The organism is Amycolatopsis sp. NPDC041971, assembly GCF_055588925.1.
The window spans coordinates 411,022-466,434 of record NZ_JBVJCE010000002.1 but is presented as its reverse complement, the minus strand read 5'-3'; the positions used below and the strand labels follow the sequence as shown (position 1 = coordinate 466,434).

Sequence of the window (55,413 nt, the reverse complement as noted above, 5' to 3'; positions counted from 1 at the left end):
GCTCTCCCGCCTGGACACGCCATCTGCGGACCCTCGCCGCCGCGCTGCGGGAACGCCGCGACGTCACCGTCTCGGCACTGCGGGAGTTCCTGCCGTCCTGGACCGCCGTCCCGGTCCCGACCGGGGGTTATCACCTGTGGCAGCCGCTCCCCGCTTTCGCCGACGAAGTGGCGCTGACCAGCGCCGCTTTCCGTGCCGGAGTAGCGGTCACCCCCGGGAGGATGTACTTCGCGGCCGAGGCGCCGGGGCCCTATCTGCGCCTGAGCTACGTCAGCACCGCGACAGGCGCGCAGCTGCGGGACGGCATCCAGCGCCTTTCCCAGGCGTACCAAGAGATCCCCGGTTAACCCCCGGCGGGGTCTGCTCGTACGATCGCGCACGGAGGCGACGAGAAGGCATGACACAGCCGGCGGCGGAGCCGCACGAACCACCCGGCAGGCTCTGGGAACTGCTCGACGACGGCCAGCGCAAGGCGCTGCGTGCCGAGGCCGAACTGCGCCGGTATCCGGCGGGAACGGTGATCATCCGGGAAGGTGACCGGTCGGATTGGGTGCTGATCCTGATGACCGGGCGGGTCAAGATCACGTCGGTGTCCACCGGTGGCTACGACGCCGTGCTGGCCGTCCGCGATCCGGGCGACATCATCGGTGAGATGGCGTCGATGGACGGCAGCCTGCGCTCGGCCACGGCGATCGCCGTCGAGCCGGTCACCGGGCTGTGGCTGTCCTCGCGGGCGTTCAACTCCGTGCTCCGCGAAAACCCCGGTATCTCGGTCGTGCTGCTACGGATCATCACCTCCCGTCTGCGCTACGCCAACTCGCGCCGCACCGAATTCGGGGACAGCACCGCCGCCGAACGCATCGCCGCGATCCTCGTCGACCTCGCCGAGCGGTACGGCGTGCCCGTCGCCGAAGGCACCCTGATCGCCCTGCGGATCAGCCAGCGCGATCTGGCGGGACTCGCGTCCGCGTCACGGGAAGCCGTCGCGCGGACCCTGCGGACCCTGCGCGCCGATGGGCTGCTCAGCACCGGCCGACAGCGGCTGGTCGTCCGGAGCCTGAACGACCTCAGGCAGCTGGCACCCGACGACCACTGAGCCGCCACGGCAGGCCGAAGTTGCCGTTCCACGCACTCCCAGTTTCCGTGAGCCGATGATGCCGGTAACCGCCGGTGAGTCCCGCGAACGGCGGGACCCACCGGCGCCACGGCGCGAACCGGCGATCGACCGCCCCACTCGCGCCCCTCGTGATCGATCACCTTCATCGGCCTCCCTCCCGATCTCGCGCCGTGTCCGACGGGATCGAGCTTGGCAGGGAAACCACCGTGGTTCTGCGTCACCTGACACAGAAGGCGAAACCGGGTTGTACGCGTCTTGTACGACGGCTGTACGAGCCGGAAGGACTCTGATGTTTCGTCACCCGGAATCGAATCCAGGACGGAGCACTCCCGTGAAGATCTCCCGCGTCGCACAGGGCCTGTTCGCTGCCCTCGTCGCCACCGCGGCGGTCGGCGCATCCCCGGCCACCTCTCTAGCCACCCCCGGCACCGGCGACCGGATCTCGGCCGCCGCCGTCGGAAACACGTTGGTGTACAAAGAGAAAACAGAAGGTTACGATTGCTTCAGAATCCCCGCCATCGTCAAGGCGAACAACGGCGAACTGCTCGCGTTCGCCGAAGGCCGCAACGGCGGCGCCAGCTTCTGCAACGACAGCGGCGACACCGATCTCGTCGTGAAACGCTCGGCGGACAACGGCAGGACCTGGAGCGCCCCGAAGATCGTCATCGAAGGTTTCGGTGACACCAAAGGAAACCCGACGGCGATCGTGGTCCCCTCCACCGGGCGGATCGTGCTGCTCTCGGTGATGGAATGCGTCAAGAACCCCGACTGCAACCGGATTCCACGCGTCTCGATCAGTGACGACCACGGCAAGACCTGGACCGCGCCCAAGGTGCTCACCACACAGCTCGGGTTCAGCACCGCGCCGGACTGGCTCGCGACCGGCCCGTCGCACGGCATCGTGCTGACGCGCGGCGCGCACGCCGGCCGGATCGTCGCCGGGATGAACTACAGCAACGGCGGCACGCACAGCGGCGCGCTCATCTACAGCGACGACCAGGGCGTCACCTGGAAGCGCGGCGCCACCGACACCCCGGCGACGTCGGCCGCCCTGATCCCGCAAGAGATCAGCGTCACCGAATTGCTCGACGGCCGGATCTACGCCGCGGCACGCAACCAGGCCAACAACAACAACAAATGCCTCAGCGGTGGCGCGAAGAACCGCGCCTACGCCATCAGCTCCGACGGCGGGACCGGCTTCTCCACCAAGTTCACCTTCGAGGAAGATCTGATCACCCCGGTGGTGCAGGCTTCGACCGTGCGGATGACCGCGACCGACAAGGCGGGCAAGTACAACCGGATCCTGTTCGCCGCGCCGTCGGTCTGCGACCGCCGCAAGGAACTCATCGTGCGGTCTTCGTTCGACGAGGGCGCGAACTGGCAGGGCAATTCCGCCGGAACGCTGGTGTGGAGCGGCGACGCCGCGTACTCCGACATGGTCCAGCTGTCCTCGGGTTCGGTCGGCGTGCTGTACGAAGCGGGCCCGGCGGGGAACGCCAACCAGACCATCCGCTTCTCGACGGTCACCGAGACCATGCTCGGAGCCCCGGCCTGCGGCGGCGGATACGGCGTGATCGACTCGGCCCCGCTCGGAACGGCGGGCACGGTTTACCTGTCCTACAACGCTTCCAACGGACAGAACTGCGTCAGCACGATGAAGAGCGCGTCCGCCGGAACCGCGACCGCCACGTCGGCCTACCTCGAGGTGGCGGGGTCCTCCCGGATCACCGACTCCGGGTCGTTCTCGTGGTTCGCCGGACCGGTGCGGGCGGCCGCCGCGGACAAATGCGTGAAGTGGGGCGGTTCCGCGGGCGGGACGACGTACAACAGCCCGTCGGAACACTGCGGCTGAGTCCTATGCGGTGCCGGCGCTGTTCTGCCTGCCGGAAGTATGTGAAGGCCTCCTCGCCTACCCTGAGGGTAGGGCCCCGGCAAGTCGCATAACCGCTGTTCAAGTGAGTGTTGGGATGACGGAGGCGGGCTCGTCTCAGTGGCCTGGCACCTTCTCGACTGTCCACAGGGGACGCATCCGGGGCGACAGTGCCCGATTCGGGCGTTTCACGACGCCAGTCGAGAAATGTACATAAACGCATAAAATGGACATCCAGCGGTCGGATAATGTCCTTTGTGGACACTTGACGCTCAAGACGCCCCTTCGGAAGTCCAGTTCGAAGCACCAAGCGCCACCGACCAGCGGCTACGCGACTTTGCCGGAATCCTGCCCCTGAGGATAGCGAAGAAGGCCTTCTACCCGCCGATACGCCACCGTGACGCCCCACGTCCGGCGCAGTGGTCCGTGAAGGCCTCCTTGAGGGACTCTGGGTCCCCCAAGGAGGCCTTCACGGACCTACTACCGGCAAGATCCTCGAAACGCACGAAATCATTTCGGCGGGCGCAGCCGCGGGGAAAGCTTGGTGAGCGCCAACTCTTGCAATCGATTCGAAATCTCCGCGAGCCCCGCGTCGAAGTGGTCCAGATCGACGCCCTTGTCGGCCAGGTCGTCGCGGACGTGCTTCTCTACCTTCGCCCAGTCGTTGCGGTACCGGGTGGCGAGTTCCTTCCACGGCACGCCTGCCAGCCCCGCCGTGAGGCCGCTGTCATAGGCGAGCACGCCGCGTTCCATCAAGTACGCGATGCCCGGGTAGCCGAGGTAGCCCTGCCAGTAGGACCCGTTGTCGTTGGCCGTGATCGACCCCGCGGCCGGATCATGGCGGACGTCGTATGTCTTGGCCTTGTCCGACGACGCGACGCGCGCCGTGTCACCGTCGAGCTCGACCCGGCCGTCGGCCACCGCGCCGAGCGCCTCGTAGATCTTGATGACCGGGGACGGCTTCCACTCCGCGGCCACTCAGCCCTCGAGCCGCTCGAGCAGGACGACGTCCACCGTGTCACCTTCCTCCTTGCCGATCGCTTTGCGCACATCGGCCTTCACCGGGAGCTTGTGGGTGCCGTCGCCCAGCGCCATGAACGAACTCCGGAACGGATGTCCGTCGATGGTCCCGCGGACCTTCACCAGCCCCTTGGTGCCGAAGTACTCGGCGGAGCCGGGCATGACGACATACGTCCAGCCGCCCTTCTCCGGGCTTTTGAGCAGCTTCGCAGTGAACCGTTTGTCCATGAAGGCATCGTACGGCAGGCCACCGACGAAACCGGTACTTCAAAGGGTGACGCGGATGCGCACGCGGCGGCCGACGTCGCGGGCCCAGGCCCGGATCGACGGCCAGTCGCGGAAGTCACCCGCCCAGGGGCCCGCGGCCATGATCTTCCAGAACAGGCCGCTCGCGGTGGCCGGGGTGAGCCTGCCGCCGAAGGTGGCGGTGCGTTCGGCGTCGATCCTCGCGGCCAGCAGGGCGACCCCCGCGGGCAGGCTGACCCGTTTGCCCGCGGCGAGCGGCCCGCAAGGCCCGCTGTGGAACAGCCACACCGGACGGCTCCGGAGCGCCTCTTCGTGTTCGGTGAGCAGCCGCACCGCCTCCGGGCGCCAGCGCCGGTGGTGCAGCGCGCTCCCGACGATCACCGCGCCGTACGGTTCGACGTCTTCGACCTCGGCCGCGTCCAGCAGATCGGCCGTCAGCCCGGCTTCCCGCAATTCGGCGGCGATCACCTCGGCGATCTCTCTCGTCCCACCGGATCTGCCGGCGTGGGCCACGAGCACTGCGGTCATGCCGCCATTCTCCGCGCGACCGCAACCCGTGCCGGCGTTCAGCCCATCGACACGCCGCATTCGGCTCACCTCTTCACCCGTCGGAGCGCTACCCGGGAGGCAGGAAGGCCGGTCTCACGGCCGGATCGGGTTCGTCGTAGTAGCGGTGGAACACGGCGGTCTGGCCGCCGGACAGCGGCGGGACGATCCAGCTCCAGTCCGCCCGGCACCGGCGGCCCGCACGCTCCTCCTTGGCGATATGCGCGAGGTACCAGCCGTTGAACGGTGCCGCGGGGTAGGTGATCCCGCCGATCACCAGCCGCATGTCGCTGATCGCCGGCACCGCGTGCCGGCGCAGTCCGAGCCCGGCGAACCAGCGGTGGTCGGGGTGCGACAACGGGACTTCCAGCACGGCGTCCGACGGCAGCCGGAACAGGCACCGTTCCCCCGGTTCGGACTCGATGAGCAACGGGAGCACATCGAAGGAGCCCTTCCGCTCGGGCGGACCCCAGCCGTGTTCCCGGACGGTTTCGGTGAAGTCGGCGTGGCGCGGATCGCCCAGCACCGTCCCGTCGCCGAGCCGATGTCCCGCGTACCGGATCAGCTGTTCGTTGTGGATCTTCGGACCGGGTCCCGCCGGTCCGTCCGGCGCGAACACCGTGATGGTCGAGCGGATCCGGCCGCCCCGGTTCGCCTCTCGCAAATGGGTGACGCACTCCTCGGCGATGGCGGCGGCTCCGACGACGTCGCGGCGGTCCCGCACCTTCAGTCCTTGCCAGTACAGCCTGCCGATGCACCGCGCCGAGTTTCGCCAGGTCACCCGGGCGCCGACCTCGGCCGTGGTGTGCCGGTACGTCCCTGTCGCGTCGATCTCGGCGCGGACCCGGTCGAGCCGCTCGCGCGGTTCCGCCGTCCCGCCCGCCGTTTCGGCGTGGAAGAGCCGGAGGAAGTCCTCCGCCTCGGCCGGGTCCACGCTCCGTTCCCCCGGACTCACCTCGGGAGGCAAGCGGGGGATATCCGTCACCCGCACGGAGGCCGTCGCCACCTCGGCCTCCCACTCTCCGAATTCGACGCCGGCATCGGGGGCGGGAACGATCACCATTCTTCCCGCACTCAACGGCGAGCCGGCCGGGTCCGGACCAGACGGAGGACGATACCCCACCGAAATAAGGCCACGATCCACCAAATGGCAGAAGCTTCGCCCACGCTGACATTTCAACAGGTTGGCAAGCTTGACGACGACAATATTTGGAATTGAGTGCGACTTCGCGGAAGATGCACAGAATTGCGCCGGATGAAATGATCACGCTCGATCAAGATCGCTTCATGATCGTCGTTGACCACTCTTTCGAGCGTATTCATCCGCCGGCTCTTCTGCTCTTTCCCTGTACCGGTGCATTGCTCCGCGTCCGCCGTCGCTAGAGTGCGGGAAGCTCCGACGGAAAGGAAACTCGTGGTCGACAGGCGGATTCCGGTCATCCTGGTCGCGGGCTTCCTCGGCTCCGGCAAGACCACCCTGCTCAACCACCTGCTGGCCAACCGGCAGGGCGCGCGGATCGGTGTCGTGGTCAACGACTTCGGCAGCATCGCGGTCGACGCGATGGCCGTCTCGGGCCAGGTCGACACCATGATGTCGTTCGGCAACGGCTGCCTGTGCTGCGCCGTCGACGCGAGCGGCCTCGACGCCATTCTCGCCAAGCTTTCCGAGGCCGAGGCGGGCATCGACGTCATCGTGATCGAAGCCAGCGGACTCGCCGAACCGCGTGACCTCATCCGCCTGATGATCGCCAGCGAGAACCCCGCCATCGCCTACGGCGGGCTGGTCGAACTCGTCGACGCGGCCGAGTTCGAGACGACCAGGAAGCGGCATCCGGAACTGGACGAGCACCTCGGGTTCGCCGACCTGGTCGTGCTGAACAAGACCGACCGGGCCGACGAGGACACCTTGGCCGAACTGCGCGGCACGATCGACGAGATCGCACCCGGCACGCCGGTGATCGCGACCTCCCACGGCCGGATCGACCCCACCCTGTTCTTCGACGCCCGGCCGCGCGAACGGGCCGGGCAGCTGTCGTTCGACGACCTCCGCGAGGAAGAGCACGACCACGAGCACCACTTCCACACCGCGTACGACAGCGTCGCCTTCACCACCGAACGGCCGCTGGACCCACGACGGCTGATGGACTTCCTCGAACAGCGTCCCGGCGGGCTCTACCGGATCAAGGGTTTCCTCGACTTCGGCCCGAACGGCAGGCTGTCCCGGTTCGGCCTGCACACGGTGGGTTCGTTCATTCAGCTGGAACGGTCGGCGTGGCCGTCCGGCCTGCCGCGCCGGAGCGAATTGGTGCTGATCGGCTCGGGGATCGACACCGAGGCCGTCACCGCGCGTCTCGAGGAATGCGTCGCGGACGATCCCGAGCTCGTCGATGACCGGGGCATGCTGCGCGTCCTGCGGTTCATTCGGGACTGACACGCCGAAAGGCCGAAATACCGGGAATCACGGCGAGTCTCGTTGACACTGGCCTGCGGAAGGAATCTCGAGCTGGACCACCTGTATCGGGAGGACAGTTCCATGACGCACACCGTCGGACGCTGGTACCTGGTCGGCGCGCTGCCGGAGGACTCCCCCGCCGCGCACCTGATGACCCGCTCCGAAGACCTCCGCTACCGGCGTTCCGCCTGCGGGGACAAGGAATCCCGCCGGTGGACGCCGGTGGATCTCACCGGCACCGACGTCGCCCCGTGCCCGCGCTGCGCCGCGACCCTGCCGAGCCACCGGCCCACCCGCAAGGCCGAACCAGCCGTGCACACCCAGCTCGCCTTCGACCTGCCACTCTGATTCCCGCGTTTCGTCCTCTGAATGCGGTAGTTCACGTTGCCAACTACCGCATTCAGAGGACGAAACGCGTTACTTCTTCGCCCGGCTCGGGGCGACCCGGGGCGGCTCGTTCGGCATCTTCGGGTAGACGGGCGGCCAGGGCGCGTCCATGAGGCCGCTCGCCATGTCCTTTCGCGACATTTCCAGCAGCGGCTCGATCGATTGCGGTTTCGTTCCGGCCCAAGGGTCTCCCCGTTCGACGAGCCGAGTGGGCACGGTGGACAGAGTGAGCTCGTCCGGCTCGACGGTGTCCAGTTCGTCCCAGCCGATCGGTGTCGACACCTGTCCGCCGACCCGCGGCCGCACGCACCACGCGCCGAACACCGTCTTGTGCGGCGCGTTCTGGTTGAAGTCGACGAAGACCCGGGAACCGCGTTCTTCCTTCCACCACTGCGCCGTCATCTCCTCCGGGTGGCGGCGCTCGAGTTCGCGAGCGAGCGCGACGGCGGCCGCGCGGACCTCGTAGCCGTCCCACTCCGGTTCCAGCGGCACGTAGAGGTGCAGTCCGCGCGAGCCCGAGGTCTTCAGCTGCGCGGTGATGCCCAGCTCGTCGAGCAGCGCTTTCGTCAGGACGGCGCCGTGCCGCAATTCGGGGAAACCGATCCCCGGTGACGGGTCGAGGTCGACACGCAGCTGATCGCTGATGTCCGGCGCGTCGGCGCGGTTCGGCCAGACGTGGAACCCGAGGCAGCCCTGGTTCACCGCCCAGATGACGTGTGCCAGGTCCTTCGCCACGAGCGCGTCCGAGGTGGTCCCGTTCGGAGTGGACACCACCGTCGTGGTCAGCCAGTCGGGAGCGTTCTTCGGGACCCGCTTCTGGAACCACGACTTCCCGCCCGCGCCGTCCGGATAGCGTTCCAGCAGCAGGGGTCTGCCGCCGAGCTGCGCCAGCAGCGGCCCCGAAACCGCGCGGTAGTACTCGACGAGGTCCAATTTGGTCTCGCCGTGCTCCGGGAAGTAGACCTTGCCCGGATTGGACACCGTGAACTCGACGCCGTCGAGATCCAGCGTGATCGGCTCCGCTTTCATGTTTCCCCCAGCTCGGTGAACAAGGTGGCCAGCTCGGCGGGCGGAACCTCTTCGAGCTGCGCGTACGTGCACGATGCCGGTTCACGGTCCGGACGGAAGCGCACGAGCCGCCCGCCGTGGCGGAACCGCGTGCCCTCGACGTGCTCGTAACGGACCTCCGCGACCCATTCGATGCGGAGCGGCTCCCAGCTCAAGTCCTTCTTGGGTGCCCATCGGCTGCCCGCGCCGGGCATTCGGCCGCCCGCCTCCTCGTGGGCCTCGGCCCACTCGCGCCAGGGATGGTTCTCCAGCGCGTTCTCGCGCAGCGGCGCGAGTTCGTCCACCAGCTCACGACGCCTCGCGGCGGTGAAACTGCTGGCCACGCCCACGTGGTGCAGGACGCCTTCGTCGTTGTAGAGCCCGAGCAGCAGCGACCCGACCCCGACACCGTCCTTGTGCCACCGGAATCCGACGACGACGCAGTCCGCGGTCCGCTGGTGCTTGACCTTCCACATCACCCGCTTGTCCTGTTCGTACGGTGCGTCGGCGGGTTTGGCCATCACACCGTCGAACCCCGCGCCCTCGAAGCGGGTGAACCAGTCCTGGGCGACGTCGGGATCTTCGGACAGCGGAGTGAGATGCACCCGCGCGAACTTCGTGTCGACGACGCTTTCGAGCAACTTCCGCCGCTCCTCGAACGGCTCCGGCGTCAGATCCCGGTCGCCGAGGGCGAGCAGGTCGAACACCACGAAACTGGCCGGCGTCTCCGCCGCCAGTTTGGTCACCCGGGACGCGGCCGGATGCAGGCGCAACTGGAGCGCCTCGAAGTCGAGCCCGCCTTCGGTGACCAGCACGATCTCGCCGTCGACGACGCAGCGCTCGGGCAGCGCGTCCTTGAGCAGGTCCACCAGCTCGGGGAAGTACCTCGTCAGTGGTCTGTCGTTGCGCGAGCCCAGCACGACCTCGTCACCGTCGCGGAAGACCACGCAGCGGAAGCCGTCCCACTTCGGCTCGTACAGCAGCCCCGGCGTGCGCGGCAGTTCGTGCACGGCCTTGGCCAGCATCGGCTTCACGGGCGGCATCACGGGCAGTTCCACGAGGTGATCCTAGGCCGGGCCACCGACAAAAGCGCGGCGTCAGAGCTCGGCCAGCAGGAGCCCGCTGCGCGGTTTCGGCGTGAAATAGGTGGCCTTCCTCGGCATCCGCGACCCGGCCGCGTGCACGGCGAGCACCTGCGCGTACGGGACCGGGGCCAGCAGCAAGACCGCGTCCGCGTCTTCGGGCACCGGCACGCCCGGCAGCAACGGCCGCACGTTCGGCCCCTCCGGATCGACGCCGAGCGCGCCGCGGAGCAGCTTCTGTTCGACCACGGCGTGGTCGCCGCCCGCCTTGCCGAGCACCACTCGGAAGGCTGATCCGCCCGCCAGCACGGTCACCTCGCCCTCCTCGATGGGCGGGTCCGACGGTCCGGAATGGACGTCGAACCCCGCTTCCTTCCATCGGCGGGTCAGTGTGTCCGCGTCGAGTCCGGTGCCGGTGAGCACCCGGTGAATGGGGCCGATCCGCAGCGCCGGTCCGCCGGTGACGAGCGCCAGCAACGCGCCGCGCCCCGATTCCGCGGCCGCCGCGACGCGGTGATTTCCGTCCGCGACCAGGAGATCCATCTCGTCCAGGGCCGCCAGCAGTTCGTGCTGACCCTCCCCGGGACCGGCCAGCCACAGTTCGTGCTCGCGGTCGGCGCCGTCCACTGTGGACAGGCTGGGCGCCTGCCCTCGGCAGAGCCGTTCGATCAGCGCGGTCAGCTCACGACCGCCGGTCGAGGGGACCAGCATGGCGGCACTCGTGGCGACGCCGAGACCGGCGAGCATCGCGGCCCGTTCCTCGACGACGTCCGGGTAGACGTCCTCGGTGTGCCGGACCCGCGTCACCCCGTCGTCCCGGACCGCTGCCGGGTCGACCAGGCAGAGCACGCCCAGCGCGACCCCGTCCGGCCCGTCGATGCGATACGGCGCCACGACGTCGGCGACAGGCCGGTAGTGCCGCTTCCGGATGCGTTCGAAGGTGGCCCTGGCCCGCGGCATCGCCGCCTCGATCGAGAGGCCGCCCGCCAGCGCGGCCGGAGTCCTGGCCGGATGCTGGACCGCCAGGAGGCTGTCGCCAGGTGTTTCGGCGAGCGCGGCGGCCACCCGCTCCGGGTCGGCGAACTCGTCGACGTCGGGTCCCGGGACGATGTCGCGGACAACCCAGCCACGGTCGATCGGGCGGATCCAGGTGCTCATCCGATCCATTTTGCGGGATGGCTCACGGAAAAAGCGGTCCCATGACCGGGTGTCTCCATGGAATGCTTACCCATGCGAAGCAGTTGACCTTCTTCATGAGCCCGAGGAGACCGCCACAGATGACGACCCCGGCCCCGGTCACCGCGAAGGAAGGGGTCGGTTTCCGCTCCGAACGCGGCCCCGTCCTGATCGCCGTGATGCTGTGTTCCGGCCTGATCGCGCTGGACTCGACCATCATCGCGACGGCGGTGCCGTCGGTGGTCGCCGATCTCGGCGGGTTCTCACAGTTCCCGTGGCTGTTCTCGATCTATCTGCTGACCCAGGCGGTCACCGTTCCGCTGTACGGCAAGTTCGCCGACGTGCTCGGCAGGCGGCCGGTGATGTTCTTCGGGATCGCGGCGTTTCTGCTGGGTTCGGTGCTGTGCGGCGCGGCCTGGAGCATGCCGGTGCTGATCGCCGCCCGCGCGGTGCAGGGCATCGGCGCGGGTGCGATCCAGCCGATCGCGCTGACCATGGTCGGCGACATGTACACCGTCGAGGAACGCGCCAGGGTTCAGGGCTATCTCGCGAGTGTCTGGGCGATTTCGTCGGTGGTCGGGCCGACGCTGGGCGGCGTGTTCGCGGAGTACCTCGACTGGCGCTGGATCTTCTTCATCAACCTGCCGCTCGGCGCGCTGGCGGCGTGGATGCTGTACCGGAACTTCCGCGAACGCGTCGAACGCCGCCCGCACCGCATCGACTACACCGGCGCCACACTGCTCACCCTCGGCTGTTCGCTGCTGATCCTCGGCCTGCTGGAAGGCGGGGTGGCCTGGGGCTGGGCGTCCGCGCCGAGCCTGGCGATCTTCGCCGCCGCCGCGGTGCTGCTGGTGGTTTTCGTGTTCGTGGAACGCAAGGCCGAGGAACCGGTACTGCCGCTGTGGATCTTCACCAAACGGACGTTGATCGGCGGGAACCTGGTCGCCGTCGTGGTCGGCATGCTGCTGATGGGCCTCACCTCTTATCTGCCGACCTTCTCGCAGGGCGTGCTCGGCACCGGCGCGCTCGTCGCCGGATTCGCGCTGGCGGCGCTGACCGTCGGCTGGCCGATCTCGGCGTCGCTGGCGGGCCGGGTCTACATGCGGATCGGGTTCCGGGACACCGCGCTGATCGGCAGCGGGATCGTCATCGCGGGCGCGGCGCTCACCGTGTTCCTGGCGTCGGGGTCGTCGATCTGGCTGGCGGCCGCGGCGGCGTTCGTCCTCGGGATCGGGTTGGGCCTGGCGTCGAGCCCGACGCTGATCGCCGTGCAATCCACCATCGGCTGGGAACGCCGCGGTGTCGTCACCGCGACCAACATGTTCAGCCGTTCGCTGGGGAGCGCGGTCGGCGTGGCGATGTTCGGCGCGATCGCCAACGCCACCCTGGCGAACCGCTTCGCCAACCCGCCCGCCGGAGTCACCGGCCTGCCGTCCGGCGTCGACGCGACCAGTGTCGTCCTGGAGGGCCACGGCCCGGACACGCCGACGACGACGTTCGTGCGCGGCGCCCTCGCGGACGCCACGCACCACGTCTTCCTGGCCATGCTGGTGGTCGCCGTGCTCAGCGTCGGCGCGTTGTTGCTGATGCCGCGGCGGACCGAAGAGCTGAAGTTCGACTAGGGCGTGAGGGTGGTGCGCCGGTCCAGGTGGTCGTGAGTGGCGATTCGTGTTCTAACCCGAATCGTCACTCACGACCACGGTGACCGACCACGCTTCCGCACCGACCCTGATCTTCAAGTCCTCCGCCACACTCGCTCCTCTCCGCCCGGCCCGGAATATGGGCAGGTGTCCAGTGTTCCCACCCCGCGCGAGCGTGAACAACCCCGCACAAGCATGGACTCGCCCCGCGAAACCCCCGTACATTCCAGTGTTGCGCGGGCCGTCCGCGCGCGGATTGGGGGATTTTCGATGGCAGGGCAGGATCTTCGTCGCTGGACGCGATGCTTTCATCCGGCGCCTTCGGCCGGGATGAGACTGATCGCCTTCCCGCACGCGGGCGGATCGGCGAGCGCGTTCCGCCCGCTTTCGGCGGCCCTCTCACCCACCGTCGAAGTGCACACCGCTCAGTACCCGGGACGGCAGGACCGCATGGGCGAGCCGGTCATCGACGATCTGCACGTTCTCTCCGAGCAGCTGGTGGACGTCGTCGCCGCGCTCCCGCGACCCTTCGCCCTCTTCGGCCACAGCATGGGCGCCATCGTCGCGTTCGAGGTCGCCCGTCTGCTCGAAACGCGTGGCCTCGTCCCCGCGGCACTGTTCGTCTCGGCCCGCCGCGGTCCGGACGTGCGGAAGGAGAAGTCCCACCACCTCGCCGACGACGACACGTTCCTCAAGGAGGTCAGCAGGCTCGGCGGCACGGACGCGTCGATCTTCGACGATCCGGACATCCGCGCGCTCGCGTTGCCCGCGCTGCGCGGGGACTACAAGGCCGTCGAGACCTACCGTTACCGGTCCGGCTCCGACGTGAGCTGCCCGGTCGTGGCGTTCGCCGGGGACGCGGACCCGGTGCTGGACTTGCCGGACGTCGAAAACTGGCGCGAGCACACCACCGGCTCGTTCGAGATGGAGGTGTTCGAGGGCGGCCACTTCTTCCTCGACGCCAATCTGGACGCCGTCGTCGCGCGCATCCTCGGCAAGCTGACCGTCAGTCCCTGACACCTTCCCTGCTCACCTGACCGCTCAAGCCCAGGCGGCGAGTTCCTTGGCCAGCGCGGACGGTCCGCCGGCGGTGCGCAGCGTCGGCGGACCGGGCCAGCAGTCCCGGTGTTCGCCGGTGCGCAGGGTTTCGGCGAACCGGGCGACCAGCCGCGGCTGAGACGCGACCGTGCGGCCCCCGAGGTAGGCGACGACGACGTGGTGGTCGTCGCCCGAATGCGTCGCCACGGCGGCCGACCAACCGTGCTCCTCGTGCCACAACAGGTCGACGTCACGTTCGGGAAAACCGGGAAGACGCCAATTCAGCCTCAGGCGGGCGGCGACCGGGCCGGTGAGGTCGACCGTGCGCGAATCCGGCCGTATCCCCAACGCCGCGGCCACGTCCTCCAGGTAGGCGTTCAGCCTGGTCATGAGCTCCAGACCTGCTTCCGTGGGCGCGGGGGTCGAGGTGGTCACGGTCCCTCATCTTCCTGTCACTTCGAGTTGGCGTGACGGAAATTACCCACCCCGGCGCGGCTTCACACCCGTATTTCGTCACACCCCGGTTTCGGTTCGCTCAAGCCGTGGCTTCGATGACGCGAGTGAGGGCTTTGTGCAGCGCCTCCAGCTCGGAGACCTCCATGCCGAGCTTCTCGACGACGCGGTACGGGATCTTTTCCGCCTCCGCGCGCAACGCGCGACCGGATTCCGTCAGCTCGACCGTCAGCAGCCGCTCGTCCTCGGCGCTGCGCCTGCGCGTGACGTAACCGATCGTCTCCAGCCGCTTGAGCAGCGGCGACAGCGTCGCGGGCTCGGCGCGCAGAGCGGTGCTCAGCTCCTTGACCGCCTGCGGGCCCCGCTCCCACAGCGCCAGCATGACGAGATACTGCGGATGGGTGAGCCCGTGGGGCTCCAGCAGCGGCCGGTAGATGGCGATGACGCTGCGCGAGGCGACCGACAGCGCGAAACACACCTGGCGCTCCAGCGCGAGCGGATCCTCACCCAGATCGATCGACTTCATCTCCGGCCCCTCCGAGTTCATGCCGCCGATTCTAGCCGTGGTGCACGTGACACTAAAGGTTAGTGTACTAATCATTAGTGTACTATGTCGAACATCGACGGAAGGAGTCGCCCGATGCCCCGCAAGCGCCCGGACGTGTTCCGCTGGCTGTGGTACTCACTCGGCGGCAGGCTGCCCGAGCGTTACCACGACTGGATCCTCCACGACGCGACCACCGGAAGCTGGCGCTGGCGGCACGTCGCCCGCAGTACGGTGATGATCGCGCCGCTCTGCGCGGTGTGGCTCCTTCTGCCCGGCCCGCTCCCCTTGCGGCTGGCGATCGTGCTGATGGCCGCGCTCGTGGCGTACTTCTATTCGATGGCGTACATGGAGGAGAGCATCGAGCACCGGCTCGCCAAGAACGGCTTCCCGCCGGGCAGCGGCCGCCGGACCCGCGCCGAGGCCACCGCGGTCGCGGACGCGGAGGTGACCGAGCGGTACCTCGCGCGGTACCGAGACCAGGCCGGATGAGACTTCGCGGCTAGAGTGCGCGGTGATGAGACGCAAGCTCCGCCCGCCGCTCCCACCCCGTCACGGGCTCGACCCCGCGAGGCTCAAGATGCCCGCCGAGGGACCGTGGACGACGCTGCGGGAGCACCTCGTCGAACGGCTTCCCCGGGTCGCGCCCGAACGGATCGTGGAGATGCTCCGCGAGGAGCGCATCGTCGGGCTGGACGGGCCGCTCGGCGTCGATTCGCCGTTCGTGCCGGACTCGTTCATCTGGTTCCACCGGGACCTGCCCGACGAGGTCGAGGTTCCGTTCGAGGTCTCCGTCGTGCACCGCGACGAACATTTCCTGATCGCCGACAAACCGCATTTCCTCGCGACGATCCCGCGCGGGCGGCACATCCTGCAGACCGCGTTGGTCCGCCTCCGCCGCGAACTCGACCTCCCGACACTCAGCCCCGCGCACCGGCTCGACCGGGTCACCGCCGGACTCATCCTGTTCGTGAGCACCCCCGAACTTCGCGGCAAATACCAGACGATGTTCCGGGATCGTTTGGTACACAAGGAATACGAGGCGATCGCGCGGTACGATCCAGCCGTTGTGATGCCACGCGAGATCAGCAGCCGCATCGTCAAGGAACGCGGGGTCATCGCCGCGCAGGAGGTCGACGGGCCGCCCAACGCCGAAACCCGCGTCGAGCTCATCGAGCACCGCGACGGCCTCGGCCGTTATCGCCTGCTTCCCGCGACCGGCCGCACGCATCAACTCAGGCTGCACATGAGCGGCCTCGGGTTGCCGATCCTCGGCGACGACTTCTACCCGGAGCTGACCGAAACCCCGCTCGACGACTTCACCGAACCGTTGCAGCTACTGGCGAAGGTCCTCGAGTTCACCGACCCGGTCACGGGGGAACGCCGCCGGTTCGAAAGCAAGCGGACGCTCGAAGCGTGGACAGACCTCGACACGTGGCGCGGAGGTCCGGACCGAGTCGTGGGGGGGGGGGGGGGTTCGCCCCCCCCCCCCCCCCCCCCCCCCCCCCCCCCCCTTCCCCCCCCTTCCCCCCCCCCCCCCCCCCCCCCCCCCCCCCCCCCCACCCCCCCCCCCCCCCCCCCCCTCCCCCCCCCCCCCCCCCCCCCCCCCCCCCCCCCCCCACGCCACGAGAAAGAAGGAGGGCGGGGGGGGGGGGGGGGGGGGGGGGGGTGGGGGGGGGGAACAACAAACCCCCCCCCCCCCCACGACCCACGGCACCGGCGCCTCACTTACGCCAGAACTTGATCCCGCTCCAGGTCACCTTGACCGGTCCGGCGCCGCTGGCCGTCCGGTAGGCACCGAACTTGTCGTAGTAGCTACCGCCGCTGCTGCTCACGGTCTGCTTCAGCGAACCATTGAGGTACACCTTGTGCGTGCTCCCGACCTGGTGCACGGTGTTGACCCGCACGGACGTCCCGACGGTCGCACCGCTGCCCAGGGTGTCCCCGCCGTGGACGGCGTAGAGCCGCCCGCCGCGTTCGACCGCGAGCATGAAGTACGGCCCGGCGGTCGGTGCGTCGCGGAAGGTCTGTTTCAGACTGATCCGGCTGCCCGCCATGCTGGTGATCCGGAACGATCCCTCGAACTGCCGGGTCCCGCCGGTGTAGGTCACGTAGCGTCGTTCCGCCCGCTGGTCCCCGCTTCCGGTGTAGCAGGTCAGTTCGAAATTCAGCCCGTCGACGTTGCCGCACCCGCGTTCCTGGACGTTGAACGAGGGGTTCTCCGCCGTCCACGGTCCCGTTCCGACCTGGGCGTTCGCCGGCACCGCCGACGCCATCAGGCCGAGGACGGCCGCCGTGACCACCCCGGCGGTCCGAAGTCGTCTCCGCATCCTGCCTCCTGCGTACTCAGGGCGGCGGTGGTCCAGACCAGGACCAGGCTGCGACTGTACGAGCACGAACCGTCATCGGACAAGACGTTGACGCTCCGGCGTCCCGCTGATTGGGTAACGACGGTGATCCTTTCCATGATGGTCCTCGAAGGATTGGCGGCCGGGACGATCGACCTGGCCTTCCGGCGCTGGTCGAAGCCGAACGTCCACCAGGGCGACGTCCTGCGCCTGGAGGCAGGGGTGATCGAGGTCGGCTCCGTCGAGATCGTCGATCCGGCGACGATCACCGATGCCGACGCCCGCCGCTCCGGAGCCGAGTCGGCGAACGCGGTCCGCGGCACCCTGCGCGGCCCCGCGGACGCTCCGGTGTACCGCATCCGCCTGCGCTACCTCGGGCCCGATCCCCGCCGCGCGCTCAGCGCCGAGACGGAAGTGTCCGAAAAGGACTTCCAAGCCATCCGCAAGCGCTTGTCCAAGATGGACAGACGCCGCCCGTGGACCCAGGAGACCTTGCGGAGCATCGCCCGGAACCCCGGCCGCCGGGCACAGGAACTCGCCGACCTCCTCGGCCGCGAAAAAGAGGCACTCAAAATCGACATCCGCAAGCTCAAGGACCTCGGCCTGACGCTCAGCCTCGAGGTCGGCTACCGGATCTCCCCGCGCGGCGCGGCCTACCTGCGCCTTATCGAGGATCCCGGTAGAATGCGCTGAGTTCCGGCGCGAGCCGCTCCGGCGCGACACTGTGGAACTCGCCGTCCAGCTCGACTTGCCTCGCCCCGGGGATCACCTTCGCGGCGACGAGTGCGGCGGACTTCAGCCAGTCCGTGCTGCCGTTGCTGTTCACCACGAGAACGGGCGTAACGATCGACGCCAGTTCGCCCGGCACCTTCGAGTCTCCCATCACGAAGGCGTCGTAAACGAGCGTAGGCGCGAACGACCGCAATTCGGCCCACATCGGCGTCGCCTTAACCTCGGCGACAGCCCCCGCCGGGGAGCCGACCGCGGCCATCATGAACAGCGCGACGGCGTCGTCCCACCGGCCCGCCGCGACCAGGCGGCGCATCTCGTCGGCGTACCTCTCAGGGACTTCTTCCGTTTCGCCGCGATAAGGCGGTTCGAAAACCGACAGGCGCGCCATCGGCACGCCGGCCGCGGCGGCGAGGAGGGCCAGCGCACTGCCGGAGGAGATGCCATGCACGATCACCGGCTCACCGAGTGCAACGACGACGGCGGTCAGGTCTTCGATTTCGCGTTCGACCGCGTACGGCGCGGTGTCGCCGCTTTCGCCCCGGCCCCGTCGGTCGTAGGTCACCACGGAGAACTCGGCCGCCAGCTCCGCGACCAGCGGTTCGTCACCGTGCCGGTCGTTGCCGGCTCCAGCGACGACCACCACCACCGGCCCGACGCCCCGTCGCTCGAACACGATCGGCGTTCCGTCCGCGGACTTCGCTGTGTCGATCATGGGCCCATCGTGCCCGGCCTCGCCCGCGGACGCAGGTCATTTACTTCACTCGAACATGCGTTCGACAAATCGGTGGAACCGGGGTACCTTCGGTTGCCATGACCCCCGCCCTTCAAGCCTCGCTGTTCGACGAGTGCGCCGCGCTCGGGCTCGGCTCGCTCGACGGAATCCGGCGCACCGAGCTGGCCAGGGGTGCCTGGATCGACGTGCTGCCGGGCTGGCTCACCGGCGCGGACGAACTGTTCACCCGGCTCGCGGAAGACGTGCCGTGGCACGCCGAACGACGGCAGATGTACGACCGTGTCGTCGCCGTCCCCCGGCTGCTGAGCCACTATCGCGAAGGCATGCCGCTCCCCCACCCGATCCTCACAGAGGCGAGGGAGACGCTCTCCGCGCACTACGCCGACGAGCTCGGCGAGCCGTTCGCGACCTCCGGTCTGTGCTTCTACCGGGACGGGCGCGACAGCGTCGCCTGGCACGGCGACGACACCGGCCGCTCGCGCACCGAGGACACCATGGTCGCGATCGTCTCGGTCGGCGCCGCCCGGCAGCTGGCGCTGCGCCCGCGTGGCGGAGGGGAGACCGTCCGGCACGCCCTCGGCCACGGCGACCTGATCGTCATGGGCGGCAGCTGCCAGCGCACCTGGGAACACGCCGTACCCAAGACCGCCAAACCGGTCGGGCCGAGGATCAGCATCCAGTTCCGTCCGAGAGGAGTCTCCTGAAAATCACTCCAGGAGCACGGGCAGCGCGTCGACGCCGTAGACGATCGAGACCTTCCGGAAGCCCACCGCCTCCGGTTCGATCGCCAGCCGCATCTCCGGGAACCGGCGCACCAGCGCGGGATACGCGGTGCGCAACTCCATCCTGGCCAGTTCGGCACCGATGCACCGGTGGATGCCCCAGCCGAAGGCGAGATGCGACGTCGGCTCGCGGGTCGCGTCGAACTTCTCCATGTCCTCGCCGAGAGCGCCGTCACGGTTCGCGACGTTGAGGGAGACCAGCACGATGTCGCCCTTCGCGATCTGGACGCCGGCGACCTCCATGTCCTCTTTGGCGAAGCGCGGGAAGGCCATCTGCACGACCGTCAGGTATCGCAGCAGTTCCTCGACGAACTTGTGGACGGCGGCGTCGTCGCCGCGGACGGTCTCGAACAGCTCACGGTCCTTGAGCAGTACGAGCGCGCCGAGCGCGAGCATGCTCGCCGTGGTCTCCAGCCCGCCGGTCAGCACACCGTCGGCGAGGCCCGCCAGCTCGCGGTCGTCGATTTCGTCGCCGTGGTCCTTGATGAGCATGCCGAGCAGGCCGTCGCCCGGGTTCTCGCGCTGTTTCTTGACGATGTCGTCCAGATAGGACAGTGACTCGGTCATCGCACCGAGTGACGCGCCCGCACTGCCGAAGAGATCGAACCGCGCGGTGCTCAGCCGCTGGAAGTCGTCGCGGTCCTCGTACGGAACACCCAGCAGCTCGCAGATCGTCAACGACGGGATCGGCAGCGCGAAGGCCTCCCACAGGTCGACAGGACCGTCCGCCTTCGCCATCGCGTCGAGCTGGTCGGCGACGATCTCGTCGATCCGCGGCGTCAGCCGGGACAGCCGGCGCATGGTGAACTCCGGCGTGAGCAGCCGCCGCAGCCGGGTGTGCACCGGCGGATCGGCGAACCCGAGCCCGCCGGGGTTCTGGTCCTCGGTCACGCCCGCGTTCCCGACCAGATTCGTGAAGTCGTTGCTGAACTCGCTCACCTTGCCGAGTACGGTCTTGGCCTCGTCGTAGCCGGTGACCAGCCATCCGTTCATGCCGAAGGGCAGGTCCAGCTTGCTGACCGGCTCCGTCGCGCGGATCAGGCCCAGCTCGGTCACCGGGTCGAGCCCGTCGCGCTTGAGCGGCAGCAGCGCGTTGTCCGGGATGATGGACATCTTGGACAGGTCGAAACCGTTCTTCTGCTGACGCGCGAGGTAGCGGCGGCCGATCCAAGCCAACACGCGCGAGCGAATGCTCCCCATACCCCGTACCCTACTCCAGCCGCTGACCACCTGACCTGGCACAACAGGGCGCCTTCGGCCGGCCGGGCGCACGACGTCCTTACCCCGCCGTCCCACTCGATTCGTCACGTCCAGAAGGTCGGATTCCCCCGCGTGAGGTTCCCCGCGGCCGGGAGACGTCGGTCACCCTCGGTCACGACGGACCGGAGAAAACACCTGACATCGGGTGCGCGTCGTGAAACTGTCGGACCCTACTGGGAGGATTCGGACATGTCAGCCGCGCTCATCGGACGCGACCATCCCGCGGGGGTGCTCCGCGCGGAGATCTCCCGTGCCGCCGAAAGCCACGGGGGGTTGGTGCTGGTCACCGGCGAGGCCGGGATCGGCAAGACCACGCTCGTCACAGGCGCCGCCGAAGAGGCGAAGCGCCTCGGTGCGCTGGTGCTCAACGGGTCCTGCTGGGACTCCGCCAGCGCGCCGGGCTACTGGCCGTGGACCCAGGTGGTCCGCGGGCTGCGGCGCGCGGTCGGGCAGGGACGCTGGGCCGCGATGGCCGACAGTGAACTGGACGTCTTGCTCGGCGAGGCCCGCGGCGACGGCGCGGCGGACGGTTTCCGGCTGTACGACGCGGTGACGAGCGTGCTGGTGGCCGCGTCCCAGGATCAGCCGATCGTGGTGGTGCTCGACGATCTGCACTGGGCCGACGCCGCCTCGCTGCGGTTGCTCGAGTTCGCCGCGCAGCACACCTGGTTCGAGCGATTGCTGCTGATCGGCACGTACCGGGACGTGGAGGTCGAGGCGACCGATCACCCGCTTCGCTCGCTCGTGCTGCCGTTGCTCGCGAAGGCCACTTCGGTCACTCTCACCGGCCTCGAACCGGACGAGGTCGGCACGCTGATGGCCAGGACAGCGGGTACGGCGCCCGACGACGGGCTGGTCGCCGAGGTCCACCGCCGCACCGGCGGCAACCCGTTCTTCGTCGAGCAGACGGCGCGTCTCTGGCACAGCGGCGGCTCCGCCGAGACCATCGCACCCGGCGTGGCCGATGCCCTGCAAAGACGGCTTTCCCTGCTCCCCCAACCGGTTCTCGACCTGCTGACCACCGCGTCCGTACTCGGCAGGGAGTTCCACCGGAGGCTGCTCGCGGGCGTGGCCTCGGCACCCGTGCCCCAGGTGGACCGGCTGCTCGACCAGGCCGTCGCGGCGCGGCTGGTCGTGGTGCACGGGCAGGGCCGGTTCGCCTTCGCCCACGACCTCGTCCGCGAGACGCTGTACGCGGCCTTGTCCGAACAGGACCGCCGGAAACAGCACGCCGCGGTCGTCGCGGCGGCCCGCGAGACCCCGACGTCACGGGACAAACTCTTCCCCGCGGACATGGCCCGCCACGCGCTGCTCGCCGGACGCGAAATCGACCCGGACGAAGCCATCGACCTGATGCTGGCCGCCGCGATCGACGCCACCGGCCGCATGGCGATCGAGGAGACGACCAAGCACTACCGGCGGGCGATGGAGATCGCCGAGGATCGGCGGCGGCAGGCGGTGATCGCCCTCGAACTGGGCGCGCATCTGACCCGCCACCACGAGACCGACGAGGGCAGGCAAGTCCTCGACGAGGTCTCCGCGCTCATCCACGAACTCGACGACGACGATCTCCTCGCCCGGCTGGCGCTGACCCTGATCCGCGCCGACTACAAGGGTTTGCGCGTCGGCGAGACGGTCAAGGTGCTCACCGAGGCGCACACGCGACTCTGCGGCCGCGAGCCCGGCCGGGACATCACCGTCGAAGAGATGACGCAGGAACTGACCGCGCACATCATGATGACCGCCCGCGACCACCAGGACGATTCCGCCCTGCTGTTCGGACTGTGGGCCCGGCACGACGCGATCTGGGGGCCGGGCAGCGCCGCGGAACGGGAACGGCTCACCGACGAACTGGTCGTGGTCGGCCGCCGCACCGCGAACCCGGAATTGGAGCACTACGCGGCTTCCTTCAAGTGGGTGGCGCTGCTCGAACAGGGTGACCCCCGGTATTTCGAGCAATATCAAGAATTTCTCGCCCTGGCGAGTACCGGCCGCGCGCCGAGTTCGCAGCTGGCCTCCCGGATCGACCAGAGCATCATCGCCACCCTCCAGGGCAGGTTCACCGAAGCCGAGGCGTACATCCAGGTGATCGCGGACCATGACGGGGACGAGCATCCCCATTTCGGTGATCTGAACCAGCTGCAGCAGTGGGCCCGATGGTCTCTGGAGGGGCGCTTCGACGATCTCGCCGGACTTCACCGCGAGATCTCCCGCGGCGGGTACCCCTACGCCCGGTTGCTGGAGGCGATCACCGCGGCACAGCGTGAGGACGTCGGGGAGGCTGTGCGGCTCACCGATCTCGCGGCCGACACGAAACCGTATCCTCGCGACCTGGAAGCGTTGTGGCTGCGCTGTCAGGCGCATACGGCGGCGGTCTCGCGAGATCCCGAACGCTGTGAAGCCGCCCGCGCGCTGCTCGCGCCTTACAGCGGGGAATGGCTGGTTTCCCTGTACGGTTGCGAGATCTCCGGCCCGGTCGACCTCTGGCTCGGCAGGCTCGATCTGGCGCAGGAACGCTGGAACGACGCGGTGGACCGGCTGCGCGGCGCCGTGCTCTCCGCGGACCGGCTGAGGGCCACGGTCTGGGCGACCGAAGCCAAGTCCTGGCTGGTGGCGGCTTTGCTCGGCCGGAACCTCGAAGGCGACGCGGCGGCCGCGGCGACGCTGGTGTCCGAAGTGGACGAAGAAGCCACCGCGTTCGGCATGCGGCAGGTCGTGGCCAGAGTGGCGCGAACGCGAAACAACGCGCAGGCACCGCCCACCCCCGCCGCCGAGTTCCGTCGCGACGAAGCCGTGTGGACCTTGCATTTCAACGGCGCCACCGCCCGCCTTCCGGACTCGAAAGGGTTGCGGGATCTGCATTTCCTGCTCGGCAGGCCGGGTTCGGAGGTGGCGGCCGTCCGGCTGCTCGATCCAGCGGGAGGCGAGGAGGTCGTCGCCGCGAAGAGCCTCGGCGGCGACGCCGTCCTCGACGACGAGGCGAAGGCACGGTATCGCGCGCGGCTGGACGAACTCGACGAACTGATCGACATTGCGACCGGGCTGGGCCAGGACGCGCGCGCCGCGGCTCTGGACCGTGAACGGGACGCGCTGCTCGCCGAACTGCGCTCCGCGGCCGGGCTCGGCGGCCGCACCAGACGGCTCGGTGACGAGGCCGAACGCGCCCGCAAGACGGTGACCGCCCGGATCCGGGACACCCTGCGCAAACTCGACGAGCAGCATCCGGCGCTGGCCGCGCACCTGCGCGCGTCGGTCACCACCGGTTCTTCGTGCCGCTACGCGCCCGAAGACAAGGTCCCCTGGCGGCTGTGAGCCGCCAGGGGACCTTGTCACCCCCAGTTCATTCCGGTCGCGAGTGCGGCGGGCCTTGAGTGTTTCGGGTACGTGGTCGCCGGAACCCCTGGATCATTTCCGGTTGTAGAGCCGCATCGTCAACGTGCCGAAGATCGCGAGGATGACCGCGCCGGCGATCAGCACCCAGGTGATCTCGCCGCCGTCCCAGTTGCCCTCCATCATCGAGCGGACCGCCGCGACCACATGGGTCACCGGGTTGACGTCGACGAAGGCCTGCAACCAGCCCGGCATCGTCTTCGGGTCGACGTAGATGTTGCTGAGGAAGGTCAGCGGGAACAGCACCATCATGCTGACACCCATCACCGACTTCTCGCTGCGCAGCAGCAGACCGAACATCGTCCAGATCCACGAGAACGCGAACGAGAACGCCAGCAGCAGGAGGATCGCGGCGGCCACGCCGCCGACCCCGCCGCCGGGCCGGAAGCCCATGATCAGCCCGACGCCGAGGATCACCAGCGACGCGATGAGGTAGCGCAGCATGTCGCCGAGGAGATAGCCGACCATCGCCGACGGTCGCCAGATCGGCAGCGTGCGGAACCGGTCGAACACGCCCTTCTCGATGTCGGTGTTCACCGAGATCCCGGTGTACATGGTGATCATCAGGATGCTGCTCGCCATGATGCCCGGCAGCAGGAACTGCAGGTACTCCGTCGGCGAACCGGACAGCGCGCCGCCGAACAGGTAGGTGAACATCAGCGTCATCATGATCGGGAACGCCGTGACGTCGAACAGCTGCTCGGGCACGTGCTTGATCTTCAGCATCGCGCGCCACCCGAAGGTGACCGAGGCCGACAGCGCGCTCGGGCGCTGAGGGCGGTTCTTCGCGATCAGGATGGCGGCTAGGTCTTCGGGCTTCGGTGCCGCGAGAACGGGTTCGTTTTCTTTGACTGCCGTGGTGCTCAAGCTGCACTCTCCTCAGGCGTGGCGGTGCGGTCGGTCAGGGCCAGGAAGACCTCGTCGAGGCTCGGCTGGCCGAGGGAGAAGGTGTCGACGATGATCCCCGCGCGGGCGAGTTCGCCCAGCGCGTGCGAGGCGTGTTCGGCGGCGCCCTGTTCGGTGCTCTCGCCCGAAAGGCGCGCGGTCAACGCGACCGGGTCCGATTCGAGCACCACCTGCGCCTGCAACGTGCGGACGAGCAGCGCTTCGGCCTCGGAACGCTGCTCGGCCTCCCGAAGCCGGACGTGGACCGCGCCCGCGCCGACCGAGGCCTTCAGCTGCCCCTTGGTGCCTTCGGCGATCACCTTGCCGCGGTCGATGACCGCGATCCGGGAGGCCAACTGGTCGGCCTCGTCCAGGTACTGCGTGGTCAGCAGGACGGTGGTGCCGTGCCGCACGATCGCGCGCACGATGTCCCAGACCTGGTTGCGGCTGCGGGGATCGAGCCCGGTGGTCGGTTCGTCGAGGAAGAGCACGTCCGGGGTGTTGAGGATGCTCGCGGCGATGTCGATCCGCCGCCGCATCCCGCCGGAGTAGTTCTTCACCTGCCGTCCCGCGGCCTCGGTCAGGCCGAACGCCGCCAGCAGTTCCCCGGCCCGCGCGCGGGCGGCCGGTTTACGGTGCCCGGTCAGCCTGCCGATCAGCACCAGGTTCTCGGTCCCGGTCAGGTCCTCGTCGACCGAGGCGTACTGCCCGGTCAGGCTCACCATGGACCGGACCGCGTCGGCCTCGCGGACGACGTCCTTGCCGAAGATGCGCGCTTCACCGCTGGTGGGGCGGAGCAGGGTCGCGAGCATCTTCACCGCGGTGGTCTTGCCGGCGCCGTTGGGTCCCAGGACGCCGTACACGGTGCCCGCGGGGACCTTCAGGTCGATCCCGTCGACCGCCCGGTTCTCCCCGAACACCTTGACCAGCCCCGAGGCCTCGATGGCCAGTTCACTCATTTCGTTTTCCTTTCAGAAGCTTTCAGCAGACGTAGGGACGGGTGGCGCGGGCTTCGCGCAGGGCGAGGCCCCACCAGACGAGTTCGTCGAGCAAGGTGGTCACGGCCTGTTCCTGCCCGTCGGTGTCGAAGGGGGTGCCGTCGCGGGCGAAGGTACCGTCGAGGAGGTTGAAGGCCACGGTGTCGCGCATGGTGACCGTGTGCAGTTCGGTGAAGATCGTGCGCAGCTGCTCGACGGCGTAGAGACCCTGTGAGCGGTAGCCGTAGGAGACGAAACCGACCGGCTTCGCGCGCCACTCGTCGTAGGCGCAGTCGATCGCCTGCTTGAGCGGCGCCGGGAAGCTGCGGTTGTACTCGGGGGTGACGACGACGAACGCCTCGGCCTCGTCGACCAGCCTCGCGAATCGCTTCATGTCGGCGGCCTGCGGTTCCGGCAGTCCGGCGGGCAGGTCGAAATCGACCAGGTCGAGCACTTCGGTGACGAGGTCTTCCCGGTGTTCCGCGCGGCCGGTGAACCACTTGCCGACGGCGTCCCCCACCCGCCCTTCGCGGACGCTGCCGATGATCACCGCGACCCGCAGTGGACTGCCGTCCATGACCGACCTCCTCTCGCCTCATCCCTTGGGCGCGAGAAAGCCGCCGGGCCTTCGCTAGATCGGATCTAGCGAAGGCCCGGCGGCTTCGGTCGGTGATCGCGCTAGGCGTCCAGCGCGATCGCGATCGCGCCCAGCAGGGACGCGTCCTGGTCGAATTTCGCCGACACCAGTTCCGGCGGGAACGGCACGGCTTGAGCGAGCCGCTCGCGCAGCGCGGGCAGCAGGATGTCGGCCGAGCGCACCAATCCCCCGCCGACGGCGATGCGCTGCGGGTCGAGTGCGATGGCGAGGTTCGCGACGTGCATGGACAGTTCGTCAAGCGCCGCACCGACCAGTTCCTTGGCCCGCGCGTCGTCCCTGGCGAGGCCGAACAGTTCGCCCGCGGTCACCGGGCGGCCGAGCAGCACACTCGCCCGGCCGCCCAGCCCACGCCCACCGACGGCTTCCTCCAGCGGCGCCGCTCCGCCGGCGAACCCGTCGGTGTCCTGCGGCGAGAGGAGGTTGTACCCGATCTCTCCCGCAGCGCCATTCGCGCCGGCCAGCAGCCGGCCGCCGACCAGGACCGCCGCGGCGATCCCGGTCCCCAACGACAGGAAGACCGCCGGATCGGTGTCCGCCAGCGCCCCCCATCGCCATTCCGCGAGCGCCGCCGCCTTGGCGTCGGTGCCCACCTCGATCGGCACACCCTCGAACTCCGCGGCGACGAGGTCACGCAGCCGCAGTTCCTCCCAGCCCGGCACGTTGGGAGCCAGCAGGATGCGGTCCTCCAGCACGATTCCGGGGCTGACGACGCCGATCGCGACAAGGCTGTCCGCGGCGCCTTCGTGGGCGAGCAGTTTCCGCGCCGCGGCGAGCGCGCGGCTGACCACCTGCCCGGCGCCCGCCTGCGCGTCGGTGTCGAGCCGCCGGGTGGCCAGCAGGCTCCCGGCTCTGTCGGCCAGCCCGATCGCGACCTTCGTCCCGCCGAAGTCGATCCCCAGGATCAGTTCGTCCCCCGTCACTTCACGTTCCCCTCTGCCGCCGCCCCCGCGAACGATTCCTGGATTCCCTTGGGCCCGAACGGCCACACGCGCTCCGCCTTCGCGTAGGCGAAGAACGCCGCCACGCCGAGCGCGATCCACCCCACCGAAAGGCCGATCGAAAGCCAGGTGGCGGAGAAGTAGATGTAGACCCAGCCGAGCAGGGCGATGATCGTCGGGATCGGGTAGAGCCATTGGCGGTACGGCCGCTCCAGTTCCGGCCGCCGTCGCCGCAGCACGACGATCGCCGCTACCTGCGCGAGCGACTGGATGAGAACCAGCACCGTCACCGCCGCGTTGATCACCGCGGTCAGCGTGAACAGCGAGCCGATCGCGGTGATGACGCCCATCGTGAGCACACCGGCCGTCGGCAGGTTCAGTTTCGGGTGCAGTCTGGCGAACACCGGCAGGAACACCTTGTCGCGCGCGGCCTCGAACGGGACCCGCGAGCCACCGAGCAGACCGGCGAACACCGAGCCGATCGCCGCGATCACGATGAACACGGTGATGACCTTCGCCGCGCCCGTGCCCCACGCCTGTTCCAGCACGGTGGAGGCGACCGAAGTGGCGTTCTTCAGTTCCTCCAGCGGGACGGAGCCGAGCACGCCGAGCTGCAGCAGGAAGTACAGGCTCATGATGCCGAGAATCGAGAGGATGATCGATCGCGGCAGCGTCCGGCCGGGGTCACGCACCTCGCCGCCGAGGTAGGCGCTGGTGTTGTAGCCGAGGTAGTCGTAGATGGCGATGATCAGGCCCGCCCCGAGCCCGGTCCAGAACGCGCCGCCGTCGACTGAGAACGCGCCCGGCGTGAACGCGAACGCTTGCGCGCCGTCGAAATGCGTGAAGGCCGCGACGATCACCGAGAGCGCGGCGAACAGCATGATCGCGAACAGGACGGTGGTCAGCTTCCCGATCTCGCCGATCTTGCGGAACAGCGCCAGCACGATCAGGACGATGACACCGAGGCCGATCACCTTGCCGAGCCCGGTGGTCCCGCCGTCGTCGGCCACCGCCGGGATCAGGTACCCGAGGTATTGGACGAGCCCGATGATGCCGGTGGACATGATCAGCGGGATGAACAGCACCGCGCTCCACGCGAACAGGAACGGCATGAGCCTGCCGGTCCGGGAGCCGAACGCCTCGCGCAGGTACACGTAAGTGCCGCCGGCGCCGGGGAGGGCGGCGCCGAGTTCGGCCCAGATCAGACCGTCGGCCAGCGCGATGACCGCGCCGATGAGCCAGCCGAACATGGCCTGCGGACCGCCGAGGGTCACCACCATCGCGGGGATGGTGACGAACGGGCCGATCCCGCACATCTGGGTCATGTTGACGGCGGTCGCCTGGAGCGGCCCGATCTTCCGCTCGAGCCCCGGCCGCGGGGATGAACTCAAAACGCGCCTCCCTCTTAGTTAGTAAAGTTTCTTAACATAAAATACGGCGTGTCGGAAGGCCAGGCGGCGAAGTTGTCGCGTGCCGGTCCACCCCGGACTGCCCGAAAGGGCGAAATCAGTGAAATACGCCCGAACGGCCCAAGCCGGGACGTATCAGGGGGCCGTCGTTCTGCGTCCTTACTCAGAAGGACGTCTTCCCAGGGACGGTGAGGTCCATGAAACGGCTGATCAGCGCGGCGATCGCGATCGTCGCTCTCGGGTTCACGGCGGCCTGCGGCGGAGCCTCGGCTCCCCGCGACACCGCTCCGGCGGATCTGACCACTGACAGCGAGGTGACGACGGAAACCACACCGACGGCATCTTCCGAGGCGGCCCCGACCGACGGGACCGTGCCAGGCCCCCGGCGTACCGAGGAACCCCGTCCGCCCCTCGTTCCCGGAAGCCCCATCAGGTACAACAGCGACCTGCTCGGCACCGACCCCACCACCGCCAAGAACGCGATCGAGCAGAACCTCGCGGACCTCTGCAAGAGCCCCCGGCGATGCGGCGTCTCGGTGGTGATCGCGAACGCGAGCGCGGGGAACTGCATCCGCGGTATCGGCCCGAATCCGGTTCAACCCGGTAAGACGATCACGATCCTGGCCAGGTCGTGCAAAACCGAGACGACGGAGGAAAGCTCGGCGCCTCCGAAGCCGGAAAGCACGGAACCGAGCGAAACCACGGGCGGATGAGCGTCCGGCGACCACTCCGCCGAGGCCTCCGCGGACCCGAGCCCGCCGCCGGGGAACCGGCGGCGGACCCGTCGCACGCGCTCAGGCTGATCGGCACCGCACTGGCCAACACCACCCTGCTCACCGCGTTGCTCTATTACTTCGGGCTCGTCTACACACAGACGTACTTCATCTACTTCCGCGTGCACTACACGTTGCTCGGGCAGACACCGGACGAGATCTTCGGGCGAGGCGTCGACGGCATGCTCCTGCCCCTGACCGGCGCGGCGGGCGCGGTGCTGCTCTTCCTGATTCTGACCCGGTTCCTGAAGACGCGGCTCGGCGAGGGCCCCTGGAACCGTCTGCTGCGGATCTGCGCCCCGGTCGCCGGCGTGCTCGGCTTCGCGCTCCTCGTCTCGTCGACCGCGATCACCCTCGATCCGGAACCTTTCCGCGACCATCCCGGCGTTCCCGGGCTCGGCTTCGCGATCGGTGTCCTGATGGTGCTCTTCGCCTGGCGGCACTGGGCCTCGCGCAGAACGGGGAACGACCGTTCGAGCGTCGCGGAGTTGGTGACCGGCTACGTCCTGGTGAGCATCGGCCTCTTCTGGTCCGTCGGCGACTACTCGGGAGCCGTCGGCACGAGCCGCGCCTTCGAGGCCGCCGGGGTGATCCCGACGAGACCGGCCGCGACTTTGTACAGCGCGGAAAGCCTCAACCTCACCGCGAACGGTGTCGTGCAGGTGAAATGCGCCGACGCCGGATCGGCGTACAAGTACCGGTACACCGGGCTGAAGCTGCTGCTCCAGTCCGGTGGCCAGTACGTCTTCCTCCCGGCGACCTGGCGGGCCTCGACCGGCGTCGCGTTCGTGATCCCGAAGACCGACAAGCTGCGCCTCGAATTCGGGCCGCCTCGATCGGTCCCGCCGCCCGCCTGCTGACGCGCGTCAAACGAGACGGCGCTCCAGCCACTCGGTGACCGTGTCGTCGACCAGTTTCGCGATCGGCAGCTGCGGCGCGGGTTCGATGCCCGGTTCTTCGGCCAGCGGATGCGCGAGACCGGGGAGCCTGGCGAGGCGGACGTCGTCCGGACGGGCGTACCGCTCGCGCAGCGCGGCGACCAGGTCGTCGGCATCGGTACGCAGGGAAGGATAGTCGTCCTCGCCGCTGACGAGCAGCAACGGAACCTGCTCGTCCCGCGCCGAGATTTCACCCGATCGTGCGACGAAGTCGAGCTGATCCGCCGCTCGTGCCGCTTCGTCGTTCCACGGATACGCCTGCTCCAGCATGCCTTCGACCAGGCCGACCACCGAACGCGCCCGCACGGCGGGGTTGACCAGCACCGCCGCGCGGACCGGGATCTCCCGCGTGGCCAGGATCGTCAGCGCCACCGCGCCGCCCAGCGAACCACCGACGACGGCCATCCGGGACGAGTCGAAGCCGAAGCGTTCGCGCAGCTCCGCCAGCGCGGCGGGAAACTCCAGCGCCGCCTGCGCGACGACCGGTTCGACGTAGGCGAGCATCGCGTCACGCCGGGCGCGTTCGAGCAAGGCGTCCATCGAGCCGTCGACCATTCTCGCGCCGCACAACGGCATTCCGAGGTACACCCGCCACGCCGGCACCCCCGCCATCGGCAACGCCGCCGCGAACGCGGCGTCGGAGCGGGGCGAATCGATCATGTGCCAAGCGACGACCACCGGCGCGGGGCCGCTGACCTCGGCCGATGGCGGCAAGACTGTGAACGGTACCCCCGCTGCCGTGCCCGTGACCGGTTCTCCCACCATTGTCCTTCCTCACGTGCTGTCGATCTCCACGATATCCAGAACGCGGCGGAGGCGGACCTCGTTCCGCCACAAGCGAAACAGTATGCCCGCGACATCACCCCGACGCGCCGCGGAGGTGGTTGCGGGTGCCCGGCGGCGGCCGAATAGTGTTGCGGCCCTGCCCTTTGGAGGTGAACCGCCCGTGCCCGACGTCGACTACTACGAAGTGCTCGGCGTGGGCAAGGCCGCCTCGGTCAACGAGATCAAGACCGCGTACCGGCGGCTGGCGAAGTCACATCACCCGGACACCGGGGGTTCCGCGCTCACGTTCCAGCTGGTCCGCGAGGCCTACGATACGCTCAGCGACCCGATGCGGCGCGCGGGCTACGACGCGGGCGGGCGCTCCGTGCGCGTCCCGATCCGGCCGCGGCCGCGGCGTCGCTTCGGCGAAGAACCGGGCTACGAGCCCGAGCCGGTCGTGATCGATCCGGAAGACCTCGAATGGTGGGAATTCGCCGCGCAGGACGGTCGCGTGCGCCACGGACGGCGGCGCGGGCCCGGGCACACCCCGGTCGTCGCGGCGGTCGGCGGGATGGTGCTGGTGCTGCTGCCGGTGCTGACCGGCGTCGGATTCTCGGCCCCCACGCTGATCGTCTGGCTGATCCTGACCGCCGGGACCGCACTACTGGTGCAACGGCTCGCGCGTGGCTATCTCGCCGCTTCCCGCGCCAAGAACCGGTTCGCGGCCGAATTCGGCGGGAAACGCGTGTTCGGCACCCCCGGCACCGAGACCGACGAACTCGCCGAGCGGCTCACCGCCGACCTGCTGGAGCGCTACCTGACCCGGCTGCCCGGCGCGCGGATCTTCCACGGCCTCTCGTGGCCGGATTCGGTGTTCGCCGACGTCGACCACGCGGTGCTGTGCGGAAAGCGGCTCGTGCTCATCGAATCGAAGCTGTGGCTGCCAGGGCACTACGAAACCGATGACGACGATCGTCTGCTGCGCAACGGCCGCGCCTTCCGGGGCGGCGGGAGCAGACTGGCGGAAAGCCTCACCGAGTACCGGCGGATCCTGCCGGACGTCGCGTTGCGCGGGGCGATGATCGTGTACCCGAGCCGGACCGGCGAGATCACCACCGAGCACGACGATCCCTCCCCCGCGCCGCCGATGACGCCGGAACAGTTCCTGCACGAGATCGGGGGCTGGCTCGCGGCGGAGCCGTCCACTGTGGACTCGGCGACGATGCGGGTGGTGCGGGACCGAGTCGTGGGCACCGTTCAGACCTGAGCCGTGGCGCACCTTCGCCAGCCCCACCTCTTTGAGTACATGAAGGCCCCCTTCCTTGCGCCTGGCGCAAGGAAGGGGGCCTTCATGTACCGGCGGGGCCTCGGCTAGCCGCGCTCCTTCTTGGCACGCGCGGAACGGGTGCAGACCTCACCGACGTCGACCGTCTGGCCGCGGTCGATGTAGACATCCGCCAGTCCGACGAGCTTGCCCTTCGGCGACGTACAGGTCAGCTGGTACGCCTCCTTGGGGCCGTAGGTCGGCGGGATCGGCGACTGGAACGACACACCGCCGGTCCAGTCGTCCACAGTGGACGGGTTCGCCTGCGCGTAGTTGACCAGCACGGCCGTGTAGTCCCCGGCGGGCGGGTCGTACAGGATCGCGTGCTCCTCCGTGGTCGAACCGTTCGCCGACGACGACACCATGTTGCCCGCGGCGTCGAAGACGTACAGGTCCCAGTCGCTGTCCTGGCTGGCCCACTTGACATCGACGCTGAACTTCCCGTTGTCGACCTTGGGGAGCCCGTCGACGCGGAACGTGAAGCTCTCCGACGTCGGGTCGTTCGGGTAGTTCGTGTTGATCGCCGGGACCCCGGCCGGGTTGACCGCCTGGATCGCGGGCTGCGCCGGGCCCTGCGGCTCGCGGCCGTAACGGCCCGCGACATAGGGACGGGTCGACGGGTTGACCGACCACGCGAACCGGCCGCCGGTCGAGGCCAGCGACGAGTTCAGGTTGTCGGTCACGTAGATCGGCGGCTTCGTCGAGCCGTCCGGCTGCACCACCGGCGAGGTCGGCGTCTGGAACGTCTTGTGCAGCTTCAGCTGGTAGCCCTTCGGCGCCGTACCGATCAGCGTCGAATGCGCCGCCGGGTCCGCGGTGTTGGCCAGCATGTCGATGAACGCGGCACGGTTGCCGCCCTTGCCCGCGCCCGCCGCGGGGGCGACACCGGTGTATTCGGCGACGACACCGGCGGAGAACGGCGGGTGGAACTCGTTGGGGCCGACCTCGAACGTGAAGCCCCAGCCACCGGTGGCCCAGTACGACCAATCCTCGGTCGAACCGGTCGTGTCGTAGAGCGCCCACGACGGCTGGCTGGTGTACCCGTTGCGCGAGGCCATCTTGTCGCCGAGCGCCTTGTACGCCGGCTCGTCGAGCGGCGGGCGGACGGCGGCGACACCCGGGACACGCAGCACCAGGTTGGAGTAGGTGTGCAGCGTGATCAAGTTGGTCACCTGGCGGTTGGACACGATCGAGCGGATGTTCTGCGTCTCGGGCTCGGAGAACGGGCCCGCGCCGCGGAAGGTGTCGCTGCGCCACAGGGTCGACGCGCCGGCGCCGCCCCAGAAGCCCGCGTAGTTGCGGTTCGGGTCGGTGCCGCGTTCACGCCCGGCGGGGTTGGCCTTGCAGACGCCGGTCGCGAACTCCTTTGGCGAGTCGTTGACGTTGCAGTTCTTGCGCTTCATCTCGTAGTCGAAGCGCGAGAAGTCGCCCTTGGGCTCGGCCTCACGGGAGATTTCGAAGCCGTCGGGGTTCACGATCGGCACGATGACGTTGCGGGTCCGGCCGACCAAGCCGCGGATTTCGGCGTTGTTGCCGGTGTAGCCCTTGACCAGTTCGTGGGCCCATTCCATGGCGTGTTCGCCGGCAGGCCACTCCCGGGCGTGGTGCACGCCCATGGTGAAGTTGACGGGCTTGCCGTCGGCGATGTTCTTGACGTCGGACGCGATCTCGAGGCCGACGACGTCGCGGCCCTCCCAGGTCGGCTGCGGCAGCGTGAACGCCGTGACGAGCTTGGGGTTCTTACGGGCCAGTTCCTTGACCTCGAACTGGTAGTCGTAGAGGTGCCGGTAGCTCGTGCGCCCGGAAGGCAAGGCCGAGGCGTGGGTCTTGGCGTCGTACTCGCTGTCGGCCTTGGCGTTCCGGATCGACTTCCCCGAAAGGTCGGGCTCGATCACCTTCGCTTTGAAGCCGTTGTCCGCCAGGGTCTTGCGGTCGGCGTCGTTGGCGAGGACGACCTCGACGCCGGTGGCGTCGGCCTTCTCGGTGACGTCCAGCCCGAGCCGGAGGAGCTTGTCCTTGTCCTGCTTGGCAGGGGTCTCGACCCGGACCAGTTCGGCACGCTGCGGCGCGGGCGCGACTCCGGTCGGTGTTCCCTGCGGCGTGAGGGCGAGGAAGTCGACGCCCAGCAACGCGTCGCGCGTCCGCCCGTCGTACCGACAGGTCTGCACGACCAGCTTCTGGTCCTTCTTCACGAAACCTTCGGCGAGCTCGTGACTGCGCAACGCGGCCGACGCGGCGACCACGGCGCCGGTGACCTTGTCGAAGACCGCGAGGTCCCAGTCGCCCTCACCGCCGCCACGAGGCGCGATCCGCGCCTGCAGCAGGCCGTCCACTGTGGACGTGAACTCGCGCCGATCGGTGCCGGAGGTACCCGGCTTCTGCAGCGCGGCGAAACAGGAACGCGGCACGGCCTGATCGGCTCGCACCACGTTGTCCGCGGCCCCCGCCGTCGTGGCCGACGGAAGTGCCACGAAGGTGCCGGCGAGCACCAGGGTCGCCGCCGTCCATCCCGCTCTTCGCCGGTTTGGTGAATTCCCCACAGACTGACCTCCTTGGGCAGTCCGGTGACCGGGTGAGGTCACCGGTAGCGCGACCCTAGACCCGGGACCCCGTCCGAGGGACCCGCCACAAGTCGCCTACACCCCTTTCGGCCCAACGATCTCACCGACCGTGCCGGAATGATCACCGGCCGGCGCTCCAAGGGATGGGATTTCCTGTCGATTCCGACAGGTCGGCCTAAGAAAATCTTCAGGTTCGGCGGTTACCTTTCACCCATGACGACGCCCCAGGTCACCGCCAGGTCACCGCTGGCTCTGCTGGCCGCCGTGGTCTCGGTAGCCGGCGGAGCGCTGCTGATCCTGCTGCTGCAGGTCCTCCCCGCCACCAGCGACATCAGCCCGGTCCGCCGCACCATCAGCGAGTACGCGCTGAGCGAGCACAAGTGGATCTTCGACGTCGCGGTCCTGCTGGTCGCGTTCGGCTCGGCGATCGGCTTCGGCGCGCTGATCCGCCGCAAGCACCTTCCAGCCCTGTCCGCGGCGTCGGTCTTCTGCGCGCTCTGGACGGTGAGCCTGGTGGTGATCGTGGCGTTCCCGAAGAACAACTGGGCGATCGGGCCGAGCACCGGTGGGACGGTGCACCGGATCGCGAGCGTGGTGGCCTTCGTCTGCCTGCCGCTGGCCGTGTGGTTCGGCGCGAAAGCCGTCTTCGTCTCCTCCCCCGCGCGGCGTGCGGTGACGCGGGTGCTCGCGGTGGCGGCGCTGGCCTGGTTCGGCGTGATCCTCGGGGCGATCGTGGTCTCGATGAACGGCGGCGAGCCGTGGTGGCGGGCGATCCCGCTGGGACTGGTGGAACGCGCGATGGCGCTGACCGGTCTGATCGCGCTGGCGTCGCTGCTCATCCCCGCCCGCGTGGTCACCGCACCGGTGGCGGAGCAGGCCGAAGCGCTGGAGATCGCGTCCTGAAAGTTTCCAGCGGCGTCGTGTCCATTTGACGATCTCCCGCTCGTAGTGGTGTCGTGCGGCAAGCAGGCCGCGCGGAAACCAGAACGGGAGCACCACCGTGAAGTACATGTTGCTGATCCAAGCCGCGACCGACACCGAGTCCCAGTGCACCTTCGAGGAGTGGACGGTCTACGACAAAGAGGTCAGGGACGCCGGGATCTGGTCCTCCGGGGAGTCGCTCGCCGACCTCGTCACCGCGACGACGGTGAAGGTCGATCGTGACGGGAAGCGGACGGTGACCGACGGGCCGTACGCCGAGACCCGCGAGGTACTGGGCGGCTTCTACGTCATCGACGTGCCGGACCTCGACACCGCGCTGGACTGGGCGGCCCGGTGTCCCGGCGCGCGGGACGGATCCGTCGTGGTCCGCCCGGTCGCCGACTTCACCGTCTGACCATGGACGAGCGGGGGCCCGGGATGGCGTCGGTGGAGGCGGTGTTCCGCGAAGAACGGGGAAGGCTCCTGGCCGCGCTCGTGCGCCGCTTCGGCGATCTGGACCTGGCCGAAGAGGTCACGTCCGAGGCGATCGAAGCGGCGCTGGAGCGCTGGCCGGTGGACGGTGTCCCGCCGCGGCCGGGCGCGTGGCTCATGACCACCGCTCGGCGCAAGGCGGTCGACCGGCTGCGCCGGGATCAGGTCTACGCCGCCAAACTCGCGGTCCTGCAGGTGGAGGCGGATCGGGCCGGTCCCGCTCCCGCGGCGGACGCCGGTGACAGCCTGCCGGACGAGCGGCTGAGGCTGTTCTTCACCTGCGCCCATCCCGCCCTGCCCGTCGAGGATCGGGGTGCGCTGACCCTGCGCTTTCTCGCCGGGCTGACCACGCCGGAGGTGGCGCGGGCCTTCCTCGTCCCGGTGCCGACGATGGCGAAACGGATCGTGCGGGCGAAGAAGAAGATTAGCGAGGCCCGCATCCCCTTCCGCGTTCCCGGCGCGGACGAACTACCGGAGCGACTGCCGGGTGTGCTGCAGGCGGTGTACTCGATCTTCACCGAGGGGTACGCGGCCAGTTCGGGGGCGAGTCTCCAACGGACCGATCTGGCCGAGGAGGCGATTCGGCTCGGCCGCATCCTACGCGGGCTGATGCCCGCCGATCAGGAGGTGGCTGGGCTGCTCGCGCTGATGCTGCTCGTCCACGCCCGGCGGGACGCCCGGACCGGGCCGGACGGCGAACCGGTCCTCCTGGCGGACCAGGACCGGAGCCGGTGGGACCGGGAACTGATCGAAGAGGGCGGTGCCCTGGTGGTCGCCTCACTGACCGGTGGCCCGCCAGGACCGTACGGGGTACAGGCCGCGATCGCGGCCCTGCACGACGAGGCGGCCGATGTCGAAACCACCGACTGGCCGCAGATCGTGGCGCTCTACGACGTCCTGATGACCTTGGCACCGTCCCCCGTCGTCGCGCTCAACCGCGCCGTGGGCGTCGCCCTGCGCGACGGCCCGGCCGCGGGACTCGCGCTGCTCGACGAACTGACCGGCGAGCCGCTGCTCCGCGGCTACCCTCCCTTCGCCATCGCACGAGCCGGCCTGCTTCAGCGGCTGGGCCGCCACGACGCGGCGGTCACGGCCTACCGCGAAGCGATCGGGCTTGCCCCGACAGAACCCGAACGTGAGCACCTGCGGCGAAGCCTGGCCGCGCTCGAATCCCCAACGGAGACACCACGATGACCGCCGAACACCTCGCCCGCGTCGCCCGAGGCTGGGACGAAGCCGCCGACGGATACGAGGTCTACTACGTTCCCCGGTTCGCGCCGTGGGTCGGCGCCGCGGTGCGGGTGCTGCCCACGTACCTGCCCGGCGGCCCCGTTCTCGTCCCCTGCTGCGGGACCTTCCCGGAACTCGACGTGCTCACCGCGCGGCTGCCCGGCCGCGAGATCGTCGGCATCGATCTGTCCGCCGGTATGGCCGCCCGAGCGCGGGCGCGGGCCGCGGGCAACTCGCTCGTACGCGTTGTCGAGGGTGACGCCTCGGAGCTCGAACCGGCTTCGGCCGCCGCGGTCGTCTCGGTCTTCGGGCTCCAGCAACTGCCCGAACCCGACGTCGCGCTCCGATCCTGGGCCGGCGCGCTTCGCCCCGGCGGAGTGCTTTCGGTCGTCTACTGGCCGCACAGCACCGAACAGGGAGGGCCGTTCACCGTGCTGTCGGACGTCCTCCGGGAACGCGTCCCGGCAGGCGACCGCTCCTGGGAAGAACGGCTCCTACCCGCCTTGAAGGGCGCCGTGCTCGAACGGGACGAGCCGTTGTCGTTTCCGATGGTCCATCCCGACGCGGACACGTTCTTCACCGCGCACACCCGATCCGGGCCGATGCGGCCGCTGGCGAGCGTGCGCGGTGAAGGGTTCATCGCCGCGCTGCGCGAGGAATTCCTGCGAAGGTCCCCGGCAGGGGAATGGCGGCACCGTCCGACTGCCCGGCATATCGTCGCGCGGGCGGCAGACCGGGCCTGAACTCGTCCTCTTCGATGTCTTCGGCGTCCTTGCGCAAGCGTGCGGTGCAGACCGAAAGGTGCACCACGTTGGCGCGCTTGTGATGGCGGTACACGTGGACGTCGGAGGCGAAGCACGCCGCCGCGAGCAGGGCCCGTCGCTGCTCGATGCGCTCGTAGCCGACTCCTGCCGGGCAGAACACCGTGACCTCGACTTCGTCACCGCGCGGTTTGGTCCACAGGATCACCGGCAGCTTGCCGTCGAGGGTGCACACCCGGGCACGGGCGAAACCGCTCCGCAGCCGGTGCTGCACGACGACCGAGCGGAGCCGGTCGCGGAGGCATCGCCGCGCCGAGCGCCAGTAGAACAGCCAATTCGCGACGCCGAACAACACGACCGCGCCCCAGATCGGGCCGACCGCCTGGAAAAGGGCGAACAACGCGTACGGGAGGACGAGGAGCACGCCTATCTCGTAGCGCCAGTGATAGAGAACGGTGAGCGGGTTCGGCCTCCTGACCACCGTGATCTCCCTGGCCAGCTCGGCGATCGCCTGGGGTTCCTGCCAACGGCTCATGACCTTCCTCCTGTCCGTCCGGCGGTTTGCTCGGCGGCCACGGCCGCCGCGGGAATGGAGCGGACGACACCGGCACCGGCGCAGTCCGGGCAAACGGCGTCCTCGTAGGGCCACCACCCCGTGCCCCCGCAGGGTTCGCACGCGCGGACGGTGTCCCAGCGGGGATCGCGGTAGACGCGGCGCCTGCTGTCCGGCACCCGGGTGACCTGCCAACCGCGAGCGGCCGCGCGAGTGTCTTCGCCGGTCGCGAAGAGCCATTCGTGGAAACGTTCGAGAAGTCGGTCGAACCAAGATCGTGGCGCTGCCGTGTGGTTCTCGTGGTGGGACATGAGGTTCACCCCCGATGCAGCCAAGCGCGAACTCGGGTCGGCGCACACGACGCCTACGCCGGCATTCGTGTGGCCCACAGGCGACACGAACGGGTTCAGATGCGCAGCGTCACATTCAGATGGCTGTCAGCATCCGCTCTCCGGTCGCGCCCGGGTGGTACCGGTCCTGGTCGTCAAAGCGGGTCACGTACCCCAAGACCAGGCAGAACAGGCCCCTTCACGGCTTAACACAGCTCGGGACACGACGTTGACCCATGCGCCAGCACGGTCCGATTCGCTTGCTGTACTCTCCCCGTTGTGTGCACGTTCAGTCACCGCCCCTACATGCCTACCGAAGGTAGGTAAGTCCGTGTCTAGCGCCTACATGAAGCCTACATCGACCGGGGACCAGCCGGTAAGCCCCGATGCGGAAACCGTTACCGCGTCGGGTGTCGGACGAGAGCTGCGGCGGCTGCGCAAGGCCGCGGGCGAAACGCAGGCGGAGACCGCCAGGATCATCGGCGTCACCAGGGCGAACCTGACCCAGTGGGAGACCGGCAAATATTTGCCGTCGGCGCACAACGCCCGCCAGCTCGACGACCACTTCCGCGCGGCGAACGCGCTGTTCACGCTGGTGGAGACGGCCCGTTCACCCCACGAGCACACCCCGCCCGTCCTCGGCGACGCCGGCGTCGTCGACACCTCGAGTTCCCTGCTGCAGGTCTTCCACACCGTCGGCGCCAAACTCGCCGAGCACCTGATCCGCGACGCCGACGGCAAACCGCTCGGCTGGCGGCACAACCTGCAGAAGAACACCGGGCCGAAGGCCCTCAGCACCGCGTACGGAATCAACACGATGCTGTTGGTAGGCGAGCCCTACATCGACCTACATACGCTCGCCGAGGATCTCTACCGGCTCCAAACGGAACACGGCTGGCGGGGCCGCGCGGGCGGCAAGCGGCCGGAGACCACCGCGTCGGTGGTGGACGCGCTGTTCCGTACCAGCACCATGTCCGCCGACGAAGGGCTGGACCGGCTCGAGGGGTCGCTCCTGAGCGGCGAGGAGCTCGACCCGTACAGCCGGAGCCGCCCGTACCTGTTGTCCGCCGTATTGCACACGGCGGTCCGGCTGCGGCCGGACGCCCCGCTGACCGACCGGCTGATCGACGCCCTCCTGGCGGCCCGGCTCGACTTCGACGGCGCACGCCTGTGGCCCGAGAAGAACGAGGCCGGGCTCGTCGCCCCGGAGGCTTCGGTGGTGCACACCGCGCGGTCGGTCGTCGCTCTGCGGGACATCCTGCGCAGCCGCGAAGATCGCAACGACGTCCGTGAGGCCGCCGACGAAGCCACACAATGGCTCATCGAACGGTCGCATTCGGACGATGGCGTGGCCGAGGATCTCGAAAGGCCTCGCCCGGACGGGGAAGGAACGACCCGGATCATCATCCGGCACTTCACCGCAGCCTGGGTCGTCCAAGCGCTCGCCACCGCCCCCTTCCTGCCACTCCCCCGGCTCAACCGGGCGCTCGGAACCCTTTGGGAGCGCTACGAAGCCGATCAAGGGCTCTGGGCTTGGGGAAGCGGCGACCTACCCATCTGGCAGACGTTGGACGCCGTCACCGCGCTCCGCGCGGCCGCCTTGGCCGCCGCCGGGCCCCCGCTCAGCCCTCCAGGAACTCCAGGTACGACTCCATGATCGACAACCCGCCCTCGACCCTCACCACCGCGCCCGCGTTCCTCAGTGAGGTCACCGGCACGCGACCCTGGCACGGCGACGCGGATCTGCCCTGGCTGCGCACGGTCGCACACCGGGTCCAGGACGCTCCCGAGATCTTCCTTTCGTGGCTTGAGGAAATCCTCGGCGACGATGAAGCCGTCCGCGCCGCGGCGAAGCGTTCCTATTGGCATCCCAACGGATTCGCCAAAATGGTGCTCCACGCCTCGGCCGATTTCCGGATCCGGCTCCACGTCTGGCCGGAATCCGCGGAACCGTCCCGCGGCGAGTCCAATCCGCACAGCCACCGGTGGGAATTCGCCTCGACGATCGTCGCGGGCGAAGGTCTGCACATGGTCGAGTTCCGCAAAACGACCGAAGGCGGGAAAGCGTACGACCGGTACCGCTACGGCGCCGATCCGGCGAATCCGGCCGCCTTGCTCGCGGACGGCGGAGCCCGGCTCGAAGTGGAGAAGACCCCGCACGTCCGGCGTGGCGACGTCTACTCGTGCGACACCGCCATCGTGCACACCGTCCGCCCCATCGCGGCGGGATTGACCGCCACGGTGGTGATCCAGGGCCCGCATCGCACCGGCACCACGGTCGTGTACTGCGAACCGGGCCAGACCGACGACCAGCCCAACGGCGAACTGACCGAGAACGATTTCCGAGTCCTGGCCGGCGCCGTCGCGAAAGCGGTGGCGCCGTGCCGTTGACCTGGCCCGCCCCGCGGCGCGGGATCCTGACCGACCGGGCGATCAAACGCGCGCACCGCAACGGGGAACTGACGATCGCCCCGTTCGAGCCCGGTCTCGTCCGCCCCGCCGCGATCAGCCTGCGGCTCGGTCACGAGGCGTTCGCGCTGGAATCGACCGGCACCGTCGACATCGCCGACCGGAGCACGTATCCGGACCTCCGCCCGAAGGAACTCGATCCCGAGGGCAGGTTGTGCGTCGAACCCGGCGAAGTCGTTCTCGCGCCGACATTGGAGAAGATCGGGCTTTCGGAGAAACTCGCCGGGCTCGTCGACGGCACGAGCGACTACGCGCGCCTCGGCATCAGCGTCGTCCTGTGCGGTCAGGTCAGCCCCGGTTTCGGCAATGAGACCGGGGCCGTGCTGACCTTGGAGATCGTGAACCACCTGCGGCATCCGGTGCTCCTGCACCCCGGAACGCGGATCTGCAACCTGATGCTGTTCGCCTCCACCGGCAGCGACCAGCCCTACGGCACGATGCCGAACAACTATTCCAGCGACCACAACGTTGCCCCGTCCCGATTGGCGGATCATGTCGGGCGCAACTGAAATCTCGCCGGTCGGTGACGACGTCCGCCTCGGCGACCTCGGCGAGCACGCGATCCTGGAGCACATCCTGCGGCCGCGTTACGGCGGTGTCCGCGGATTCGGTGACGACTGCGCCGTCCTCGACGCACCGGAGGGGATTCGCGGCGAACTGGTCGCCACCACCGACAGCTGCCCCACCCCCCTGGTCACCATCCTGGGGGACACGGATCCGTATCACGCCGGCTGGCTGCTGGCGACGATCAACCTGTCCGATCTGGCGGCGGCGGGTGCCACCCCGATCGGCCTGGTCGTCAACTACACCCTGCCGAAGACGATCACCGCGGGCGAGTTCCGGCGGCTTCTCGACGGTGTCGACGCCTGCGCGAAGGTCCACGGGACCAAGGTCGTCGGCGGCGATCTCCGGGACGGCCCGGTCCGGCAGCTCACCGCGACGGCGATCGGCCGGTGCGTCCCCGGCGGACGGCTCGGGCGCGCGGGCGCCGAAGCCGATGATCGCCTACTGCTGGTCGGTTCACCCGGTTATCTGTGGGCGTACGCGTTACTCGTCGAAAAGCAGGCACGTCTTCCCGAGTCTCTCGTCGCGGACATCCGCGAACGCGCTCGCCGTCCGATGGCGCAGGTGGCCGCGGGCAGAATTCTCGCCACGGCCGGGCTCGCGCGCGCCGCGATGGACGTCTCCGACGGCCTCTTCCCGACTGTGCGATCCCTCTGCGGCGCCAACGGCCTCGGCGCGCGCATCACGACGGACGTCCAGCTGGACGACGCGCCCGCCGACGTCTGCGCGCAGTCGGGACTCGGCCGGTTCGCACTCGCGCAGGCCTGGGGCGACTGGACGCTCGTGGTCGCCGTGCGGCCTCAGGATGTCGCGCTCGCTAAGAAAACCCTTGCCGCGGAAGGTGTCGCGGCACAGGAGATCGGCACCCTCGTCCCCCGCGAGGAAGGCATTTCGCTGGACGACGGCGAACCTTGGGACGGGATCGCGCAGGAGCGGTTCTCGCCCAGTTCGTGGCACGGTGGCGAACTGCCGAAGCTGATCACCAAGGTACTGGGCAAGCGGGCGAGCTGACCTCCAGTAAGTCGTGAGTGGCCGACGCTTTCTGGCTCCTTGGTCGCCTGAAGTACGTGAAGGGGTCCTTCATGTACTTGGGAAGGCCTTCGCACGCCACCACTGTGGCTGGTGGGACTACTGGAGCTAGAAGTGTGTGTGCCGAGTCCGTGAAGGCCTCCTTGAGGGACCCAGAGTCCCTCAAGGAGGCCTTCACGGACCGCAGTCCCGACCCGCGGCCGTAGGGATCGAAAGGGTGACGCCTCAACGGCGGCCCGCCGCGAGTGGAAGTGCAGGTCGAGGCGCTGGACGTCGGGACGATCAGGCGGCCGGGAGTATCCGTTCGGGCCCTGAGGCCACCCGTCGTGATTACGATCACAGCGAAACTCCTGGCCCCGCATCTCTACAAACCGACCGCTCAGTACGGCAGACTCGACGTCACTTCCACTCGACGACGAGGAGTCACCCGTGACCGAACACCCCTCCCGTGTAGCGATCGTCACCGGCGCCGGCCGCGGCATCGGCGCTGCCGTGGCCAAGCGGCTCGCTTCCGACGGGTTCGCCGTCGGCCTGCTGGACCTCGACGAGGCGGGCGTCAAACAGGGGGCCGAAGCGATCGTCGCCGAGGGCGGCAAGGCCATCGGTGTCGCCCTGGACGTCAACGACGCCGCACAGGTCGAAGCCGCGGTGACCCGGGTGGCCGAGGAACTGGGCGCGCCGACCGTGCTGATCAACAACGCCGGCATCACCCGCGACAACCTGCTGTTCAAGATGACCGAACAGGACTGGGACTCGGTGCTGGGCGTGCACCTGAAGGGCTCGTTCCTGATGACCCGCGAGGTGCAGAAGTACCAGACGCAGGAGAAGTGGGGCCGCATCGTCAACCTGTCCAGCACCTCGGCGCTGGGCAACCGTGGCCAGGTCAACTACTCCGCGGCCAAGGCGGGCATGCAGGGCTTCACCAAGACCCTCGCGATCGAACTGGGCAAGTTCAACGTCACGGCGAACGCCATCGCCCCCGGCTTCATCGCCACCGACATGACCGCGGCGACCGCCGAGCGGATCGGCATGTCCTTCGAGGACTTCAAGGCGGCGGCCGCGTCGCAGATCCCGGTGCAGCGCGTCGGCACCCCCGAGGACATCGCCAACCTCGCGTCGTTCCTGGTGAGCGACGGCGCCGGATTCATCTCCGGCCAGGTCATCTACGTCGCCGGCGGACCGAAGGACTGAGCCATGCGCGAATTCGCCTCCCTCCAGGAATTCGAGAACGCCGTCGGCGAGCACTTCGGCTACAGCGACTGGCTGACGCTCACCCAGGACCGGGTGAACCTGTTCGCCGACGCCACCGACGACCACCAGTGGATCCACGTCGACGTCGAGAAGGCGGCCGAAGGGCCGTTCGGCGCCCCGATCGCCCACGGTTTCCTGACGCTTTCGCTCATTTCGGGTTTCGTCGGGAAGCTCTACCGGGTCAACGGGCTCAAGATGGGCATCAACTACGGGTTGAACAAGGTCCGGTTCCCCCAGCCGGTCAAGGTGGGCGCGAAGATCCGGGCGGGCGCCGAACTGGTCGAGGTCACCGACGTCTCCGGCGGCAAGCAGGCCGTCGTCCGGTGGACGATCGAGATCGACGGCGAGCCCAAGCCGGCGTGCGTCGCGGAGATGGTCGTCCGGCTGATCGTCTGAGAAGGTGACCTCCGGCACCTCGCCGGGCCACCCCTACCTGACATACCGACTGGTCGGTACTGTCACCGGAAAGCGAGACGCTGGAGGCACCATGAACCAGTCCGACCTGCCGGGCCTCGACCTGGCCAGGCTCAGGGCCCATCTGGACGAGCACCGGCCAGGGCTCGTCCAGGGCGACCTGAGCGGCCAGGTCGTGGCGGGGGGCCGGTCCAACCTCACCTACCTCGTGAGCGACGGCCGGTCCCGCTGGGTGGTGCGCCGCCCGCCGCTGGGCCATGTCCTGCCGACCGCGCACGACATGGGCCGCGAGTTCCGGGTGATCACCGGCCTGCACGGCACGGCCGTCCCGGTGCCCGGAACCGTGCTGCTGTGCGAGGACACCGACGTCATCGGCGCGCGGTTCTACGTGATGGAGTTCGTGGAAGGCACGCCTTTCCGCTCGGACACCGAACTGGCCGCGCTGGGCCCCGCCAGGACGAAGGCGATCGCGGACGAACTGGTCGACACCCTGGTCGAGTTGCACGCCGTCGATCCGGAGTCGGTGGGCCTTGGCGATTTCGGCCGCCCGGAAGGATTCCTCGAACGCCAGTTGCGGCGCTGGAAGAAACAGCTCGACGGCAACCGCAGCCGTGCTCTCCCCGGCGTCGACGAACTGCACGACCGGTTGGCGGGTTCGGTACCGGTTTCGGGCAAGCCGTCGATCGTCCACGGGGATTACCGGCTGGACAACGTGCTGGTGAACGCCGACGACCGGATCACCGCGGTGCTGGACTGGGAGATGTCCACCCTCGGTGACCCGCTGACCGACCTCGCGCTGCTGGTGGCCTACGCCGAACGCGACAAGGTGTCCTTGCAGTTCGTGTCGAACGCCAGTTCCGCGCCTGGCTACCCACGCAACGACGAGGTCATCGCGCGCTACGCCGAACGTTCGGGCCGTGACGTGTCGCGGCTCAACTGGTACGTGGGCTTCGCGTTCTTCAAACTCGCGGTGATCCTGGAAGGCATCCACCTCCGCTACAGCAAGGGCCAGACCGTCGGCGCCGGCTTCGACGGCATCGGCGCGGGCGTCGTCCCGTTGATCGCGCACGGCAATGAGACTCTCAAGGAAGAGGGATAAAGGATGGACTTCGCCTTCGACGCGAAAACCGAGGAACTGCGGGGAAAGCTCCTCGAGTTCATGGATTCGCACATCTACCCGGCCGAGGCCGTCTTCGAACAGCAGCTGGCCGAGCGCGACAGCGAATGGTCGCAGCCGCCGATCGTCGAGGAACTCAAGGCCGAGGCGCGCAAACGCGGACTGTGGAACTTCTTCCTCCCCGGCGACCAGGGCGCCGGGCTGACGAACCTCCAGTACGCGCCGCTGGCCGAGATCACCGGCCGCAGTCTCCGGCTCGCGCCGACCGCGCTGAACTGCGCGGCGCCGGACACCGGGAACATGGAAGTCCTCACCATGTTCGGCACCGAGCAGCAGAAGAAGCAGTGGCTCGAGCCGTTGCTGGCGGGCGAGATCCGGTCCGCGTTCGCGATGACCGAACCCGACGTCGCCTCCTCCGACGCGCGCAACATCGCCACCAGCATCCGGCGGGACGGCGACGAGTACGTCGTCAATGGCCGTAAGTGGTACATCTCCGGCGCGATGAACCCGAACTGCAAGGTCTTCATCGTGATGGGCAAGACCGATCCGGACGGTCCGCCGCACAAGCAGCAGAGCATGATCCTGGTCCCCCGCGACACCCCCGGCATGACCGTGAAACGCGGTATGCACGTGTTCGGCTACACCGACGGCGATCACGGCGGGCACGCCGAAGTGGTCTTCGAGGACGTCCGCGTGCCGGCGGAGAACCTCATCGCCGGTGAGGGCGACGGGTTCGCCATCGCACAGGCCCGTCTCGGTCCCGGCCGGATCCACCACTGCATGCGCGCCATCGGCATGGCCGAACGCGCACTCGAGCTGATGTGCCGCCGGGCGCTTTCGCGCGAGACCTTCGGCAAGCCGATCGCCGAACAAGGCGTGGTGCAGGACTGGATCGCCGAGGCGCGGGTCAAGATCGAGCAGCAGCGGCTGCTGGTGCTCAAGACCGCGTGGCTGATGGACACCGTCGGCAACCAGGGCGCGCACACCGAGATCCAGGCGATCAAGATCTCCACGCCGATCACCGTCGAGTGGATCCTCGACAAGGCCGTGCAGCTGTTCGGCGCGGGCGGGGTCAGCCAGGACTTCCCGGTCGCCGAGATGTGGGCGCAGGTGCGGACGCTGCGGCTCGCCGATGGCCCGGACGAGGTGCACAAGCGCTCGCTGGCGCACCGTGAACTGAAGAAGTACCGCGGGGAGGCATCGAAGTGACCACTGTGGAGGACCTCAAGCGGCGCGTGGCCGAGTTGCTGGCCGCCTTTCCGCCGGAAAGCACGCCCCGGCAGGACTTCCTCGACGCGCGGTTCGACGCCGGACTGGCGTGGATCCACTTCCCCGAGGGGCTGGGCGGTCTCGGTGCGCCCCGTTCCCTCCAGTCCGTTGTGGACAAAGAGCTCGCGGCGGCGGGCGCGCCGGACAACGACAAGCGGCGGATCGGGATCGGCCTCGGCATGGCCGCGCCGACCATTCTCGCCTTCGGCACCCCGGAACAGCACCAGCGCTTCCTGCGTCCACTGTGGACCGAACGTGAGGTGTGGTGCCAGCTGTTCAGCGAGCCGGGCGCCGGGTCCGACCTCGCCGCCCTGGGCACCCGCGCGGTCCGCGACGGCGACGACTGGGTGGTCACCGGACAGAAGGTCTGGACGTCGGGCGCGCACAAATCGCAGTGGGCCATCCTGGTCACCCGCACCGATCCCGACGTGCCGAAGCACCGCGGCATGACGTATTTCCTGTGCGACATGACCGCGCCGGGTGTGGAGGTCAGGCCGCTGCGCCAGATCACCGGGGAGGCCGAGTTCAACGAGGTCTTCCTCAGCGAGGTCCGCATTTCCGACGCGCACCGCCTCGGCGCGGTGGGCGAGGGCTGGAAGGTCGCGCAGACCACACTGATGAACGAAAGGGTCGCGATCGGCGGGACCGAATTCCCGCGTGACGGCGGCATGGTCGGCGTCGTCACGGAAACCTGGCGGGAGCGCCCGGAACTGCGCACCTCCGAACTGCATGACAGGCTGCTGAAGCTGTGGGTGGAGGGCGAAAGTCTGCGCCTGGTCAGTTCGCGGCTGCGGCAGCAACTCGCCGCGGGCGCGCCGGGGCCGGAGGGTTCCGCGGTCAAGGTCGCGTTCTCCGAACTCAACCAGGCCGCGTCCGGGCTGGAGATCGAACTGCTCGGCGAAGAAGGCCTGCGTTACGACGACTGGACGATGCGGCGTCCCGACGGCGTGAACTTCCTCGGCCGCGAAGCCGGATACCGCTATCTGCGCGCGAAGGGGAACTCCATCGAGGGCGGCACCTCGGAGGTCCTGCGCAACATCATCGCCGAGCGCGTGCTGGGGCTGCCGTCCGAGCCGCGGATCGACAAGGACGTCGCCTGGAAGGACCTGCCCCGATGACCGACCTGCTGTATTCCGAGGTCGAAGAGGACCTTCGCGCCAGCGTCCGCGACCTGTTCTCCGACCGCGCGGAACCGGCGGCCCTGATCGCCAGAACCGAGTCGGGGGAACCGTACGACCTGAAGTTGTGGCGCACGCTCGCGGCCGGCCTCGGCGCGGCGGGCCTCGCCGTCCCGGAGGCACTGGGCGGGCACGGCGCTTCGGCGCGGGAAGTCGCCGTCGTCATGGAGGAACTCGGGCGCAGCGTCGCCCCCGTCCCCTATCTCGGCAGCGCTGTCCTGGCGACGTCGGCCTTGTTGGCGACCGACACGTCGCAGGCGGAAGTGGCGGAAAGGCTCGGGAAGCTGGCCGCGGGCACGCTCATCGGCACGCTGGCCGTTCCGCTGTCGACAGCGCCCGGCGCCGAGTTCCCCTCGACGGTCACCGCGGCCGCGGACGGCACGCTCAGCGGTCAGGTCCGGAGCGTCGCCGACGCTTCGGTGGCCGAGCTGATCGTCGTGCCGGCAACGGGACCCGACGGTCCTGGTCTGTACACGGTCGACGTGGCGTCGGCGGGAGTGACGGTCACCGAGGCGATTTCCCTGGATCTCACCCGGCGCATCGCCGACGTCACCTTGGAAAACGTGACCGCGAAGCGCGTCGCCGCTTCTTCGGCCGCAGTGTCCGCTTTGGACACCGCGCTCGTGACAGCGGCGGGATTGCTCGCCTCGGAACAACTCGGGATCGCCGAATGGGCCTTGACCGAAACGGTGCGCTATCTCAAGGAGCGCTACCAATTCGGCCGTCAGGTCGGTTCCTTCCAGTCGCTGAAACACCGGCTGGCGAATCTGTACACGGATCTGGTCAACGCCAGGGCGACCGCGCGTTACGCCGCCGACTGCCTGGCTTCCGGTGACGACATCGCGATCGCCGTCGCGGTGGCGCAGGCTCGCAACTCCCCCATCGCCGTCCACGCCACCGAAGAGGCGATCCAGCTGCACGGCGGGATCGGCATGACCTGGGAGCATCCCGCGCACCTGTACCTGAAGCGCGCGAAGAGCGACGAGATCGCTCTAGGCACTCCTGGGCGGCATCGCGCGGCCCTCGCGCCGCTGATCGACCTGCCCGCCTGATCTCCCCCGGCGGGGTCGGCCCGGAAAGTGTCGGACCCCGCCGGTACAACCCTGTTCGAACATCAGAGCGAACAGGGAGTCAACATGAAACTGCTCGTGGCCACCTCGAAGACCCAGGGCGCGCGGGAGAACGACTTCAACCACTGCGTCGAGGGCGAGCTGATCTGGATCGCCCCGTACTGCGACGACGGTGAAGAGTCGGCGGATTCCGAATGCGGTTGCGGACGGTCCTTCGACGGGCTGAACTCGCACCTCGGGACGACGACGGCACTCGTCGCGGAACTGCCGGGCTTCACCTATTCCGACTACGCCGAAGCGTTGCGGTCGAGCCTGGCCGCCCAAGGCTGGCCACCCGAAGCCGCCGACGACGTGGCGACGGGGTTGCTCACCTTCACCTCCGGATGGGAAGTGGGGACGGTGCTCGAACGCCGCCGCGAATGGTTCGCCGAACGGCTCGTGCCCGCCCAGCCGGGCTGAGCGCTACTCGGGTCGTAGCGCGGCCAGCAGGAGATCGGCGAAATGGTCACCGATCTGGCGGGCCGACAGCGCGCCGCCACGCCGGTACCACGAACCGAGGTGGTGCACCGAGCCGAAAAAGAAGTCGACGATCACGTCGGCCGGTTTGTCCGCGCGGAACTCGCCGGACTCCTGGCCCTCCTCGATCAGCGTGCGGAACCGCTCGTGGTACTTGCGGCGTTCGGCACGGACCGCCTTCTGCTTCTCCACGCTGAGCTGGTGCATGGACTGCATGAAGATCGTGTTGTCGTCGAGGTTGTCGATCGTGCTGACGACGACGTCGGACCCCGCGGAGCGGAGCCGCTCCCGCAGCGGCGCCTCGCTCGAGGCCACCTTTTCCAGTTGCTCGGTCTGCGCGCGCAGCACCCGGGCGTAGATCTCGTAAAGGAGGTCGTCCTTGGAGCCGAAGTAGTGGTACATCGCGCCCTTGGTGACCCCGGCAGCCTCGACGATCTCCTGCACGGAGGTCCGGTCGAATCCCTTCTTGGCGAAGAGCTTCGTGGCATGCGACAGCAGACGGCGCGGCACGGCGGCCTGGTCTTCGCCGCCCGCCTCGGCCTTCCGGGTGGTCGCTCGTGTCATGGCCGGCTCCTTCTGGTGCGAACACTCAGCATACCGGCCGGTTTGTCGAGGACGCGGGAACGGGGCCCCTTCCCCAGTACATGAAGGACCCCTTCCTTGCGCCTAGGTACATGAAGGAGGCCTTCAGGTACTTCACCCGGCATGAGGCAAAGAGGCGCCGCAGGTACCTAAGAGACCTCGCTTCGCAGGAGCTCACGCAGGTTCCTCCCTGACAAAGTCTCGACGAGCCTCTAAGCACCCGCTTAGTATGACGATGACGCAAGGAGGTCGACGTGACCGATCAGCTTTCACCGTCCGAAATGGACAGTTCGGATTCCGTCCGGTACGTCGTGGACGGCGCCGTCGCCACGATCACCTTCGACAAACCGGAGCGCGGCAACGCGATGGATCAGGCGATGCAGGTTCGCTACGGCGATCTGCTGGGCAAGGCGTCGGCCGACCCCGGAATCCGCGCCGTCGTCGTCACCGGCGGCGGACGCTCCTTCTGCCCCGGCGCGGACCTGGGGCTCCTGGAGGGCATCTCGGCCGGCGGCACGGCCGCGCCGGAGCACGAGGGCTTTCGCAACGTCTTGGCCGCCGCGTATGCGGACGTGCCGGTGATCGCGGCCGTCAACGGCGGCTGCGCCGGGCTCGGCTTCGTGATCGCCTGCGCCGCCGACGTCCGGTTCGCCGCCGCGGGCGCGAAATTCACCACCGCCTTCGCCCGGCGCGGCCTCATCGCCGAATACGGTGTGGCGAAACTGCTGCCCGAACTCGTCGGCCGTGGCCGGGCACTCGACCTGCTGCTCTCCGGCCGGACCTTCACCGCCGAACAGGCGCACGAATACGGCCTGGTACACGAGGTCGTGCCCGCGGAAGAACTTCCGGCCCGGGCGAAGGCCTACGCGAACGAACTCGCGACCTACAGCGCGCCGCGCTCCATGGCACTCATGAAGCGGCAGGTCCTGCGGGAAGCCGGACTCTCGCTGGAAGACTCCGCCCGCGAAGCCACCGCCCTGATGCTCGATTCCTTCGGCCACCCGGAACTTCCCGAGGGCCTGGCCAGCTGGAACGAACGCCGCGCCCCCGTCTTCCCGCCTTACCAAAGGGGTTAAGCCGCCCCGGCCTCACGACCGGGGCGGCCCGCACCGGATCAGACGGTTTCGCGCGTGGTCACCGCGTCCTTCTCGGCGGCCAGCGCGGTGCAGGTGCGCACCCACAGTTCCCAGCCGCGCAGCGCCTGGTTGCAGTTCCAGCCGTTCCAGCGGCCCGCCTGCGCGCCTTCGTTGCCGGCGCGGTTGCAGGAGGTTTTGCTGCTCCAGCCCTCACTCACCTTGCGGTACGGCGTACAGGAAGCCGCCGCGACGTCACCCGACGTCCCGGCCGCGCACGGTTCCGCGGTGCTCGCCATCGCCGATCCCGCGGTGAGTACCGACCCCGCCACTGCTGCGGCGAGCACGAACCCACGGACCACGAAGCGTTTACTCATTGAGTTTTCCTTACCGCGAGCAAGACCCCCACCCACAGTGGCCGATCCCCCGGCGAAGATCAACCGTCTTGGGTGTCGAGTACATGAAGGGCCGAAGGGCGCCGGGAAGATCATTCGCCCGTGATCTGCTCCACCTTGCGTTGCAGCTTGTTCATCCCGCCGAGCCAGCGGTCGGTCTGCGTGGCCCGCGCGGCGTAGTAGTCCGCGACCTCGGGATGCGGCAGCACCAGGAACCGGTCGGCGGCGATGGCCTCGAACAACGCGTCCGCGACCTGCTCCGGCTGGATCGCCGAGGCACCCATCAGCAGCTCGCCCGCGGGGCCGGTGTTCTCCAGCATCGCCGTCCGCACGCCCTGCGGGCAGATGGCCTGCACGGTGAGCCCGCGGTGCCGGTAGGTCGCCGAAAGCCATTCGGCGAAGGCGAGCGCGCCGTGTTTGGTCACGGAGTAGGACGCCGAACCGAGGCTGGTCAGCAATCCGGCGGCCGACACCGTCGCGATGAAGTGCCCGCGGCCGCGTTCGAGCCACGGCGGCAGCAGCAGCCGCGCCGCGCGCACGTGCGCCATGACGTTGACGTCCCAGATCCGCGCCCAGTCCTCCTCGGGCGCGTCCACGCCACCCATCGGCGCGATCCCGGCGTTGGCGCAGAAGACGTCGACCTCGCCCAGGGTTTCGCGCGCGGTCTCGATCAGCGACGCGACACCCGCTTCGCTCGCGGCGTCACCGGCGACGGCGGTCCCGCCGATCTCCTTCGCGACTTCGGCCGCGGCGTCTCCGTTCAGGTCGCCGACGACGACCCTGGCCCCCTCGGCCGCGAACCGGCGGGCGAGGACCGCTCCGATGCCGCCGCCCCCACCGGTGACGACGACAGCGGATCCGGTGAACGACGCGGTCACAGGCCACCCGCCAGCGTGACACCGCCGTCGAGGACCACCGTCTGCCCGGTGATCCAGCCCGCCTCCTCCGAAAGCAGGAACGACACGGCGCTCGCGATGTCCGCCGGGACACCGAGACGCTTCATCGGGTACGACTCCGAGACCTCTTCTTCGCGACCTTCGTACAGCGCCGTCGCGAACTTGGTCTTGACCACGGCGGGCGCGACGGCGTTCACGCGGATCTTCGGGCCCAGCTCGAAGCCGAGTTCCTTGGTGAGCCGGATCAGCGCGGCCTTGCTGACGCCGTACATGCCGATCCCGGGCGACGCGCCGAGCCCGGCGACGGACGCGACGTTCACCACCGCGCCACCGTGCTCCCCCATCCACGCGTCCCGCGCCCGGCGGGTCCACGAAAGCGGCGCGAGCACGTTGACGGCGAAGATCTTCGCGGCGGCCTCGGGGTCGATGTCCAGCGTGGGACCGAACACCGGGTTGATGCCGGTGTTGTTCACCAGCATGTCCAGCCGTCCGAAGGTCTCAATGGTCTTGGCGACGGCCTCGTCCTGGTGCGCGGTGTCGTCGGCCTTGCCGGGAACGGCGATGGCGACCGCCTCACCGCCCAGTTCGGCCACCACCTCGGCCAGCGGCTCCGGTTTGCGCGCGGTGATGCACACCTTCGCGCCGCGCTCGACCAGGTCCTTGGCGATCCCGAGGCCGATACCCCGGCTGGCGCCGGTGACGATCGCGACGCGATCCTTGAACGAGTTCACTCTTCGATCTCCTCTGTGTTCGCTGGCGACGCAATCACTAAGCGAGCGCTCACTTACAATGGAAAGGTCCGGAGACGGTGTCAAGCCCGCCATCCGGAACGAGCGTCTGGGAGGATCTGCGGATGACCATGTCGCTGTCGGCCGAGTTGTGGCCCGACGTCCAGCCGGAGACGGCACGACGGCTGATGCTGGCCGGGGTCGAATCCTTCGCGCGGCGTGGCTATCACGCGACGACCACCCGGGACATCGCCTCCGCGGCGGGGATGAGCCCCGCGGCGCTGTACGTGCACTTCCCGTCCAAGGCCGCGCTGCTGTTCGCGATCTCGAAGTACGGCCACGAGCAGACACTCTCGCTGGTCGAGAGCGTCGTGGCGCGGGAAACCGACCCGGTCGAGCGGATCCGGCTGCTGGTCGAGGACTTCGTGGCCTGGCACGCGCGCAGGCACACCGTCGCCCGCGTGGTGCAGTACGAACTGCACGCGCTGCCGGACGAGGAGTTCGAAATCGTCGCGAAACTGCGCCGCCGCATCGAGCAGGTCGTTCGCGAGGTCATCACCGAAGGCGCGCGGGCGGGTGTGTTCACCGTCGGCGACCCGCACACCGCCGCCAGGGCCGTGCTCTCGCTCGGCGTCGACGTCTCACGCTGGTACAGCGAACGAGCCCGCCAGACCCCCAAGAAGCTGGGCCAGGAGTACAGCGAGCTGGTGCTGCGCATGCTCGGCACGAAACTCTCCTGACCAGTACGGATCGACCTTCGATACCGCCATCAGCCTGACATACCAACCGGTCGGTATCTAGAACTATCCGTTGAGACGTCGACCACATACCAAGCGGTTGTCAGCGTGCACGCCCCTGAGCCCGTCCCCGAACCAAAGTTCACCGTCTCCAGAGAGAATTCGAGAGAAGTTGCGAGGCGCAGGCTGGCGCGACCAGATCCTGGCAACTACAGATGCCTTCACGGCTCCGTTCGGATAGTGACTTACCGCGGGACCTGCCCAGTCCGCCGGAAGCCTCGAACAACTGCGGCCTGACGCCATGCCCGGACGGCCCGGCACTCGCGAAGATCATCGGCGGGGATCTGCTTGGAATACCCCGACGATCGGACTCGGTTTATCCCACAAACGGACGTGGATGGCGTGAGCCGATATTTCAGGTGCACCTCGCCGACCGCGCAAATGACCTCGACACAGTTCAGGTAAACACCATTCGGAACTTCCGGACCGGCCGGGCCCGTAAAGACTGTTCCCGATGGCTCGTCGAACCAAGCTCCTTCCCGACCAGGTTCACAACATGTGCTACGTCACCCGCGAAACCGAACACGCAGGTTCCCACTCAATTCCACGTAGCTTACGTTGATCATGAAACCCTGCTTCTCGTTGTCGGTACAGGGGGGGGGGGGGGGGGGGGGGGGGGGGGGGGGGGGGGGGGGGGGGGGGGGGGGGGAGGGAAGGAAGCAAAAGACAAAACACGACCCCCCCCTAC

56 protein-coding genes and 1 pseudogene (1 of these 57 only partly in view) are annotated in these 55,413 nt (G+C 68.8%); 32 read left to right on the top strand and 25 right to left on the bottom strand.

Translation table 11 applies throughout. The features are described 5' to 3' along the window. The 3 genes from ACZ6DT_RS07235 to ACZ6DT_RS07225 form a co-directional block, all read left to right on the top strand. Positions 1-347, top strand: partial view of an aminotransferase-like domain-containing protein gene (locus ACZ6DT_RS07235; RefSeq protein ID WP_465589985.1) — the 3' end only. Its footprint begins 1,078 nt before the window's first position; only the last 347 of its 1,425 coding nucleotides appear in the window; the start codon falls outside the window, past its left edge; it ends in the stop codon at positions 345-347. A gap of 50 nt (positions 348-397) precedes the next feature. Further along, a complete protein-coding gene (locus tag ACZ6DT_RS07230; protein WP_465589982.1) occupies positions 398-1,096 on the top strand; it encodes a Crp/Fnr family transcriptional regulator in 699 nt (232 codons plus the stop codon). Positions 1,097-1,448: 352 nt separating this feature from the next. After that, positions 1,449-2,969, top strand: a complete 1,521-nt coding sequence (locus tag ACZ6DT_RS07225; protein ID WP_465589979.1) for a sialidase family protein — start codon at positions 1,449-1,451, stop codon at positions 2,967-2,969. A gap of 528 nt (positions 2,970-3,497) precedes the next feature. Here ACZ6DT_RS07225 and ACZ6DT_RS07220 read toward each other — a convergent pair. The 4 genes from ACZ6DT_RS07220 to ACZ6DT_RS07205 all read right to left on the bottom strand — a co-directional run bounded on the left by ACZ6DT_RS07220 (position 3,498) and on the right by ACZ6DT_RS07205 (position 5,862). Next, complete coding sequence (locus ACZ6DT_RS07220) at positions 3,498-3,965, bottom strand: hypothetical protein (RefSeq protein WP_465589976.1); 468 nt, start codon at positions 3,963-3,965, stop codon at positions 3,498-3,500. Continuing rightward, positions 3,966-4,235: a DUF1905 domain-containing protein gene (locus tag ACZ6DT_RS07215; RefSeq protein WP_125783966.1), complete on the bottom strand. Its 270-nt coding sequence runs from the start codon at positions 4,233-4,235 to the stop codon at positions 3,966-3,968. Positions 4,236-4,274: 39 nt separating this feature from the next. Continuing rightward, positions 4,275-4,781 (bottom strand): flavodoxin domain-containing protein, encoded by a 507-nt coding sequence (locus ACZ6DT_RS07210; protein WP_465589973.1) that lies wholly within the window; start codon positions 4,779-4,781, stop codon positions 4,275-4,277. Positions 4,782-4,869: 88 nt separating this feature from the next. Further along, positions 4,870-5,862: a nitric oxide synthase oxygenase gene (locus tag ACZ6DT_RS07205; protein WP_465589970.1), complete on the bottom strand. Its 993-nt coding sequence runs from the start codon at positions 5,860-5,862 to the stop codon at positions 4,870-4,872. Positions 5,863-6,213: 351 nt separating this feature from the next. On the opposite strand from ACZ6DT_RS07205, the gene ACZ6DT_RS07200 reads away from it, so the two are divergent. Continuing rightward, a complete protein-coding gene (locus ACZ6DT_RS07200; RefSeq protein ID WP_465589967.1) occupies positions 6,214-7,230 on the top strand; it encodes a CobW family GTP-binding protein in 1,017 nt (338 codons plus the stop codon). A gap of 102 nt (positions 7,231-7,332) precedes the next feature. Further along, positions 7,333-7,599, top strand: coding sequence for a hypothetical protein (locus tag ACZ6DT_RS07195; protein ID WP_465589964.1), 267 nt, complete (start codon positions 7,333-7,335; stop codon positions 7,597-7,599). A 69-nt stretch (positions 7,600-7,668) separates the two neighbouring features. On the opposite strand, the gene ligD is transcribed toward ACZ6DT_RS07195, so the two are convergent. Genes ligD through ACZ6DT_RS07180 form a run of 3 tightly spaced genes read right to left on the bottom strand, consistent with a single transcriptional unit; the run spans position 7,669 to position 10,934 of the window. Beyond that, positions 7,669-8,667, bottom strand: coding sequence for a non-homologous end-joining DNA ligase (gene ligD, locus ACZ6DT_RS07190; protein WP_465589961.1), 999 nt, complete (start codon positions 8,665-8,667; stop codon positions 7,669-7,671). Further along, on the bottom strand, positions 8,664-9,743 hold the full coding sequence (locus tag ACZ6DT_RS07185; protein WP_465589958.1) for an ATP-dependent DNA ligase: 1,080 nt from the start codon (positions 9,741-9,743) through the stop codon (positions 8,664-8,666). Before ACZ6DT_RS07185 ends, ligD begins: the two co-directional genes overlap by 4 nt. Positions 9,744-9,782: 39 nt before the next feature. After that, entirely contained in the window at positions 9,783-10,934 is a 1,152-nt protein-coding gene (locus ACZ6DT_RS07180; RefSeq protein WP_465589955.1) for a DUF1015 family protein, read from the bottom strand. Between the two features lie 110 nt (positions 10,935-11,044). Here ACZ6DT_RS07180 and ACZ6DT_RS07175 point away from each other — a divergent pair, with 110 nt between their 5' ends. Continuing rightward, positions 11,045-12,565 carry an MDR family MFS transporter gene (locus ACZ6DT_RS07175; RefSeq protein ID WP_465589952.1) on the top strand — a complete coding sequence of 507 codons (1,521 nt, stop codon included), beginning with the start codon at positions 11,045-11,047 and terminating at the stop codon, positions 12,563-12,565. Between the two features lie 348 nt (positions 12,566-12,913). Further along, positions 12,914-13,600 carry a thioesterase II family protein gene (locus tag ACZ6DT_RS07170; protein WP_465589949.1) on the top strand — a complete coding sequence of 229 codons (687 nt, stop codon included), beginning with the start codon at positions 12,914-12,916 and terminating at the stop codon, positions 13,598-13,600. Between the two features lie 24 nt (positions 13,601-13,624). On the opposite strand, the gene ACZ6DT_RS07165 is transcribed toward ACZ6DT_RS07170, so the two are convergent. Next, positions 13,625-14,056 carry a DUF6292 family protein gene (locus tag ACZ6DT_RS07165; RefSeq protein ID WP_465589946.1) on the bottom strand — a complete coding sequence of 144 codons (432 nt, stop codon included), beginning with the start codon at positions 14,054-14,056 and terminating at the stop codon, positions 13,625-13,627. A 100-nt stretch (positions 14,057-14,156) separates the two neighbouring features. After that, positions 14,157-14,600 (bottom strand): MarR family winged helix-turn-helix transcriptional regulator, encoded by a 444-nt coding sequence (locus ACZ6DT_RS07160; RefSeq protein WP_465590569.1) that lies wholly within the window; start codon positions 14,598-14,600, stop codon positions 14,157-14,159. Between the two features lie 114 nt (positions 14,601-14,714). Here ACZ6DT_RS07160 and ACZ6DT_RS07155 point away from each other — a divergent pair, with 114 nt between their 5' ends. Both ACZ6DT_RS07155 and ACZ6DT_RS07150 read left to right on the top strand, forming a co-directional pair. Beyond that, positions 14,715-15,110, top strand: coding sequence for a DUF5313 domain-containing protein (locus tag ACZ6DT_RS07155; protein ID WP_465589943.1), 396 nt, complete (start codon positions 14,715-14,717; stop codon positions 15,108-15,110). 25 nt (positions 15,111-15,135) lie between these two features. After that, positions 15,136-16,068 (top strand): annotated as a pseudogene (locus tag ACZ6DT_RS07150) (RluA family pseudouridine synthase); the annotation flags it as partial. 274 nt (positions 16,069-16,342) lie between these two features. Here the strand turns inward: ACZ6DT_RS07150 and ACZ6DT_RS07145 are convergent. After that, positions 16,343-16,948, bottom strand: coding sequence for a hypothetical protein (locus ACZ6DT_RS07145; RefSeq protein ID WP_465589940.1), 606 nt, complete (start codon positions 16,946-16,948; stop codon positions 16,343-16,345). A gap of 123 nt (positions 16,949-17,071) precedes the next feature. On the opposite strand from ACZ6DT_RS07145, the gene ACZ6DT_RS07140 reads away from it, so the two are divergent. Beyond that, complete coding sequence (locus ACZ6DT_RS07140) at positions 17,072-17,659, top strand: ASCH domain-containing protein (protein ID WP_465589938.1); 588 nt, start codon at positions 17,072-17,074, stop codon at positions 17,657-17,659. On the opposite strand, the gene ACZ6DT_RS07135 is transcribed toward ACZ6DT_RS07140, so the two are convergent. Continuing rightward, positions 17,631-18,410, bottom strand: a complete 780-nt coding sequence (locus ACZ6DT_RS07135; RefSeq protein WP_465589936.1) for an alpha/beta fold hydrolase — start codon at positions 18,408-18,410, stop codon at positions 17,631-17,633. The two genes, ACZ6DT_RS07140 and ACZ6DT_RS07135, sit on opposite strands and share 29 nt — an antisense overlap. Positions 18,411-18,508: 98 nt before the next feature. On the opposite strand from ACZ6DT_RS07135, the gene ACZ6DT_RS07130 reads away from it, so the two are divergent. Then, on the top strand, positions 18,509-19,135 hold the full coding sequence (locus ACZ6DT_RS07130; RefSeq protein WP_465589933.1) for an alpha-ketoglutarate-dependent dioxygenase AlkB: 627 nt from the start codon (positions 18,509-18,511) through the stop codon (positions 19,133-19,135). A 3-nt stretch (positions 19,136-19,138) separates the two neighbouring features. On the opposite strand, the gene ACZ6DT_RS07125 is transcribed toward ACZ6DT_RS07130, so the two are convergent. Beyond that, entirely contained in the window at positions 19,139-20,413 is a 1,275-nt protein-coding gene (locus ACZ6DT_RS07125; RefSeq protein WP_465589930.1) for a cytochrome P450, read from the bottom strand. Positions 20,414-20,662: 249 nt separating this feature from the next. Between ACZ6DT_RS07125 and ACZ6DT_RS07120 the strand changes: the two genes are divergently transcribed. Beyond that, positions 20,663-23,785 (top strand): ATP-binding protein, encoded by a 3,123-nt coding sequence (locus tag ACZ6DT_RS07120; protein WP_465589927.1) that lies wholly within the window; start codon positions 20,663-20,665, stop codon positions 23,783-23,785. A 93-nt stretch (positions 23,786-23,878) separates the two neighbouring features. On the opposite strand, the gene ACZ6DT_RS07115 is transcribed toward ACZ6DT_RS07120, so the two are convergent. From ACZ6DT_RS07115 to ACZ6DT_RS07095, 5 genes are all read right to left on the bottom strand, one after another. After that, positions 23,879-24,730 carry an ABC transporter permease gene (locus tag ACZ6DT_RS07115; protein WP_465589924.1) on the bottom strand — a complete coding sequence of 284 codons (852 nt, stop codon included), beginning with the start codon at positions 24,728-24,730 and terminating at the stop codon, positions 23,879-23,881. Further along, the gene (locus ACZ6DT_RS07110; protein WP_465589921.1) at positions 24,727-25,707 is read right to left on the bottom strand and encodes an ATP-binding cassette domain-containing protein; all 981 of its coding nucleotides are present in this window, start codon (positions 25,705-25,707) and stop codon (positions 24,727-24,729) included. Before ACZ6DT_RS07110 ends, ACZ6DT_RS07115 begins: the two co-directional genes overlap by 4 nt. Positions 25,708-25,729: 22 nt before the next feature. Then, on the bottom strand, positions 25,730-26,302 hold the full coding sequence (locus ACZ6DT_RS07105; RefSeq protein ID WP_465589918.1) for an NADPH-dependent FMN reductase: 573 nt from the start codon (positions 26,300-26,302) through the stop codon (positions 25,730-25,732). A gap of 101 nt (positions 26,303-26,403) precedes the next feature. Further along, positions 26,404-27,303 carry an ROK family protein gene (locus ACZ6DT_RS07100; protein WP_465589915.1) on the bottom strand — a complete coding sequence of 300 codons (900 nt, stop codon included), beginning with the start codon at positions 27,301-27,303 and terminating at the stop codon, positions 26,404-26,406. After that, positions 27,300-28,712, bottom strand: coding sequence for an APC family permease (locus ACZ6DT_RS07095; protein WP_465589912.1), 1,413 nt, complete (start codon positions 28,710-28,712; stop codon positions 27,300-27,302). Before ACZ6DT_RS07095 ends, ACZ6DT_RS07100 begins: the two co-directional genes overlap by 4 nt. A 215-nt stretch (positions 28,713-28,927) precedes the next feature. Here ACZ6DT_RS07095 and ACZ6DT_RS07090 point away from each other — a divergent pair, with 215 nt between their 5' ends. Both ACZ6DT_RS07090 and ACZ6DT_RS07085 read left to right on the top strand, forming a co-directional pair. Then, positions 28,928-29,443 carry a hypothetical protein gene (locus ACZ6DT_RS07090; RefSeq protein WP_465589910.1) on the top strand — a complete coding sequence of 172 codons (516 nt, stop codon included), beginning with the start codon at positions 28,928-28,930 and terminating at the stop codon, positions 29,441-29,443. Further along, on the top strand, positions 29,440-30,363 hold the full coding sequence (locus tag ACZ6DT_RS07085) for a hypothetical protein (RefSeq protein ID WP_465589907.1): 924 nt from the start codon (positions 29,440-29,442) through the stop codon (positions 30,361-30,363). Before ACZ6DT_RS07090 ends, ACZ6DT_RS07085 begins: the two co-directional genes overlap by 4 nt. 6 nt (positions 30,364-30,369) lie before the next feature. Here the strand turns inward: ACZ6DT_RS07085 and ACZ6DT_RS07080 are convergent, their stop codons facing one another. Then, positions 30,370-31,155 carry an alpha/beta hydrolase family protein gene (locus tag ACZ6DT_RS07080; protein WP_465589904.1) on the bottom strand — a complete coding sequence of 262 codons (786 nt, stop codon included), beginning with the start codon at positions 31,153-31,155 and terminating at the stop codon, positions 30,370-30,372. A 232-nt stretch (positions 31,156-31,387) separates the two neighbouring features. Between ACZ6DT_RS07080 and ACZ6DT_RS07075 the strand changes: the two genes are divergently transcribed. Further along, complete coding sequence (locus ACZ6DT_RS07075) at positions 31,388-32,473, top strand: J domain-containing protein (RefSeq protein ID WP_465589901.1); 1,086 nt, start codon at positions 31,388-31,390, stop codon at positions 32,471-32,473. A gap of 104 nt (positions 32,474-32,577) precedes the next feature. Here the strand turns inward: ACZ6DT_RS07075 and ACZ6DT_RS07070 are convergent, their stop codons facing one another. Continuing rightward, a complete protein-coding gene (locus ACZ6DT_RS07070) occupies positions 32,578-35,070 on the bottom strand; it encodes a M14 family zinc carboxypeptidase (RefSeq protein ID WP_465589899.1) in 2,493 nt (830 codons plus the stop codon). A 234-nt stretch (positions 35,071-35,304) separates the two neighbouring features. Between ACZ6DT_RS07070 and ACZ6DT_RS07065 the strand changes: the two genes are divergently transcribed. The 4 genes from ACZ6DT_RS07065 (at position 35,305) to ACZ6DT_RS07050 (ending at position 38,477) form a co-directional block, all read left to right on the top strand. After that, positions 35,305-35,994 (top strand): DUF998 domain-containing protein, encoded by a 690-nt coding sequence (locus ACZ6DT_RS07065; RefSeq protein WP_465589896.1) that lies wholly within the window; start codon positions 35,305-35,307, stop codon positions 35,992-35,994. 97 nt (positions 35,995-36,091) lie between these two features. Further along, on the top strand, positions 36,092-36,427 hold the full coding sequence (locus tag ACZ6DT_RS07060) for a YciI family protein (RefSeq protein ID WP_465589893.1): 336 nt from the start codon (positions 36,092-36,094) through the stop codon (positions 36,425-36,427). A 2-nt stretch (positions 36,428-36,429) separates the two neighbouring features. Then, a complete protein-coding gene (locus ACZ6DT_RS07055; RefSeq protein ID WP_465589890.1) occupies positions 36,430-37,698 on the top strand; it encodes an RNA polymerase sigma factor in 1,269 nt (422 codons plus the stop codon). Then, positions 37,695-38,477 (top strand): class I SAM-dependent methyltransferase, encoded by a 783-nt coding sequence (locus ACZ6DT_RS07050; RefSeq protein WP_465589888.1) that lies wholly within the window; start codon positions 37,695-37,697, stop codon positions 38,475-38,477. The genes ACZ6DT_RS07055 and ACZ6DT_RS07050 overlap by 4 nt, the downstream gene beginning before the upstream one ends. Here ACZ6DT_RS07050 and ACZ6DT_RS07045 read toward each other — a convergent pair. Continuing rightward, positions 38,371-39,030, bottom strand: coding sequence for a hypothetical protein (locus ACZ6DT_RS07045; protein ID WP_465589886.1), 660 nt, complete (start codon positions 39,028-39,030; stop codon positions 38,371-38,373). The genes ACZ6DT_RS07050 and ACZ6DT_RS07045 overlap by 107 nt on opposite strands. Continuing rightward, entirely contained in the window at positions 39,027-39,359 is a 333-nt protein-coding gene (locus ACZ6DT_RS07040; RefSeq protein ID WP_465589883.1) for a hypothetical protein, read from the bottom strand. The genes ACZ6DT_RS07045 and ACZ6DT_RS07040 overlap by 4 nt, the downstream gene beginning before the upstream one ends. Before the next feature lie 364 nt (positions 39,360-39,723). Between ACZ6DT_RS07040 and ACZ6DT_RS07035 the strand changes: the two genes are divergently transcribed. The 11 genes from ACZ6DT_RS07035 (at position 39,724) to ACZ6DT_RS06985 (ending at position 50,197) form a co-directional block, all read left to right on the top strand. After that, entirely contained in the window at positions 39,724-41,034 is a 1,311-nt protein-coding gene (locus tag ACZ6DT_RS07035) for a helix-turn-helix transcriptional regulator (protein ID WP_465589881.1), read from the top strand. After that, entirely contained in the window at positions 41,031-41,768 is a 738-nt protein-coding gene (locus ACZ6DT_RS07030) for a hypothetical protein (protein WP_465589879.1), read from the top strand. Before ACZ6DT_RS07035 ends, ACZ6DT_RS07030 begins: the two co-directional genes overlap by 4 nt. Next, the gene (gene dcd / locus ACZ6DT_RS07025) at positions 41,759-42,355 is read left to right on the top strand and encodes a dCTP deaminase (protein ID WP_465589877.1); all 597 of its coding nucleotides are present in this window, start codon (positions 41,759-41,761) and stop codon (positions 42,353-42,355) included. The genes ACZ6DT_RS07030 and dcd overlap by 10 nt, the downstream gene beginning before the upstream one ends. After that, positions 42,339-43,421, top strand: coding sequence for a thiamine-phosphate kinase (locus tag ACZ6DT_RS07020; RefSeq protein WP_465589874.1), 1,083 nt, complete (start codon positions 42,339-42,341; stop codon positions 43,419-43,421). Before dcd ends, ACZ6DT_RS07020 begins: the two co-directional genes overlap by 17 nt. 447 nt (positions 43,422-43,868) lie before the next feature. Continuing rightward, entirely contained in the window at positions 43,869-44,630 is a 762-nt protein-coding gene (fabG, locus tag ACZ6DT_RS07015) for a 3-oxoacyl-ACP reductase FabG (RefSeq protein WP_465589871.1), read from the top strand. Between the two features lie 3 nt (positions 44,631-44,633). Next, a complete protein-coding gene (locus ACZ6DT_RS07010; protein ID WP_465589869.1) occupies positions 44,634-45,086 on the top strand; it encodes a MaoC family dehydratase in 453 nt (150 codons plus the stop codon). 91 nt (positions 45,087-45,177) lie between these two features. Beyond that, the gene (locus ACZ6DT_RS07005; protein ID WP_465589866.1) at positions 45,178-46,203 is read left to right on the top strand and encodes a phosphotransferase family protein; all 1,026 of its coding nucleotides are present in this window, start codon (positions 45,178-45,180) and stop codon (positions 46,201-46,203) included. 3 nt (positions 46,204-46,206) lie between these two features. Then, positions 46,207-47,430: an acyl-CoA dehydrogenase family protein gene (locus ACZ6DT_RS07000; protein ID WP_465589863.1), complete on the top strand. Its 1,224-nt coding sequence runs from the start codon at positions 46,207-46,209 to the stop codon at positions 47,428-47,430. Beyond that, a complete protein-coding gene (locus tag ACZ6DT_RS06995) occupies positions 47,427-48,608 on the top strand; it encodes an acyl-CoA dehydrogenase family protein (protein WP_465589860.1) in 1,182 nt (393 codons plus the stop codon). The genes ACZ6DT_RS07000 and ACZ6DT_RS06995 overlap by 4 nt, the downstream gene beginning before the upstream one ends. Next, positions 48,605-49,720 (top strand): acyl-CoA dehydrogenase family protein, encoded by a 1,116-nt coding sequence (locus ACZ6DT_RS06990; RefSeq protein WP_465589857.1) that lies wholly within the window; start codon positions 48,605-48,607, stop codon positions 49,718-49,720. Before ACZ6DT_RS06995 ends, ACZ6DT_RS06990 begins: the two co-directional genes overlap by 4 nt. An 84-nt stretch (positions 49,721-49,804) precedes the next feature. Beyond that, the gene (locus tag ACZ6DT_RS06985) at positions 49,805-50,197 is read left to right on the top strand and encodes a DUF7715 family protein (RefSeq protein ID WP_465589855.1); all 393 of its coding nucleotides are present in this window, start codon (positions 49,805-49,807) and stop codon (positions 50,195-50,197) included. 3 nt (positions 50,198-50,200) lie between these two features. On the opposite strand, the gene ACZ6DT_RS06980 is transcribed toward ACZ6DT_RS06985, so the two are convergent. After that, positions 50,201-50,818: a TetR/AcrR family transcriptional regulator gene (locus ACZ6DT_RS06980; RefSeq protein WP_396561062.1), complete on the bottom strand. Its 618-nt coding sequence runs from the start codon at positions 50,816-50,818 to the stop codon at positions 50,201-50,203. A gap of 299 nt (positions 50,819-51,117) precedes the next feature. Here ACZ6DT_RS06980 and ACZ6DT_RS06975 point away from each other — a divergent pair, with 299 nt between their 5' ends. Next, a complete protein-coding gene (locus ACZ6DT_RS06975) occupies positions 51,118-51,912 on the top strand; it encodes an enoyl-CoA hydratase-related protein (protein WP_465590566.1) in 795 nt (264 codons plus the stop codon). A gap of 38 nt (positions 51,913-51,950) precedes the next feature. Here ACZ6DT_RS06975 and ACZ6DT_RS06970 read toward each other — a convergent pair whose 3' ends face one another. From ACZ6DT_RS06970 to ACZ6DT_RS06960, 3 genes are all read right to left on the bottom strand, one after another. After that, positions 51,951-52,286: a hypothetical protein gene (locus ACZ6DT_RS06970; RefSeq protein ID WP_465589851.1), complete on the bottom strand. Its 336-nt coding sequence runs from the start codon at positions 52,284-52,286 to the stop codon at positions 51,951-51,953. 110 nt (positions 52,287-52,396) lie between these two features. Continuing rightward, the gene (locus tag ACZ6DT_RS06965) at positions 52,397-53,182 is read right to left on the bottom strand and encodes an SDR family oxidoreductase (RefSeq protein WP_465589848.1); all 786 of its coding nucleotides are present in this window, start codon (positions 53,180-53,182) and stop codon (positions 52,397-52,399) included. After that, positions 53,179-53,931: an SDR family oxidoreductase gene (locus ACZ6DT_RS06960; RefSeq protein WP_465589845.1), complete on the bottom strand. Its 753-nt coding sequence runs from the start codon at positions 53,929-53,931 to the stop codon at positions 53,179-53,181. The genes ACZ6DT_RS06965 and ACZ6DT_RS06960 overlap by 4 nt, the downstream gene beginning before the upstream one ends. Before the next feature lie 122 nt (positions 53,932-54,053). On the opposite strand from ACZ6DT_RS06960, the gene ACZ6DT_RS06955 reads away from it, so the two are divergent. Beyond that, positions 54,054-54,668 (top strand): TetR/AcrR family transcriptional regulator, encoded by a 615-nt coding sequence (locus ACZ6DT_RS06955; protein WP_396561082.1) that lies wholly within the window; start codon positions 54,054-54,056, stop codon positions 54,666-54,668. Positions 54,669-55,413: the final 745 nt, after the last annotated feature.

Excerpts from the sequence above, each read along its gene's own strand:
- ACZ6DT_RS07230 (WP_465589982.1), top strand. The coding sequence starts at position 398 with ATGACACAGCCGGCGGCGGAGCCGCACGAACCACCCGGCAGGCTCTGG.
- ACZ6DT_RS07215 (WP_125783966.1), bottom strand. The coding sequence starts at position 4,235 with ATGGACAAACGGTTCACTGCGAAGCTGCTCAAAAGCCCGGAGAAGGGC.
- ACZ6DT_RS07210 (WP_465589973.1), bottom strand. The coding sequence starts at position 4,781 with ATGACCGCAGTGCTCGTGGCCCACGCCGGCAGATCCGGTGGGACGAGA.
- ACZ6DT_RS07205 (WP_465589970.1), bottom strand. The coding sequence starts at position 5,862 with ATGGTGATCGTTCCCGCCCCCGATGCCGGCGTCGAATTCGGAGAGTGG.
- ACZ6DT_RS07195 (WP_465589964.1), top strand. The coding sequence starts at position 7,333 with ATGACGCACACCGTCGGACGCTGGTACCTGGTCGGCGCGCTGCCGGAG.
- ligD (WP_465589961.1), bottom strand. The coding sequence starts at position 8,667 with ATGAAAGCGGAGCCGATCACGCTGGATCTCGACGGCGTCGAGTTCACG.
- ACZ6DT_RS07180 (WP_465589955.1), bottom strand. The coding sequence starts at position 10,934 with ATGGATCGGATGAGCACCTGGATCCGCCCGATCGACCGTGGCTGGGTT.
- ACZ6DT_RS07175 (WP_465589952.1), top strand. The coding sequence starts at position 11,045 with ATGACGACCCCGGCCCCGGTCACCGCGAAGGAAGGGGTCGGTTTCCGC.
- ACZ6DT_RS07170 (WP_465589949.1), top strand. The coding sequence starts at position 12,914 with ATGAGACTGATCGCCTTCCCGCACGCGGGCGGATCGGCGAGCGCGTTC.
- ACZ6DT_RS07160 (WP_465590569.1), bottom strand. The coding sequence starts at position 14,600 with ATGAAGTCGATCGATCTGGGTGAGGATCCGCTCGCGCTGGAGCGCCAG.
- ACZ6DT_RS07155 (WP_465589943.1), top strand. The coding sequence starts at position 14,715 with ATGCCCCGCAAGCGCCCGGACGTGTTCCGCTGGCTGTGGTACTCACTC.
- ACZ6DT_RS07145 (WP_465589940.1), bottom strand. The coding sequence starts at position 16,948 with ATGCGGAGACGACTTCGGACCGCCGGGGTGGTCACGGCGGCCGTCCTC.
- ACZ6DT_RS07135 (WP_465589936.1), bottom strand. The coding sequence starts at position 18,410 with ATGATCGACACAGCGAAGTCCGCGGACGGAACGCCGATCGTGTTCGAG.
- ACZ6DT_RS07130 (WP_465589933.1), top strand. The coding sequence starts at position 18,509 with ATGACCCCCGCCCTTCAAGCCTCGCTGTTCGACGAGTGCGCCGCGCTC.
- ACZ6DT_RS07125 (WP_465589930.1), bottom strand. The coding sequence starts at position 20,413 with ATGGGGAGCATTCGCTCGCGCGTGTTGGCTTGGATCGGCCGCCGCTAC.
- ACZ6DT_RS07120 (WP_465589927.1), top strand. The coding sequence starts at position 20,663 with ATGTCAGCCGCGCTCATCGGACGCGACCATCCCGCGGGGGTGCTCCGC.
- ACZ6DT_RS07110 (WP_465589921.1), bottom strand. The coding sequence starts at position 25,707 with ATGAGTGAACTGGCCATCGAGGCCTCGGGGCTGGTCAAGGTGTTCGGG.
- ACZ6DT_RS07105 (WP_465589918.1), bottom strand. The coding sequence starts at position 26,302 with ATGGACGGCAGTCCACTGCGGGTCGCGGTGATCATCGGCAGCGTCCGC.
- ACZ6DT_RS07090 (WP_465589910.1), top strand. The coding sequence starts at position 28,928 with ATGAAACGGCTGATCAGCGCGGCGATCGCGATCGTCGCTCTCGGGTTC.
- ACZ6DT_RS07085 (WP_465589907.1), top strand. The coding sequence starts at position 29,440 with ATGAGCGTCCGGCGACCACTCCGCCGAGGCCTCCGCGGACCCGAGCCC.
- ACZ6DT_RS07065 (WP_465589896.1), top strand. The coding sequence starts at position 35,305 with ATGACGACGCCCCAGGTCACCGCCAGGTCACCGCTGGCTCTGCTGGCC.
- ACZ6DT_RS07055 (WP_465589890.1), top strand. The coding sequence starts at position 36,430 with ATGGACGAGCGGGGGCCCGGGATGGCGTCGGTGGAGGCGGTGTTCCGC.
- ACZ6DT_RS07050 (WP_465589888.1), top strand. The coding sequence starts at position 37,695 with ATGACCGCCGAACACCTCGCCCGCGTCGCCCGAGGCTGGGACGAAGCC.
- ACZ6DT_RS07045 (WP_465589886.1), bottom strand. The coding sequence starts at position 39,030 with ATGAGCCGTTGGCAGGAACCCCAGGCGATCGCCGAGCTGGCCAGGGAG.
- ACZ6DT_RS07040 (WP_465589883.1), bottom strand. The coding sequence starts at position 39,359 with ATGTCCCACCACGAGAACCACACGGCAGCGCCACGATCTTGGTTCGAC.
- ACZ6DT_RS07035 (WP_465589881.1), top strand. The coding sequence starts at position 39,724 with ATGAAGCCTACATCGACCGGGGACCAGCCGGTAAGCCCCGATGCGGAA.
- ACZ6DT_RS07030 (WP_465589879.1), top strand. The coding sequence starts at position 41,031 with ATGATCGACAACCCGCCCTCGACCCTCACCACCGCGCCCGCGTTCCTC.
- ACZ6DT_RS07020 (WP_465589874.1), top strand. The coding sequence starts at position 42,339 with ATGTCGGGCGCAACTGAAATCTCGCCGGTCGGTGACGACGTCCGCCTC.
- ACZ6DT_RS07010 (WP_465589869.1), top strand. The coding sequence starts at position 44,634 with ATGCGCGAATTCGCCTCCCTCCAGGAATTCGAGAACGCCGTCGGCGAG.
- ACZ6DT_RS07005 (WP_465589866.1), top strand. The coding sequence starts at position 45,178 with ATGAACCAGTCCGACCTGCCGGGCCTCGACCTGGCCAGGCTCAGGGCC.
- ACZ6DT_RS07000 (WP_465589863.1), top strand. The coding sequence starts at position 46,207 with ATGGACTTCGCCTTCGACGCGAAAACCGAGGAACTGCGGGGAAAGCTC.
- ACZ6DT_RS06990 (WP_465589857.1), top strand. The coding sequence starts at position 48,605 with ATGACCGACCTGCTGTATTCCGAGGTCGAAGAGGACCTTCGCGCCAGC.
- ACZ6DT_RS06985 (WP_465589855.1), top strand. The coding sequence starts at position 49,805 with ATGAAACTGCTCGTGGCCACCTCGAAGACCCAGGGCGCGCGGGAGAAC.
- ACZ6DT_RS06980 (WP_396561062.1), bottom strand. The coding sequence starts at position 50,818 with ATGACACGAGCGACCACCCGGAAGGCCGAGGCGGGCGGCGAAGACCAG.
- ACZ6DT_RS06975 (WP_465590566.1), top strand. The coding sequence starts at position 51,118 with ATGGACAGTTCGGATTCCGTCCGGTACGTCGTGGACGGCGCCGTCGCC.
- ACZ6DT_RS06970 (WP_465589851.1), bottom strand. The coding sequence starts at position 52,286 with ATGAGTAAACGCTTCGTGGTCCGTGGGTTCGTGCTCGCCGCAGCAGTG.
- ACZ6DT_RS06955 (WP_396561082.1), top strand. The coding sequence starts at position 54,054 with ATGACCATGTCGCTGTCGGCCGAGTTGTGGCCCGACGTCCAGCCGGAG.